A 56,756-nucleotide genomic window follows, 5' to 3' on the forward strand; every position below is an offset into this window, starting at 1 on the left:
TGGACCCACGCGCAGCCGTCGAGCAGGAGCAGGAGACTGCCCGCGGTTCTGCATCGGAGCGGAGGGCGTGCGCGAAGCCGGAGCTGTCGATGAGCTACGACGCGGACGGCCGGTTCCAGCTGCGGTACTCCGCCCCGGCCACCATCGGCGCCCTGGTCGAACAGGCCGTCAAGGAAGCCAAGGACGCCCTGTTCACCCGCCACCGCGACACCGACCACACCAGCAACAACTCCAGACCGACGGAAGATGACCGGCACGCCGGCCTGCCGACGTACGCCGATGCACTCGAGGAGATGGCCACCCGCTCCCTCGCCTCGGTGACCTCGACCAGCCGGGCAGCGCACTACCGGGTCTACCTGCACCTGGACACCGGCGGCGCCTGGGTGGGCGGTGGTCACGCGATCCCGCTGCGGCTGCTCGGCCGGTTCATCAGCGACGGGGTGGTCCAGCCCGTCTGGGAGACCGACGGCACCCCCGTGTCCGTCGGGCGGGCGATGCGGATCCTGCCCGAACGCACCCGACGCCTCATCACCGACCGCGACCGCGGCTGCCGGTTCCCCGGCTGCACCACCACCGGCTTCACCGAGATCCACCACCTCCAGCCCTGGGCCGACGGTGGCACCACCGACCTGCACAACCAGATCTCCTTGTGCACCGCCCACCACGACGGCATCGACCGCGGCGACCACACCATCACCGGCGACCCCACCCGACCCGACGGACTCGTCGTCACCGACCGGCACGGCCTGACCATCAGACCACCCCGACCAGCCGAAACCGCACCACCCCCCGGCGGCGACCCCCAACCACCGCCCGGCACCTACCAGCCACCCTCCGGCGGACCCATCACCTGGACCGACATCGAGCTCCCACCCGACCACGAGCTGCCCAGCCGTCATCGCAAGTTTCAAGTAGTGCCCGCGGCGCCTACGGAACCCGAACCCGAGTTCGTCTCCTGGCTCGACGACCCCGCCAACCCCGACTGCGGACTCGTCCGCGTCCTCTGACCGCCTCAGCCGGCGGACGGCCGGTCGGCCAGCACCTCGCGGTAGACGGCCAGGGTCTGCTCCCCGATGCTGGCCCACGAGAACGACTCGACCGCGCGTTGCCGCCCGGCCACGCCCATCCGCTGCGCCCGCGCGGGGTCGCTCACGGCCTCGGTGAGCGCAGCGGCCAGGTCGGCGACGAACCTGTCGGGGTCGAGGGGGATGCCACTGCCGTCCTGGTGCTGCTCGATCGGGACGAGCCAGCCGGTCTCACCGTCGACGACCACCTCGGGGATGCCACCGGTGGCCGTGGCGACCACCGCGAGCTCGCACGCCATCGCCTCGAGGTTGACGATCCCGAGGGGCTCGTAGATCGAGGGACAGGCAAAGACCGTGCCGGCGGACAGCAGCGCGATGACCTCCGCCCGCGGGAGCATCTCGGGGATCCAGACGACGCCTTCCCGAGTCGCGCGCAGCTCGGCCATGAGGCCCTCGACCTCGGCCATGATCTCGGGGGTGTCCGGCGCCCCGGCGCACAGCACCAGCTGGACGTCCGGCGGCAGCTCGGCGGCGGCCCGCAGGAGGTAGGGCAGGCCCTTCTGCCGGGTGATACGGCCGACGAACACCACCGACCTGCCGTCGGGGTCGACGCCGTGCCGGCGCACGACGTCGTGGTCCTCGTGCCGTGCCCAGAGCTCGGAGTCGATGCCGTTGTGCACGACCTTCACCCGCTCCGGGTCGACGCCGGGGTAGGCCCGCAGCACGTCCTGGCGCATGCCCTCGCTCACCGCGATGACGGCGGCGGCTCCTTCGAAGGCCGTGCGCTCCATGTAGGACGAGAGGGCGTAGCCACCGCCGAGCTGCTCCGCCTTCCACGGCCGCATCGGCTCGAGGCTGTGGGCGGTGACGACGTGGGGCGTCCCGCCGAGCAGGCCGGCGACGTGCCCGCCGAAGTTGGCGTACCAGGTGTGGGAGTGGACGACGTCGGCACCGGCGCAGTCACCCGCCATCGAGATGTCCACGCCCATGGTGCGCACAGCCGCGTTCGCGGACGCGAGGTCCGGGAGGTCGGCATACCCGGTCGTGCCCTCCTCCTGCACCGGCGCACCGAACGCCCGGACCCTCGTGTCGATGTCCCCACGCTCGCGCAGCGCCCTGACGAGCTCGGCCACGTGGACCCCGGCGCCGCCGTAGATGTTGGGCGGGTACTCCTTGGTCAGGATGTCGACTCTCACCCCGGCGAGCGTAGTGGCGGAACGCGTTCGCGGACAGGGCTCGCCACTTCACCGGGGATTCCCTAGGGTCGGCGGTATGCCGTACCGACGCGGAGTCCCGAAGGTTCTTGCCATCGTCCTCGCCGGTGGGGAGGGAAAGCGGCTGATGCCGCTCACGGCGGACCGCGCGAAACCCGCGGTGCCGTTCGGCGGGATCTACCGCCTCATCGACTTCGCCCTGAGCAACGTCGTGAACTCGGGCTACCTCAAGGTCGTCGTGCTGACGCAGTACAAGTCGCACAGCCTCGACCGCCACGTGACGAAGACGTGGCGCATGTCCAACATGCTCGGCAACTACGTCACCCCCGTGCCGGCCCAGCAGCGGATCGACAAGAACTGGTACCTCGGCTCGGCGAACGCGATCTTCCAGAGCCTCAACCTCGTCCACGACGAGAAGCCCGACATCGTCGTGGTCGTCGGTGCCGACCACGTCTACCGGATGGACTTCTCCCAGATGGTGGCCCAGCACATCGAGACCGGTGCCGGTGTGACGGTGGCTGCCATCCGCCAGCCGATCTCGCTGGCGGACCAGTTCGGCGTCATCGAGGTGGACGACGACGACCGTCGGAAGATCGGTGCGTTCCGCGAGAAGCCCACTGATGCCAAGGGGCTCCCCGACTCCCCCGACGAGGTCCTGGCGTCCATGGGCAACTACGTCTTCGACGCCGACGTCCTCATCGACGCGGTGACCCGCGACAACGACCGGCCGGGCAGCAAGCACGACATGGGCGGCGACATCGTGCCGGCGTTCGTCGACGAGGGCCGCGGGTACGTCTACGACTTCAAGGACAACGTCATCCCGGGCGCCACCGAACGTGACCAGGCCTACTGGCGCGACGTCGGGACGATGGACTCCTACTGGGAGGCACACATGGACCTCGTGTCCATCCACCCGGTCTTCAACCTCTACAACTACGACTGGCCGATCTACACCGACTACGGCCCGTTCGCGCCCGCCAAGCTGGTCCACGGAGCGGCCGGCAAGTACGGCGAGGCGCACAACTCGGCTGTCTCCCCCGGCGTCGTCATCTCTGGTGCCACGGTGACCAACTCGGTGCTGTCCCCGCGCTGCCACATCCACAGCGGCACGACCATCGACGACAGCGTCCTGCTCGACGGCGTCGAGGTGGGCCGTGGCTGCACGATCAAGCGGGCCATCATCGACAAGGAGGTCTACATCCCCGAGAACACCACCGTGGGTGTCGACCCCGAGCGTGACCGGGAGCGGGGCTTCATGGTCACCGAGTCCGGCCTGACCGTCATCGCCAAGTCGCAGGAGGTCACCCCGTGACGGGTGCCGGTCGCCCCATCCGCATCGGGGTCCAGCTCCAGCCCCAGCACGCCGACTACGCCTCCATCAGGCGTGCGGCCGCGGAGGCCGAGGAGATCGGCGTCGACGTGGTCTTCAACTGGGACCACTTCTACCCCCTGTACGGACGGTCGGACGGCGCCCACTTCGAGTGCTGGACCATGCTCGGCGCCTGGGCGGAAGCCACCGAGCGCGTCGAGATCGGCGCCCTCGTGACCTGCAACAGCTACCGCAACCCGCAGCTCCTTGCCGACATGGCCCGCACCGTCGACCACATCAGTGGCGGCCGGCTGATCCTGGGCATCGGCTCCGGCTGGTTCGAGCGCGACTACGACGAGTACGGCTACGAGTTCGGCACCGCGAGCGGTCGGCTCAACGCCCTCGCCCGTGACCTGCCGCTCGTCCGCGACCGCTGGGCCAAGCTGAAGCCGCCACCGACACGGGACATCCCGGTGCTCATCGGCGGCGGCGGCGAGAGGAAGACACTCAAGATCGTCGCGGAGCACGCCGACATCTGGCACGGCTTCGGCGACCCCGGCACCATCGCGCACAAGCACGCGGTACTCGACGAGTGGTGCGGCAAGGTCGGTCGCGACCCGGCGGAGATCGAGCGCTCCTCCGGGGTCTCCCCCAAGCCGGGGCGGTTGCCAGAGGACGTCGCCGACTACGCAGCCGGCGCGCAGGCGCTGCACGACGTCGGCACACGACTGTTCACCGTCGGCGTGGGCGGCCCTCGCTACGACCTGGGTCCCCTGCGGGACCTCGTCGCCTGGCGCGACGCCCGCCCCGGGGACTGACCGCCGGGACCTTGGCCCCCGTCGCCGCCCCTCGCCACTGACGACCATGGTGGTGCGGGCACCAGCGCCCGGGGATCGAGGGCTGAGATGGCTGTGCAGCAACGGCTACCCGTGCGGCTGGCAGTGGCCACCGCGGTCGTGTCGCTCGCGGCTGGGCTGTGGACGCTCTGGGACCACGGGTTGCTCAGCGGCCCGGAGGCCATGCAGGGCTCCGCACGCGGGACCTCGCTGGTCGTCGTCGCGGTCGCCGTACCGCTCCTGCTCGCCTCCGTGGCGGCCGCCCGGCGCGGGGCCGCCGTCGCACTCGTCCTCTGGGGCGGCGCCACCCTCTACCTCGTCTACAACGCCGTCCTGCTGCTCTTCCTGACGCCGTTCAACTCGGCCTTCCTCCTCTACGTGGCCATGCTCGGCACCGGCCTCTGGAGCGCCGGGGCGCTGCTGGCGACCCCCCAGGTCTGGGACCTCGGCGGCACGGTCGTTCGCGAGGCGCCAGTGCGTGGCGTGGCCGCCTACGTGTGGGTCGTCGCGGGGCTCAACGCGCTCCTCTGGCTGGCGAACGTCGTCCCGGCGCTCGACGACGCCGCGCCGACCCCCATGCTGGACGGCACGGGCGTGACGACCAACGCCATCTACGTGCAGGACCTGGCCGTCTGGCTGCCCCTCATGGTGGTCGCCGCGGGCTGGCTGTCGCGCCGCGAGGCCAGGGGCGCCGTCGTGGTGCTCGCCGGTCTGGTGCTGTGGGTGGTCGAGGCGGTCAGCATCGCGGTGGACCAGGCATTCGGGGCAGCCGCCGACCCCAGCTCGACGGTGGTCTCCACGGACCTGGTGGTGCCGTTCCTCGTCCTGGCCGTGGTGGGGCTGGTGCCCGTGTGGGTGCTCCTGCGCCGTGTCGCCACCGCGGGGAGCGGGCCCGGTACCGCATCCTTTCCCGGCACGACGACGACCCGGCGGAGCCTGCACCGCGCCTCCTGAACGGCCCGCATCCGTCCGCCGCGGTCGGATGGCGAGACTCGCACCGGGTACGTCGACGCGCGTCGATATCGTCGAGGTGTGCCCGACGTGACCGCGCAGACCCTCCTCGTGACCATCTCGGGTGAGGACCGCCCCGGCGTCACCAGCACCTTCTTCGACGCGATCGCGGACGTGGGCGCCGAGGTCCTCGACCTCGAGCAGGTCGTCGTCCGTGGGCACCTCACCCTCGCCATGCTGCTCGTCTCGGGCGAGGCGGAGTCACGCCTGCGCGAGGTCCTGCTCGCAGTCGGCGCAGAGCTCGACCTCAAGGTCAAGATCAAGAAGGGCACCGGCGACACCCGCCGCAAGCGCAGCGGCCGGGCCGCGGTGGTCGTCCTCGGCGCGCCCCTGCGCGCGAGCGGCGTCGCCGCGGTGACCGCCCGGATCGCCTCGCACGGCGCCAACATCGACCGCATCCGCCGCCTGTCCCGGTACCCGGTCACGACGGTCGAGCTCGACGTGTCCGGTGCCGACGTGGACCGGCTGCGCCGGGAGCTCGCCCTGGAGTCCAGCGTCCACGGGCTCGACATCGCAGTCGCGGCGGGCGGCCTGGCCCGGCGCGGGCGGCGCTTGGTGGTGATGGACGTCGACTCGACCCTCATCCAGGACGAGGTCATCGAGCTGCTCGCCGAGCACGCGGGACGCCAGGCCGAGGTGGCCGCGGTCACCGAGGCGGCGATGCGGGGCGAGCTGGACTTCGCCGCGAGCCTGCGCCAGCGGGTCGCCGCCCTCGAGGGCCTGCCGGTGTCGGTGCTGGACGAGGTGCGCGCCCGGATCCAGTTCACCCCGGGCGCCAGGACCCTCGTGCGGACCCTCAAGCGCCTCGGGTTCACCGTCGCGGTCGTCTCCGGCGGCTTCATCGAGATCGTCGAGGACATCGCCCGGGAGCTCGACATCGACCACGCGCACGCCAACCGCCTAGAGGTGCGTGACGGGCTGCTCACCGGCCGGGTCGTCGGCGACATCGTCGACCGGGCAGGCAAGGCCCAGGCGCTGCGCCGCTTCGCCGCCGAGGCCGGGCTGCCCCTGTCACGGACCGTCGCCATCGGCGACGGGGCCAACGACCTCGACATGCTCGAGGCGGCGGGGCTCGGCGTCGCCTTCAACGCCAAGCCCGTGGTGCGTGAGCAGGCCGACACCGCCGTCAACGTGCCCTACCTCGACGCTGTCCTCTACCTGCTCGGCATCACGCGTGAGGAGATCGAGGAGGCGGACGAGGCCGACGGCACGCCGACCCCCGCTCCTCCGGTCGTCCACCCCTGATCCCTAGGCTGTCGCAATGGCCCCGCCCCCGCGTCGACGCAAACCCACCCTCCTGATCATCGGTGGTGCAGAGGACCGCGTGGGCAAGGCGACGGTGCTGCGCCGCTTCGTCCGGCTCGCGGGGGGTCGCAGGGCCAGCATCGTCCTCATCCCCACGGCGTCGTCCTTCCAGGACGAGGTGACCGAGGCCTACACCGAGGTCTTCACCCGCCTCGGCGCCCCGGCGCCCTCGGTCGTCAACCCCCAGACCCGCCAGGACGCCTCCGACGAGGCCGCCGTCGCCCTCATCGACGAGGCCACCGGCGTCTTCATGAGCGGCGGCAGCCAGCTCAAGCTCAGCCAGCGGTTCCCCGGCACGCCGCTCGGCGACGCCCTGCACCGTGCCCACGACCGCGGAGCCGTCATCGCCGGCACCTCGGCAGGGGCCTCGATCATGAGCCAGTTCATGATCTCGATGGGCGACGAGGGCATCACGCCCCGCCAGCGGCACAGCCAGCTGAGCGCCGGGCTGGGGCTCCTCGAGGGCGTCATCATCGACCAGCACTTCGCCCAGCGCTCGCGCTACGGCCGGCTCATGTCGATGGTCGCAGCGTCCCCCAGCCTCATCGGCATCGGGATCGACGAGGACACCGCGATCGAGGTCCGCGACCGCCGGGTCTTCACGGTCCACGGCTCCGGCGCCGTGTTCGTCCTCGACTGCCGCGAGGCCGCCTCCGACGCCCCGGACGCCCGCCGTGGAGCGCCCCTGATGGTCTCCGGTGCGGTCGTGCACTCGCTGCCTGCAGGCGCTACGTTCGACCTCGCCGAGGTCCAGCTCGTCGACTTCGTCGAGAAGCACGCAGACGCCGCCGTCGCGCTGGCCTCGGCCAAGGCCTGACGGCCGCCCTGCACTGCCCCACCCGCAAGGAGAACCCATGGCCGACCGCCCCACCCCCACCGGGCCTGCAGCCCCGGAGCTCTCGATCGTCGAGTCCCGCGTCTACCGCGGCGGAAACATCTGGTCCTACAGCCCGGCGATCCACCTGGTGGTCGACCTCGGCGTCCTGGAGGGCTACCCGACCGACACGCTCGTGGGCTTCACCGACCAGCTCGTGGAGCTCCTGCCGGGCCTGGAGAACCACACCTGCTCCCGTGGGGTGAAGGGCGGCTTCATCGAGCGGCTGCGCGAAGGCACCTGGGTCGGCCACGTCGCCGAGCACGTCGCCCTGCAGCTGCAGCAGGAGGCCGGCCACGACCTGCGACGCGGCAAGACGCGTGCGGTCAAGGGGCAACCGGGCCGCTACAACGTCATCTACGACTACGCCGACGAGACGGTGGGCCTCGCGGCCGGCACCCTCGCCGTGCGGCTGGTCAACCACCTCGTCGAACCCGAGGAAGGGTTCGACTTCCGCGAGGAGCTCGACGTCTTCCTGCGGCGGGCGCAGCGTTCTGCGTTCGGCCCGTCGACCGCTGCCATCCTGGAGGAGGCGGTGGCCCGCGACATCCCCTACATCCGCCTCAACAGCGCCTCGCTGGTCCAGCTCGGACAGGGCGTCCACGCCCAGCGCATCCGGGCGACGATGACGTCGAAGACCGGCGCCCTCGCCGTCGACATCGCCAGCGACAAGGACATGACGACGCGGCTGCTCGCGTCGGCCGGCCTGCCCGTGCCGAAGCAGGAGACCGTGCGCACGGCCGACGGCGCGGTCACCGCGGCCCGGCGCATCGGGTTCCCCGTCGTGGTCAAGCCGCTCGACGGCAACCACGGCCGCGGCGTGTGCCTCGACCTGACCTCCGACGACGAGGTCCGCGAGGCCTTCGCCGTCGCCGAGGGCGAGTCCCGGCGTGGCTACGTCATCGTCGAGTCCTTCGTCACCGGTCGTGACTACCGGTGCCTCATCGTCGGCGGCCGCATGCAGGCGATCGCCGAGCGCGTGCCGGCGCACGTCATCGGCGACGGCATCCACACGGTGGCCGAGCTCGTCGAGATCACCAACGCCGACCCGCGTCGAGGCGTGGGGCACGAGAAGGTGCTGACGCGCATCAAGGTGGACGACGCCGCCATCGGGCTCGTCCGCGACCAGGGCTTCGGCATGGACGACGTGCCGCCGAAGGAGCAGATGGTCAAGCTCGCGCTCACCGGCAACATGTCCACTGGCGGAATCTCGGTCGACCGCACGTTCGACGCCCACCCCGACAACGTCGAGATCGCCGAGGAGGCGGCCCGCATGATCGGGCTCGACGTCGCCGGCATCGACTTCATCTGCCCCGACATCGCCTCCCCCGTCCGTGAGACCGGCGGGGCCATCTGCGAGGTCAACGCCGCCCCCGGGTTCCGCATGCACACCCACCCGACGGTGGGCGAGCCGCAGTACATCGCCAAGCCGGTCGTGGACCTGCTGTTCCCGCCGGGGTCGCCCTCGCGGGTGCCGATCGTGGCCGTCACCGGCACCAACGGCAAGACCACCACCTCGCGGATGATCGCCCACATCCTCAAGGGCATCGGCCACAAGGTCGGCATGACCTCCACCGACGGCATCGTCATCGACGAGCGGCTCGTCTACAAGGCCGACGCCTCCGGTCCGCGGTCCGCGCGGATGGTGCTGCAGAACCCGCGCGTCGACTTCGCCGTCATGGAGGTCGCCCGCGGCGGCATCCTGCGCGAGGGCCTCGGGTACGACCGCAACGACGTCGCCGTCGTCACCAACATCGCGCCGGACCACCTCGGGATGAAGGGCATCGACACCCTCTCGCAGCTCGCCGACGTCAAGGCCGTCGTCGTGGAAGCGGTGCCCCGCAACGGTTTTGCCGTCCTCAACGCCGACGACGACCTCGTGCGCAAGATGCGTCGCCGCTGCTCGGGCGGCATCGTGTGGTTCTCCCTCCAGCCCGCCGGCACCAAGGTGCGCGAGCTCATCGAGGACCACTGCCGCCGCGGGGGCCGGGCCGTCGTCCTCGACCACACCGACCGCGGCGACATGATCGTCATCAAGCACGGTCGCCGCTCCATGCAGCTCGCCTGGACCCACCTGCTGCCCTCCACCTTCGGTGGGACGGCGAAGTTCAACGTCGCCAACGCGATGGCGGCTGCGGGCGCAGCCTTTGCCGCCGGGGCCGGCCTGCACGAGATCCGCCAGGGGTTGCGCACGTTCACGACGAGCTACTACCTCTCCCCCGGACGCATGAACCTCGTCAACGTGCACAACACCGACGTGTTCGTCGACTACTGCCACAACGCTCCCGGTATGCGGGTGCTCGGTGAGTTCGTCGAGGGGTATGCGGCGCAGAAGGACGGCCAGGCCGACCTGGGCCGCATCTCGCGCATCGGCATGATCTCCACCGCGGGCGACCGGCGCGACGACGACATGCGCGAGCTCGGCGCCATCGCCGCGCGCCACTTCGACGTGGTCGTCGTCCGAGAGGACGAGCGCAAGCGCGGCCGTCCCGTGGGCGAGACCGCGGCCCTGGTGGCCGAGGGCGCCAAGGCCGAGATCGGCAAGGAGGGCGTCCGCTGCCGCCAGGTGGAGACCGTGCTCAACGAGGTCGAGGCCGTGCGCCACTGCATGGCCCGGGCCAACCCCGGAGACATCGTCGTCCTCTGCGTCGACCAGCACGCCGAGGTCCTCGGCGAGCTCGAGCAGATGACCCAGCACGCGCAGGCCGGCGCCCACAACAAGCAGGGCATCGGCGACCCGGACCTCGACCCCGTGGAGATGCAGAGCGAGGCCCAGGCCGCCGGTGACGAGGCAGCCGCGGCCGAGGCCTCCGAGGTCGAGCCCGCCACCAGCTGACCACACAGCAGATCGGCCCGTCCCACCAGCGAGGTGGGACGGGCCGATCCGTCGTCGGGGCGGGGAGGTCGACGCAGGCGGGCGCGGTGCCGGACCCCGCTGGGACGGGCTGCTCAGGCGTCGCGCAGCTGCGCGGCGTACGCGTGGAGCGCCCGCTGGTAGCTCAGGGTGTCCTCGTCACCCGCGTGGTGCAGCAGCAGGTCGACGAGGTCGGCCACCGCCTCGCGGGCGCGACCGGTGTCGACGGCCGCCAGGGCGCGGAACGCCTCGACCGCCACGCTGCCGGGCCGCTCGGCAGAGAGCTCGGTGAGCAAGGAGTGGGCCAGCTCGGCCTGGCCGGTGACCCGCAGGCTGGAGGCGAGCTGGATACGGGCGCGGTGCCGGTGCGGCTCCCGCAGGCCGGCGGCGAGGGCCTTGCGGTAGAGGTCGATCGCCTCCGCCTCGCGCCCGGCCGCGTCGAGGGCTGATGCCAGCTCGTGGACCAGACGGGCGTCGCCGGGCCTGGAGGCCTGCAGGGCCTGGGCGCACTCCACGCGGGAGACGTCGTCGGACAGGTCCCACATGGCGGTGATCTGCGCCTCGAGCTCGTGCTCGCCGCGGGCGGCGACCACCTTGCGCCGGATGTCCTCGGGACCGTCGGCGGTGGCCCCCTGCCCGGCGAGCCAGGCGGCGACCTGTGCGCGCTCGGCGTGGCACATCAGGGCCACGACGTCACCGTCCGCGGCACCGGGCACCAGGGCCTGCAGGCCCCCGAGCTCGGTGTCGTAGGAGTCGATGTCGGAGACACCCGCACGGGCCAGGCCGACGCGCAGGTGGCTCTCGAGCTCGGCCATGGTGCGGCCGCGCAGGTAGTGGGCCTTGTGGGCCGCGACGACGCGGTCGGCGCGCAGACCCGCCATCTCCCCGATGGCCTCCAGCAGCTCGTCGGTGCGGTCACCGGCCAGCCCGAGGCCCAGGTGCACCTGACCACCCGGGACCTTCATTCCGTGCGCGACGTCCATGAGCGCCTCGAGACCCGCCTCGTTGTGGGCGAGGTCGACGATGACGGTGATGGCCGACCCGTCTTCCCGGCGCAGCGTGTAGGTGTTCATCCGCCCGGGGTTGAGCCGGTCGTCGGGCACGAAGGTGCGCAGGCCCTCGATGACGGCGGCCCGTGGGAGTCCGAGGCCGAGGGCTGCCGCCGCGCCCGCGAGGGCGTTGGCGATGTTGTGCACCGAGAGCCCGGACATCGTCGCGGGCACGTCGAGGATGCTGACCAGCCGGTCGGGGTCGCGACCGTTCTCGAGCACCGCGATGTCGCCGTCCAGGACGGTGATGGCCCGGCCACCGACATCCAGGGCCTCTCGCACGGCCGGGGCGTCGGCCCGCAGCGTGAAGACCCACGGCCTGCCCTTGGAGCCGGTGCGCATGGCCCACACGCGGGGGTCCTCGCCGTTGAGGACGGTCCAGCCGCCGATGCGGGTCGCCTTGGTGACGATGGCCTTGACCTCGGCGAGCTGGTCGACGGTGTCGATGCCCTGCAGGCCGAGGTGGTCGGCCGAGACGTTGGTGACCACCGAGACGTCGTTGTGCGCGACGCCCATCCCCTTGAGCAGCATGCCGCCACGGGCGGTCTCGAGGATGCCCAGCTCGACACCGGGCGCGCTGAGCACGCCACGCGCACCGGCCGGGCCGGAGTAGTCGCCCGCCTCCACGAGCTCGCCCTGCACGACGACGCCGTCGGTCGACGACCACGCCGTGCGCAACCCCGCCGTCATGCCGATGTGGCCGAGCAGCCGGGTCGTGGTGGTCTTGCCGTTGGTGCCCGTCACGGAGGCGACGGGGATGGTCGGCACGAGGATGGAGGGACGGTCCCCCTCCGGTGCGGCGGCCACCTGCGCTCCGAGCTCGGCCACGTCGTCGCGGCGCTCGAGCCACGCCGCCAGGACGGGGGCCACTCCCTCACCGAGGGCACGGGCGCGACCACGGCGGCGCCACACGAAGGCGACGACGACCTGGTCGGGCCGGCTCCCGGGACGGGTACGGACGCCCAGGCGCGTGGTGCCGCTCGCGGCAGCGAGCCGCCGGGTGGCGCGCTCGACCAGGCGCATGACGAACCGCTGGCGCTGCTCCGTACCCGGTGACCCCGGCCTCGGGCTGCGCAGCGCCACCGCCCGCGCGACCTCCTTGAGGACCGCCTCGTCGGCGGCGAGGTAGCCCGGCAGCTCCAGGCTGACCTTGATGGCCGGCTTGGCGAAGTAGAGGTTGGGGCCCTCCAGGACCCGTACCTCCGTCACGGCGACGGGGGTCTCGGAAGTCATGCGGGGAGCCTAGTGGCGGCCCGCCGCGCGGGCAGAACCGGCGGTCGCGCCGGTCAGTGGGTGGGCACCGCCCGCGTCACTGGCCCATCGCGTGCACGCCGCCGTCGACGTGGACGATCTCGCCCGTGGTCGCGGGGAACCAGTCGGACAGCAGCGCGGCGCAGGCCTTGGCTGCCGGGACCGCGTCGTTGACGTCCCACCCGAGCGGCGCCCGGGTGTTCCAGGTCTCCTCGAACGTCGCGAACCCCGGGATCGACTTGGCCGCCGTGGTGCGGATCGGGCCTGCCGCCACGAGGTTGCAGCGGATGCCCTTGGGGCCGAGGTCGCGGGCCAGGTAGCGGTTGGTCGACTCGAACGCGGCCTTGGCGACGCCCATCCAGTCGTAGACCGGCCAGGCGAACTTGGCGTCGAACGTCAGGCCCACGATGCTCCCGCCGCCCTGCATCAGCGGCAGGGTCGCGACGCCGAGGGCCTTGAGGGAGTAGGCGGAGGCGTGCATCGCGGTGGACACGTCCTCGAACGTCCCCTCCATGAAGTTGAACGCACCCTGGGGGGCGAACCCGATCGAGTGCAGCACGCCGTCGAGGCGGTCGACGTGCTCGCCCAGCCGCTCGGCGAGGCTGTCGAGGTCCTCGGGGTTGGTGACGTCGAGCTCGACGACCGGCGGCGTCGTGGGGAGCCGCTTGGCGATGGTCTGGGTGATCCTGAACGTCCTGCCGAACGACGTCAGCACGACCTCGGCACCCTGCTCCTGCGCGATCTTGGCGACGTGGAAGGCGATCGAGGAGTCCATGAGGACACCGGTGATGAGCAGCTTCTTGCCCTCGAGCAGCATGGGCGGTTCTCCGATCTGGGGGTTGAGGGGTGAGGTGGCGATCCGGCGTCCGGCGTCACGTCCGGCCCGGCGTCCGTCGGGTGGGGTCAGTGCCCCATACCGAGGCCGCCGTCGACGGGCACCACCGCACCGGTGATGTACCCCGCCTCGTCGGAGGCGAGGAAGCGCACCGCTGCCGCGACCTCCTCGGTCCGGCCAAAACGTCCGGCGGGGATGCTCGCCTGGTAGGCCTTCTTGCGGTCCTCGGGGAGGACCTCGGTCATGTCGGTCTCGATGAAGCCGGGCGCCACGACGTTCGCCGTGATGCCGCGGCCACCGAGCTCTCGCGAGATCGAGCGGGCCAGGCCGACGAGGCCCGACTTGCTGGCGGCGTAGTTGGTCTGCCCGGGCGACCCGTAGAGTCCGACGACGCTGGAGATGAAGATGATGCGGCCGCGGCGCAGCCGGATCATGCCCTTGGAGGCGCGCCGTGCGCAGCGGAAGGCGCCGGCGAGGTTGGTGTCGACGACCGAGTCGAACTCCTCGTCGCTCATCCGCATCAGCAGCTGGTCGCGGGTGATGCCGGCGTTGGCCACCAGCACGTCCACGGGGCCGCCCAGGAGCTCCTCCGCCTCGGCGAACGCCTGGTCGACCGAGGCCGAGTCGGTGACCTCGCAGCGCACGCCCTGCAGGCCCTCCGGCGGCTCCCCGGAACGGTGCGTGACGACCACCGAGTGGCCCGCCTCGGCGAGGTCCCGGGCGATGCTGAGCCCGATCCCCCGGTTGCCTCCGGTGACCAGGACGTTGCGGCCTGCCATCGATTCCTCCGTGTCGTCGGTGCTCGTCGGGCGTCTGCGCGCGACCCTACCGACTACCGATGGGTACACCGCATCGCCGTCGGCTTATCGTGGACAGGTGCCCCGCCCACGCCGCCACCGTCCCGACGAGCCCGTCGTCCAGTCGGTGACGTCCGCCCCGGCCAACCTCGCCGACGAGCAGGCGGGCCGGATCCGCCGCTACCTCGTCACGATGGGCGTCCGCACGGTCTGCTTCATCGGCTCGGTCCTGACCGCCACGGCGGGTGCCCCGTGGTGGGTGTGGGGCTCGCTGGCGCTGCTTGCCGTCGTGCTCCCCTACATCGCCGTCGTGATGGTGAACGCCGTCGCACCGCGGGCACCGGGCAACGGTGGAGCTCCGGTCACGCCGCGTGGCGACGGCCCCGACCAGATCGGGCGCTGATGGAGGCGATGGTCTGCAGCGCCAAGGGCTGCCGCCAGCCCGCGACGTGGGCGCACCTGTGGAACAACCCGAAGCTGCACGACGGCGACCGGCGCAAGGTGTGGCTGGCGTGCGAGGACCACCGGTTGTCCCTGGGCGAGTTCCTGTCGGTACGGGGCTTCCTCGTCGAGACGGTGGCCGTCGACGCCATCCCGGCCGGCGCCGGCTGAGCCTCAGCCGCCGATGGCGGACATGGGGCGGTCGGGCTGCACGAAGTCGCTGGTGCCGATCCCGTGGCCGGGCGCCTTGCGCCACATCTCACCCTGGATGAGGCGTGCGAGGTCGTCGTCGCTCGCCCCGTCGCGCATCGGCCCGCGCAGGTCGGTCTCCCTCTGCGAGAACAGGCAGTTGCGCACCTGCCCGTCGGCCGTGAGCCGGGTGCGGTCGCAGGCCGCGCAGAAGGGCGCCGTGACGCTCGCGATGATCCCGACAGTGGCCGGCCCCCCGTCGACGAGGAACCGCTCGGCCGGCGCGCTCCCCCGGTCCTCCTGCGGCAGCGGGGTGAGCCGGAAGCGTTCGGCGAGGCGCTCGTGCAGCTCCTGGGAGGACACCATCGTCGAGGCGTCCCAGCCGTGCTGGGCGTCCAACGGCATCTGCTCGATGAAGCGCAGCTCGTAGCCGCGGTCGAGGCACCACTGCAGCAGGTCGGTCACGGAGTGGTCGTTGATGCCACGCATGGCGACGGCGTTGACCTTGACCGGGACCAGGCCGGCGGTGGCCGCCGCCTTGAGCCCGGCCTCGACGTCGTGGAGGCGGTCACGGCGGGTCAGGTCGGCGAACTCCTGCGGGTCGATGGTGTCGAGGCTGACGTTGACCCGGTCGAGACCGGCGTCGGCGAGCGGCTGGGCGAGGCGGTCCAGGCCGACGCCGTTGGTGGTCATGGCGATCCGCGGCCGGGGCTCCAGCGCGGCGATGCGCCGGACGACGTCGACCAGCGACCTGCGGAGCATGGGCTCGCCGCCGGTGAGCCGGACCTGGCGGACGCCGAGCCGCACGAAGACGCTGACGACGCGGACGAGCTCGTCGTCGCTGAGCATCTCCGGCTTGGCCAGCCACGGCAGCCCCTCGGCCGGCATGCAGTAGCGGCACCGCAGGTTGCACCGGTCCGTCACCGACACCCTCAGGTCGCGGGCCACCCGGCCGAAGCGGTCCGGCAGTCCGACCGTGCCCTCGGGGGCCCCGTCCGTGCCCGGTGAGGACCCCTCGGCACCCCCGAGCAGGGGCGATGCGCCGCGCACGGTCGGGAACGGGAGGCCGGTCATGGTCCCCAGCCTAAGCCGGGTACCGTGATGAAGTGCTCAGGGTTCTCATATCGCGGCGTTGGCTGGGAGCCCTGGCAGCAGCCGTCGGCTTCGCGGTGGCGGCGTTCTTCCTCGGCCAGTGGCAGTGGCACCGCTACGAGGCCAAGGCGGCACGGGCCGACCGGATCAACTCCCACTACTCCGCGAAGCCCCAGCCGCTGGCCGACGTGCTGGGGACGGCGCCCATGCCACTCAACAAGGAGTGGACCCGGGTCACCGCCACCGGCACGTATGCCGTGGACCGGACGCTGCTGGTCCGCAACCGTCCCTACAAGGGCACCTACGGGTACGAGGTGCTCGTCCCGTTCACGCTGCAGGGCGGCAGCACCGTGATGGTCGACCGCGGCTGGGTCGTCAACGCCGAGACCGCCGAAGCCGCCCCGACCGTCCCCGCCGCCCCGACGCAGCCCGTCACGGTGACCGGGTGGCTGCGCCGATCCGAGCCGTCGCTGGGCAAGTCGCTGCCGAAGGGCCAGCTGGCCAGCATCAACCTCGGTGAGGCCAGCCGACAGGTGGGCTCCCCCGTGCTGGGCGCCTACGTGGTGCTCGAGGTGGAGCGCCTGTCCGACGGCAGCGCACCGGCCCGGCCGACGGCCCTCGAGGCACCCGACACCGACCTCGGCCCGCACCAGGCCTACGCGTTCCAGTGGTGGATGGGCATGGTCGGCGGCTTCGTCCTCGTGTGGTTCGGCGCCCGACGCGAGTACCGGGACGGGCTCCCTGAGCCGGTAGAGACCCCCGCAGGGGCGAAGGCGCCCAAGCCGAAGCGCACCCGAATCTGGGACGAGGAGGACGGCTGAGGCCGCTGCCGGGCGCAGGCTGACCGCCGCCCCGGACGGTGGCTACGCGGGGACGTCGGTCTCCTGGTCGGCGAACTGCGTCGTGTAGAGGTCGCGGTAGACCCCACCCCGCGTCATGAGCTCGCGGTGGGTGCCGCGCTCGACGATGCGGCCGCCGTCGACCACGAGGATCTGGTCGGCGCCGCGCACGGTCGAGAGGCGGTGGGCGATGACCACGGCGGTGCGCCCGCGCAGGGCGGTGTCGAGCGCCCGCTGCACCGCCGCCTCGGACTCGCTGTCGAGGTGGGCGGTCGCCTCGTCGAGGACGATGAGGCCCGGGCTCTTGAGCAGCAGGCGAGCCAGCGCCAGCCGCTGCTTCTCCCCGCCGGACAGGCGGTGGCCACGGTCGCCGACGACCGTGTCGAGGCCCTCCGGGAGGGCGCTCACGAGGGGCCAGACCTGCGCAGCCTTGAGGGCGGCCACGACCTCCTCGTCCGTGGCGTCCGGCGCGGCGTAGGTGAGGTTGGCCCGGATGGTGTCGTGGAAGAGGTGGGCCTCCTGGGTGACCATGCCGACCGTGGCCGCCACGGAGGCGGTCGTGGCCTGGCGCAGGTCGAGGCCGTTGACCCGGACGGTGCCTGCGCTGGGGTCGTAGAGCCGCGCGAGCAGGGCGGTGATCGTCGACTTGCCGGCGCCACTGGGGCCGACGAGGGCGACCAGCTGCCCGGGCTCGACCTCGAAGTCGACGTCGCGCAGCACGAGCCCGGAGCCCTTGCGGTCACCGGCCGCCACGCTCTCCAGCGAGGCCAGGGACACCTCGTCGGCCGAGGGGTAGCGGAAGGCCACGCCGTCGACCTGGACCCGCACCGGTCCGGCCGGGATGGGCTCGGCCCCGGGGAGCTCGGTCACCAGCGGCTTGAGGTCGAGCACCTCGAAGACGCGCTCGAACGAGACGAGGGCGGTGAGGACGTCGACGCGCACGTTGGACAGGGTCGTCAGGGGTCCGTAGAGCCGCGCGAGCAGGGCCGTCAGCGCCAGCAGGGTGCCGACGCTGAGCGAGCCGCCGACCGCCATCAGGCCGCCGACGCCGTAGACCATGGCGGTCGCGAGCGAGGCGACCAGCGTGAGGGCCACGAAGAACACGCTGCGGTTGAGCGCGATCTTGACCCCCATGTCGCGCACCTGGCCGGCCTGGGCGGCGTACTGGCTGTCCTCGCGCCTGGGGTCACCGAAGAGCTTGACCAGCAGGGCACCGGCGACGTTGAACCGCTCGGTCATGCGCGACCCGAGGTCGGCGTTGAGGCCCATCTGCGCGTGCGTCATGCCGGCGAGGCGGCGTCCCATGACCCGGGCAGGCACGAGGAAGAACGGCACCAGCGCGAGCGAGGCCAGGGTGAGCTGCCACGACAGGGAGGCCATCGCGACGACGATGAGGGTCACCGAGACGACGTTGCTGACGACGCTGGACAGCACGGACGTGAAGGCCTGCTGCGCCCCGATGACGTCGCTGTTGAGCCGGCTCACGAGGGCGCCGGTCTGGGCGCGGGTGAAGAACGCGATCGGCTGGCGCAGCACGTGGTTGAACACCTCGGTGCGCAGCGAGTAGATGAGTCCCTCGCCGATGCGGCTGGAGTACCACCGCTGCACCAGGGTCAGGGCGCCGTCGGCGAGGGCCAGCGCGGCCACGACCAGGGACAGCTCCACGACGACCGAGCGGTTGCGCGCCGTGATGCCCTTGTCGATGAGCTCCTTGAGCAGCAGCGGAGTGGCCACGACGAGGGCGGCGCTGACGACCACGAGCACCAGGAACACGACGATCTGCCGCCGGAACGGCGAGGCGTAGCCGAGCACCCTGCGGGCGGTGCCAGGGGCGAGCTTGCGGTCCTTGACGGAGTCGTCCCTCGCCAACGAACGCATCGCTGCCCATCCGGACATGCTCACAGTGGTCCTCCTCCAGTCACGCCGTGGAACGTCGCGGGCGGCCCGCGGCATTCCCCATGGTGCTGGTGGCCACCGACAGCCGGTGCGGTGGGGGTGTGGGCAGGGCACGCCCACGACCGGCCAGAGCCGTGACCCAGGCGTGCCCAATGCCTCAGGGGCGCCCCGTCACCCGCTCACGAGGCCGCGCAGCAGCCGCGCCTGGGCCCCGCGCTCGGCAGCGAGCTGCGCGTCGCGCGGCAGGGTCTCGGCGGACCGCAGCAGTGGCTTCAGCTCCCGCAGGGCGGCCTCCGGGGTCGCGAGCAGGGCTGCGACGAGGTCGGCCGTGGTGGCCTCGAGCTCGGCGCGGGGCACGGCCACGTTGGCCAGTCCTGTGGCCACGGCCTCCTGGGCCCCCACGAACCGCCCGGTGGCACAGATCTCGAGCGCCCGCGCGGGCCCGACGAGCCTGACCAGCGGCCCCGTACCGCCCAGGTCGGGCACCAGGCCCAGCGAGGTCTCGCGCATGGCCAGCTGCACGTCGTCGGCGACCACGCGCAGGTCCGCCGCCAGGGCCAGCTGGAGACCGGCGCCGATCGCATGTCCCTGCACTGCTGCCACCACCACGGCCGGGACCTCCCCCCACGCGGTGAAGCCGCGCTGGAAGCCGGCGATGACCTCCGCCGCCCGGGCCCCGTCGCGCCCGAGGGAGAGCAGGTCGACCTCACCGTCCTCGCCGCCCCCGGAGAGGACGGAGCGGTCGAGCCCTGCGGAGAACGAGGGTCCCTCTCCCTGGAGCACCACGACGCGCACCTCGGGGTCGAGCCCGTCGGCGACCTCGGCGAGGGCGGTCCAGAGGCTGGGCACCTGGGCGTTGCGGCGCGACGGGTTGGTGAGGGTGACGGTGAGCACCGACCCGTCACGGGCGACGTGCAGGTGCGGGTGGGGCGTGCTGCTCGCGTCGGTCACGCGGGCAGGCTACCGGCGCGCTCCAGGACCAGCTGGGCCATGGCGCCCGTCTGCGCCAGGGCGCCGGACACCATGGTGACCCCGGCACGCCCGCAGTTCTGGGCCATCCGGTCGCGCAGGACGCCCTCGGCCACCATGAACGGCACGGCGACGGTCCGCTCCACCTCGTCGGGCATGGTGCGCAGGACCTGCTCCATCGTCGCGCCGCCGTCCAGGGCCGCCACGCCCCAGAAGCCCCACCCGGTGCGGGGGTGGGCGGCGATGGTGTGGCCCACCGTGGCGACGGCCTCGCTGTCGCTGGACCCCGCGGCGTACAGCACGACGGCGGTGGCGGGGTCTGGGTGGATGCCCTCCGCGGCGAGGAGCTCCTCGGCCGCGTCGAGCAGCAGCCGGTGCGGACCGAGCGCAGGCGCCACGCCGACCTCCGAGCCGGAGCCGGACGCCATGACGCCCACCGCTGCCGGGACGTCGACCTTCGCGTGGAACGCCGGAGTGAGGAGCACGGGGACGACGACGGCCCGCGTCCCGAGGCCCGCTGCGGCCTCCTGGGGCGTCGGCGCGTGGTGGTCGAGGTATGCGGTGTGCACCGGCCGGTGGGGCACGAGGGTGCGGACGTGGTCGGCCAGGACCTCGACGCCGCGCGCATGGCGCGGGTCGGGCGACCCGTGGGCCAGCAGGACGATGTCGGGCTCGGTGCTCACCGGGTGGACGCTACTCCCCCGACAGGTCCCCGAGCCGGTTGCGCACCGACACGACGTCGCCGACCACGACGACGGCAGGGGCCCGGACGCCGGCGGTTGCGGCGTCCTCGGCCGCACGGTCGAGGGTCGTGACGGTGGTGCGCTGCTCGGGGGTCCAGCCGCGCTCGACCAGCGCCACCGGCGTGTCTGGGCGGCGCCCCGACCGGACCAGGGCGGCTGCGGTGTCGCCCAGGCGGGTCACGCCCATGAGCAGGACGAGGGTGGCGTCCGGGGCCGCGTCGGACGCGGCACGAAGGACCGCGTCGGCACCGTCGTGGGCCGAGGCGACGACGAACGAGGCGGTGATGCCCCGGTGGGTCACGGGGATGCCGGCAGCGGCGGGCACGGACACCGCGGAGGTGACCCCGGGGACCACCTCGACGGGGATCCCGTGCTCGGCGCAGTGCAGAGCCTCCTCACCCCCTCGCCCGAGGACGAACGGGTCGCCGCCCTTGAGCCGGACGACGCGCTTCCCGAGGGACGCGTGGTGCACGAGCAGCTCGTTGATCCGGTCCTGGCTGACCGGGTGGTTGCCGGGGGTCTTGCCGACGTCGACGACCTCGACGTCCGCGCCCAGGGTCGTGAGGAGCGACCGCGGCCCGAGCCGGTCGGTCACCACCACGTCGGCCGCGGCGAGCAGTGCCCGCCCACGGACGGTGATGAGGTCCTCCGCGCCGGGCCCCCCGCCCACCAGCGCGACCCGCCCGACGGCGGGCTGCTCGCCCCCGGCCCTGTCGGACGGCGGCGCCGTCCCGCGCACGCGGCGTACCGGCAGGGTGCCGCTGTCGAGCGCGGCCAGCACCGCGTCGCGCACCGCGGTGGCACGGCGCGGGTCGCCACCGGCAGTCACCGCCACGCTGAGGCCCTCACTGGCGTGTCCCGTGCGTCCCCTCGCCACTGCGGGCGTCCATGCCGAGGAGACGGAGGCGTCGTCGGCGCGGACGCACCAGACACGGGCGGCATCGGCCTCCGCTGCGACCTGGGCGTCGACGTGCGGGTCGCCGGTCGCGGTGTGGACGAGCCAGGCAGGGTCCGGGAGCACCAAGTCGCCGGCGACGAACTCCCGCTCGTGCCAGGTGATCCCACCGTCTGCGACCTGGGCAGCGACGTCCTCGCACACCCACGGCGCGATGAGCTCGACCGCCCCACCGGCCTCCACCAGTCCGCGTGCACGTCGCGCGGCGACCGGGCCACCGCCCACGACGACCACCCGACGCCCGGTCAGGTCGAGGGTCAGCGGGTAGCTGGGGACGCCCATCAGATGCCCTCGCCGACGCTGCGGTCCGGCGCGTCGGCCATCCCCGCCGCGAGGGTCGACCCGTCGTTCTCGTCGATGAGCAGGAACGCCCCGGTACGTCGCAGCGAACGGTAGTCGTCGATGGCCACGTCCTCGGCCAGCCGGATCCGCACCCGGCCGATGGCGTTGAGTGCCAAGCCGTCCGGGGCGGTCCGCTGCTCCATGGTCTCGATGTCGAGCTGGTCGACGACGTCGTCGACGATGGCGCGCACGGTGCGGGTGCCCACGCGCAGCAGCACGCGGTCACGCTGACGCACGGGCCGTTCGTCGACCACGGCGATGGTGCCCGACAGCGACCGGGTGACCAGCCCGGGGTCGCCGGCGGCCGCGATGAGGTCGCCACGCGAGACGTCGACGTCATCGGTGAGCCGCAGCACCACCGACTGCGGGGCGAACGCGACTTCGAGCTCCTCGAGCCTGCCGTCGGGACCGGAGCGGTCGATGCCTTCGACCCGGCTGCGCTGGCCCCCGGGCAGCACGACGACCTCGTCACCGGGCCGGACCACCCCGCTCGCCAGCCGTCCGGCGTAGCCGCGGTAGTCGCGGCGCTCACCACGCTGGGGCCTGATGACGTACTGCACCGGCACGCGCAGCGGCTGCTCCGACGGGTCGGTGCCCACCGGCACCGCCTCCAGGTGCTCGAGGAGGGTGGGCCCGGTGTACCACGGCGCCCGGTCCGAGCGGTCGACGACGTTGTCGCCGAACAGTGCGGACACGGGTACGGCGGCGACGTCCTCGATGCCGAAACGCGTTGCGTGCCGGGCGAACTCGGCGACGATGGAGTCGAACCGCTCCTGGTCCCAGTCGACGAGGTCCATCTTGTTGACGGCGACCGCGATGTGCCGCACACCCAGCAGCCCGGTGACGGCGAGGTGGCGACGGGTCTGCTCGACGACCCCGTGCCGGGCGTCGATGAGGATGAGCGCCAGCTCGGCCGTCGACGCACCGGTCACCATGTTGCGCGTGTACTGGACGTGGCCCGGGGTGTCGGCGAGGACGTAGGAGCGCGTCGCCGTGGAGAAGTAGCGGTAGGCGACGTCGATGGTGATGCCCTGCTCGCGCTCGGCCCGCAGGCCGTCGGTGAGCAGCGCCAGGTCGGCGGCGTCGAGCCCCCGCTCTCGGCTGACCCGCTCCACGGCGTCGAGCTGGTCGGCCAGCACCGACTTGGTGTCGTAGAGGAGGCGGCCGACGAGCGTCGACTTGCCGTCGTCCACGGACCCGGCGGTGGCGAGCCGAAGCAGGTCGTGCCGGGCAGCCGGCGGCACCGCGGCCTCGGTGGTGCGGGGCTTGCGGTCGGCCGTGGTCGTCATCAGAAGTACCCCTGCTTCTTGCGGTCCTCCATGGCGGCCTCGGACATGCGGTCATCGGCCCGGGTGGCGCCGCGCTCGGTGAGGCGGGAGCCGGCGAGCTCGAGGATCACGCCCGCGGCGTCGGTGGCGTCGGAGTCGACAGCGCCGGTGCAGCTCATGTCGCCGACGGTGCGGTAGCGGACCTGGCGCGTCTCCACCTGCTCGGACGACTTGGGACCGCCCCACTCCCCTGCCGACAGCCACATGCCGTCACGCGAGAACACCTCGCGCTCGTGCGCGTAGTAGAGGTCGGGCAGGTCGATGCCCTCGCGCTCGATGTAGCGCCACACGTCGAGCTCGGTCCAGTTGGAGAGCGGGAAGACCCGCACGTGCTCGCCCGGGGCGTGCTTGCCGTTGTAGAGGTCCCAGAGCTCGGGGCGCTGGCGCCGGGGGTCCCAGGCGCCGAACGAGTCGCGGAGGCTGAAGACGCGCTCCTTGGCGCGGGCCTTCTCCTCGTCGCGCCGGCCACCGCCGAAGACCGCGTCGAACCGGTTGCCCTCGATGGCGTCGAGCAGCGGCACCGTCTGCAGCGGGTTGCGGGTGCCGTCGGCGCGCTCACGCAGCCGCCCGTCGTCGATGTAGTCCTGGACGTGGGCCACCACGAGGCGCACGCCGAGGCGCTCGACCGTCTCGTCGCGGTACCGGAGCACCTCGGGGAAGTTGTGCCCGGTGTCGACGTGCAGCAGCGAGAAGGGCAGCGGCGCGGGCGCGAACGCCTTCAGCGCCAGGTGCACCATGACCACCGAGTCCTTGCCGCCGGAGAACAGGATGACCGGGCGCTCGAACTCGCCGGCGACCTCGCGGAAGATGTGGACCGCCTCGGACTCGAGGTGGTCCAGGTGGTCGAGGGTGTACTGGGCGGGCAGCGCCCGCGCGGCAGTCGTCGTCATGTGTGCAACCCGCATTCGGTCTTGTCCTTGCCGGCCCAGCGGCCGGCCCTGGGGTCCTCGCCCTCCGCGACGGGGCGGGTGCAGGGTGCGCAGCCGATCGACGCGTACCCCTCCTGGCGCAACGGGTTGAGGAAGACCCCGTGCTCCTCGACGTAGCGGTCGACGTCCTCGTCGGTCCACGCCGCAATGGGGTTGAGCTTCACCATTGCCCGGGCGGCGTCCCAGCCGACGAGGCCGATGTCGGTGCGCGTCGGCGCGTCCACCCGTCGCATGCCGGTCACCCAGGCGTCGTGGGTCGACAGCGCGCGGTTGAGCGGCTCTACCTTGCGCATGGCGCAGCAGGCGTTGGGGTCGCGGTCGTGCAGCCTGGCGCCGTGCCGCTCGTCCTGCTGCGGCACCGTGAGCAGCGGCAGGATCGTGCGGATCCGGAGAGGCAGCATGGCCTGGTAGGCGTCGCGCGTCCCGAGCGTCTCGGCGAAGTGGTAGCCGGTGTCGAGGAAGAACACGTCGGCGCCGGGGACGGTGGTGCCGACGAGGTGCACCAGCACCTCGTCGCCCATCGAGGAGGCCACGGTGAGGCGGTCGCCGAACGTCTCGGCACCCCAGTGCAGCACGTCGCGCGACAGCTCGACACGCTCCTCGTACGAGGCGTGCGCGCCGTCGGCCTCGAGGGCCTCGAACCGCTCCTCGGCCTCGGCTGCGAGCTCCTGCAGCTCGTGGGCGTCCCTGGCGGCGCTGCCACCGCGGGCCCGGCCGACGTGGGTGGTGGTGGCGGTCATGACGAACCTCCTCCTCGGTGGGCTTCGAGGTCGGCCTCCTCGCGGACGCGCCCGGGGATGCGGGTGGTGTCGAGCGAGACCATCTGGACGGTGAAGACGCGGGCGCAGGCGTTGCAGCGCCAGGCTCCCCGCGGCTCCTCGACGGGGCGCAGGTCCTCCTCGGCGCAGAAGGGGCAGTAGTAGATGACGCTGCCGCGCGGGCTGTCGCTCATCGCAGGTCGTCCTCCTCGGCTCGGTGCGCCCAGTGCGCGAAGGACTCGCCGTCCTGCCGCTGCTCGAGGAACCGGCCCGCGATCCGCTCGACGTAGTCGGGCAGGTCAACGGCGCGGACCTTGAGGGCCCGGGTCTTGCGGGCGAGCTGTGGCTCGGTGCCGAGACCGCCGCCGAGGTGCACCTGGAAGATCTCCACGAGGTTGCCGTCGTCGTCGGTCTGCACCATGCCCTTGAGGCCGACGTCGGCGACCTGCGTGCGGGCGCAGGAGTTCGGGCAGCCGTTGACATGGATGGAGAACGGCACGTCGAAGTCAGGGAGCCTGCGCTCCATCTCGGCGATGACCGTGCCGCCGCGGGCCTTGGTCTCGACGAGGGCGAGCTTGCAGAACTCGATACCGGTGCACGCCATGAGGCCCCGGCGCCACTCGCTCGGGTTCGCCGGGAGGCCGAGCCCGTCGAGGCCCGCCTGCAGCGCGTCGGCGTTCTCCGGCGGCACGTCGAGGACGAGCAGCTTCTGGTGGGCCGTGAGGCGCACTCGGCCGGACCCGTGGCGCTCGGCGAGCTCCGCGACGGCGTACAGGGTGGTGCCGCTCACGCGGCCGGCGACAGGGGCGACGCCGACCCAGACGTTGCCGTCCTTCTGCGCGTGGACGCCGATGTGGTCGCGCCGGTGCCGCGAGGGCGGCAGGGGCGCAGGGCCGTCGAGGAGCTTGCGCCCGAGGTAGTCGTCCTCGAGCACCTCGCGGAACCGTTCGGGGCCCCAGTCGGCCATGAGGAACTTCAGCCGTGCGCGGTTGCGCAGGCGGCGGTAGCCGTGGTCACGGAAGATCGAGACGACGCCTTTCCAGACGTCGGCAACCTCCTCCAGCGGCACCCAGGCGCCGAGCCGCTGCGCGAACATCGGGTTGGTCGAGAGGCCGCCGCCGACCCAGAGGTCGAAGCCGGGGCCGTGCTCGGGGTGCTCGACGCCGACGAACGAGATGTCGTTGACCTCGTGGGCGACGTCGAGGCTGGGCGAGCCGGAGATGGCCGTCTTGAACTTGCGCGGCAGGTTGGAGAACTCAGGGCTGCCGATGTAGCGCTCGAGGATCTCGCGGACGGCAGGCGACCCGTCGAGCACCTCGTCGGCGGCGATGCCGGCGACGGGGGAGCCGAGGATCACGCGTGGGGTGTCGCCGCAGGCCTCGGCCGTGGTGAGGCCCACGGCCTCGAGGCGCGACCAGATCTCCGGCACGTCCTGGATGCGGATCCAGTGCAGCTGGATGTTCTGGCGGTCGGTGATGTCAGCGGTGTCGCGAGCGAACTCGGTGCTGATCGTGGCCACCGTGCGCAGCTGCTCACCGGTGAGGGCGCCGCCGTCGCTGCGGACGCGAAGCATGAAGTGCTCGTCGTCGAGGTCGGCGGGGTCGAGCGTGGCCGTCTTGCCGCCGTCGATGCCGGGCTTGCGCTGGGTGTACAGGCCCCACCACCGCATCCGGCCACGCAGGTCCTCCCCTGGGATGGAGGCGAACCCCTCGCGGGCGTAGACCTCCTCGATCCGGGCGCGGACGTTGAGGCCGTCGTCGGCCGCCTTGAACTCCTCGTTGGCGTTCAGCGGGGTGCGGTCACCGTCGGCCCAGGCGCCGGTGGCCTTGCCGGTCTGGCGCTGTGGACGGGTAGGGGTCTGCGTCACCCGTCCATTGTGACAACTCAGTTATGGATTGCATAACCGTCCATTATCCGACCCCATCCCCCACCGGACCGGTGGGAGTTCGCCGCCCCAGCGTCGCCGGCCCGGTCAGGCGAGCGAGATGAGGTCGAGGTAGTCCTGGCCCCAGTGGTCCTCGATGCCATCGGGCAGCAGCAGGATCCGCTCGGGCTCGAGGGCCTCGACGGCGCCCTCGTCGTGGGTCACGAGGACCACAGCGCCCTTGTAGGTCCGCAGCGCTCCCAGGATCTCCTCCCGCGAGGCCGGGTCGAGGTTGTTGGTCGGCTCGTCGAGGAGCAGCACGTTGGCCTCGGACACCACGAGCATCGCCAGCGACAAGCGGGTCTTCTCGCCGCCCGAGAGCACCTTGGCCGGCTTGTCGACGTCGTCCCCGCTGAACAGGAACGAGCCGAGCACCTTGCGCACCTCGGTCTCGCCGAAGGAGTCCGGAGCGGCAGACTTCATGTTGGCCAGCACCGAGCGGGATACATCGAGGTTCTCGTGCTCCTGCGCGTAGTAGCCGAGCTTGAGGCCGTGGCCAGGCTCGACCTCGCCGGTGTCGGGGGCGTCGACCCCGGCGAGCATCCGCAGCAAGGTGGTCTTGCCGGCACCGTTGAGGCCGAGCACGACGACCCGTGAACCGCGGTCGATGGCGAGGTCCACGTCGGTGAAGATCTCGAGGCTGCCGTAGGAGCGGGACAGCCCCGACGCCCGCAGCGGCGTGCGCCCGCAGGGTGCCGGGTCCGGGAAGCGCAGCTTGGCCACCTTGTCGGAGGTGCGCTCCCCCTCGACGCTGGCCAGCATCCGCTCGGCGCGCTTGATCATGTTCTGCGCGGCCACGGCCTTGGTCGCCTTGGCGCGCATCTTCTCCGCCTGCTCCATGAGGGCGGCGGCCTTCTTGGTGGCGTTGGCGTACTCGCGCTTGCGGGCCCGCTCGTCGGTCTCACGCTGCTGGAGGTAGGGCTTCCATCCCACGTTGTAGAGGTCCAGCTCACCGCGGTTGGCGTCGAGGTGGAAGACGCGGGTCACGACGGCGTCGAGCAGCTGGACGTCGTGGCTGATGACCACCAGGCCGCCCTGGTAGCCCTTGAGGTAGTCGCGCAGCCAGGCGATGGAGTCGGCATCGAGGTGGTTGGTCGGCTCGTCGAGCAGCAGCGTCTGGGCGCCGGAGAAGAGGATGCGCGAGAGCTCCACCCGGCGTCGCTGGCCGCCGGACAGGGTGGCCAGCGGCTGGCCGAGGATGCGCTCGTCGAGGGCCAGGGCGCTGGCGATCGTCGCGGCCTCGGACTCCGCGGCATACCCGCCGTTGGCCGTGAACTCGCCCTCGAGCCGGGAGTAGCGGCGCATGGCCTTGTCGCGGGTCTCGTCGTCGGCGCTGGCCATGGCGCCCTCGGCCTCGCGCATCTGCCGGATGATCCGGTCGAGCCCGCGCGCGGACAGGATGCGGTCACGGGCGAGCACGTGCAGGTCGCCGGTACGGGGGTCCTGCGGCAGGTAGCCCACCTCACCGTTGGAGGTGACCTGGCCGGCGGCCGGCTGCGCCTCACCGGCCAGCACCTTGGTCAGGGTCGTCTTGCCGGCACCGTTGCGGCCGACGAGGCCGACCCGGTCGCCGGGCGCGATCCGGAAGGTGGCGCCGTCGAGGAGGAGGCGGGAGCCAGCGCGCAGCTCGATCCCACTGGCGGCGATCACAGAGGTACTCCAGACATGGTTCAGGTTTCGGCGTGCAGGCGGGACGTTCCGGTGTCCCAGGTCGCCCAGCCCCGGCGGGGTCGGACTCCGGGCGCCGGTGCCGGGACGGTCCGACCGCTCGGTCCGGCGGCTCACCCTGCACAGGTTGCGCGGGCGCCGCTCAGCGGCTGAGATCACTAGTCTACCGACGTCGCTCGACCCCGAGTGCACGCCCGATGCCGTGGAGGGCACATGAGCTTCAACGACAACGTGCAGCTGGACACCTCACAGGTGGGTTCCGGCGGCAGCGGTGGCGGTCCCGGCGGCATGGTCGTCGGCGGCGGCATCGGCGGGATCATCCTGCTGATCATCGCCCTGGTCTTCGGCATCAACCCGGGGTCCCTGCCCGGTGGCACCGGCACCGACCCCGGCACCGGCGGCACCGGTCAGGTCGAGCCCGGCGGCAGCACCGACCCCAACGCGTTCGCCCAGTGCAAGTCCGGCGCCGACGCCAACCGCGACGACACCTGCCGCGTCATCGCCACGGTCAACTCCGTCCAGGCCTTCTGGGGTGATGAGCTCCCCCGCTACCAGCGCCGCTACACGCCGGCCAAGACCATCCTCTACAGCGGCTCCACCCGCTCGGCCTGCGGCACCGCCTCCAACCAGGTGGGGCCGTTCTACTGCCCGCTCGACAAGAAGGTCTACATCGACGCCAGCTTCTTCCAGATCCTCACGCAGCAGTTCGGCTCCAGCGGCGGACCCCTTGCCCAGGAGTACGTGGTGGCGCACGAGTACGGCCACCACATCCAGGACATCCTGGGCCTCCTCGACCGGGCGCAGCAGGACCCCCAGGGAGCCCAGAGCGGCGGCGTGCGGGTCGAGCTCCAGGCCGACTGCCTCGGTGGCGTGTGGGCCCACCACGCGACGCAGACCAAGGACGCGCAGGGCACGACGTTCCTCAAGCCGCTCTCCCAGAAGGACATCGACGACGCGCTGTCCGCCGCGGCATCGGTCGGCGACGACCGCATCCAGCAGAAGACCCAGGGCCAGGTGAACCCCGAGTCGTGGACCCACGGGTCGGCCTCAGCCCGTCAGAAGTGGTTCACCACCGGCTACCGCAGCGGCAACCTCAACGACTGCGACACCTTCAGCGTCGCCAACGTCGAGTAGCCACCACCCCTCGAGGACCGACGGAAGAGCACCGGGAGGCCGTATGCGCGTCATGGGCGTGACCACGAACCTGACCGTCCCCGACATCGAGGAGGCCAAGGCCTTCTGGTCCGGCGTCCTCGGCCTGTCGACCGAGGAGATGAACCTCGGTTGGGTCGCGCGGCTGACGGACCCCGCGACGGGCGCCCACGTGCAGCTCGTCACCAGGGACGCGACGGCACCGGAGGACTCGGCGGTCACGGTCAAGGTGGACAACGTCGACGAGGCGTGGGCTCAGGTGCAGGCGGCCGGCATCGAGGTCGTCCATCCCCTCGTCACCGAGGAGTGGGGGGTGCGACGGTTCTTCGTCCGCGCGCCCGGGGGGACCGTGGTCAACATCGCCCAGCACCACGTGTAGCCGACCTCAGCCCTGACCTGCGTCGACGTCCTCGATCGTGACGCGGACGGCCCGGGCCCGTCGAAGGGCCTCCTCGAGCACGGCACGCCGGGGGTCGGGCAGGTCGTAGAGCTCGCGCCGTGGTAGCGCGTCGAGGTGGGCCAGGCGCGGGTCGTCGAGGACGGCCCGGACCAGGGCCCGGTCGCCACCGACCACCAGGCCGTCGACCGAACCGGCCGGGAGGATGCGCAGGGTGTGCTCGCTGACCGCGCGGACGAGCTCGTCGGCCTGGTTGCCGCGCCGCCGGGCGAACCGCTGCTGCGACCAGCCACCGGCCGCCGTGCGTGACTGGACGTGCCGGGTGCCGACTTTCGACGCGGTGAACGCGGCCCCGCGGGCCAGCCCCACGGCATACCCGCCGCGACGCAGCAGCAGGATCCCCAGGGGGTCGTGCGGGAAGTCCTCACGCGCGCAGATGCGTTGGCGCGCAGACGGACCCGCGTTGTTCGCGGCGAACCGCTGGAGCCAGCCGTCGAGGCGCTCGGGGGTCACCTCGACGACGCGGGTGCTCACGGGCGGCCGCGGGTCAGTGGTGCTCGGCGCTCAGGACGAGGTGCGATCAGAGGTTGAAGCCGAGGGCGCGCAGCTGCTCGCGGCCGTCGTCGGTGATCTTGTCGGGGCCCCACGGCGGCATCCAGACCCAGTTGACGCGGTAGGACGCGACGAGGCCCTCGAGGGCCTGTGCGGTCTGGTCCTCGATGACGTCGGTGAGCGGGCAGGCCGCCGAGGTGAGCGTCATGTCGAGGACGGCGTGCTTCTGCGCGTCGACGGTGATGCCGTAGACGAGGCCGAGGTCGACGACGTTGATGCCCAGCTCGGGGTCGACGACGTCGCGCATGGCCTCCTCGACGTCCGCGACGTTGGGGGTGGCGGTGGTCGTGTCGCTCATCGTCTCAACTTCCTTCACAGTGCTGTGTTCGTGGCGGCCGTGGTGCCGGACTCGCTGGTGGTGTCGATGCCTGCCTGGTGCAACGCGTCCGTGAACGCCATCCATCCCAGCAGAGCACACTTGACGCGGGCGGGGTACTTCGCGACGCCGGCGAACGCGACCCCGTCGCCGAGGACGTCCTCGTCACCGGCGTCCTCGCCCTTGGAGGTGAGCATGGCGCGCATCGCCTCGTGGGTGGTCATGGCCTCGCGGACGGTGCGGCCGATGACCTCGTCGGTGAGGACGCTGGTCGACGCGGTCGAGATGGAGCAGCCGAGGGCGTCGTAGGACACGTCGCGGACGACGGCGTCCAGCCCCTCCCCCTCGACGTCGACGCGCAGGGTGACCTCGTCGCCGCAGGTGGGGTTGACGTGGTGCACCTCCGCGCCGAACGGCTGGCGCAGCCCGGCGTGGTGGGGTCGCTTGGAGTGCTCGAGGATGAGCTCCTGGTAGAGGTCCATCAGCTCGCCACCCCGAAGACGGCCGGCACGCGGTCGAGCGCGTCCAGCAGGACGTCGACCTCCGCCGGCGTGGTGTAGGCCGCGAGGCTGGCTCGCGTGGTCGCCGTCGCCCTCATGCGGCGGTGCAGCGGCCAAGCGCAGTGGTGGCCGACCCGCGCCTCGACACCCTGGTCGTCGAGCACCTGGCCGACGTCGTGCGCGTGCACGCCGTCGACGACGAACGCCACCGCGCTCCCCCGGTCGGTCGTGTCGGTCGGGCCGACGACGCGGACCCAAGGGCGTTCTGCGAGCCCGGCGAGCAGGCGCTCGGTGAGGGCCAGCTCGTGCGCGTGCAGGCGGTCCATGCCCAGCTCGCCCAGCCAGTCGATGGCCGCGGCGAGGCCGACGGCCTGCGCGGCGTTCGGAGACCCCGCTTCGAAGCGCTGCGGCGGGGCGGCGTACGTCGTGCCCTCCATCCGCACCGTCTCGATCATCGAGCCACCGGTGATGAAGGGCGGCATGGCCGCCAACAGCTCGTGCCGGCCCCACAGGACGCCCACACCGGTCGGGCCGTACATCTTGTGGCCCGAGAACGCGGCGAAGTCGACCCCGAGGGCGGCGACGTCGAGGGCGAGGTGGGGCGCCGACTGGCAGGCGTCGAGCACGGTCAGCGCACCGACCGCCCGCGCGGCCTCGGACAGGCGGCGGACGGGGTTGACGGTGCCCAGGACGTTGGAGACGTGGGTGAACGCGAAGACCTTGGTGCGCTCGGTCAGCAGCTCGCCGAGCGCGGGCCCGTGCGCTCCCTCGAGGTCGAGCCTGCCGTCGTCGGTGACGCCGACCCAGCGCAGCGTCGCGCCGGTGCGGCGCGCGAGCTCCTGCCACGGCACGAGGTTGGCGTGGTGCTCCATCTCGGTGATGAGGATCTCGTCGCCCGGACCGAGGTCCAGGCGGGGGTCCTTGGCCTCGCCGGCCACCGAGCCCGAGAAGCCGTAGGCGACCAGGTTGAGCGACTCGGTGGCGTTCTTGGTGAACACCACCTCGTCGGTGGCCCCGCCGACGAACCCGGCGACGGTCGCCCGGGCGCCCTCGTAGCGGTCGGTCGCCTCTTCGCTCAGCTGGTGGGCGCCGCGGTGGACCGCCGCGTTGACCTCCTCGCTGAACGCGCGCTCGGCATCCAGCGCCCCGGCATACCGCTGCGACGTCGCGCCCGAGTCGAGGTAGACCAGCGGGCGGCCGTCACGGACGGTCCGGGACAGGATCGGGAAACCGGCCCGGATGCGGGCCAGCTGCTCGTCGCTGAACGTGGTGGAGGCCATCGAGGTGGTCCTGGTCGTCGACTCGCGCAGTCTCAGGGTCGCGGTCGGCGCGTCAGGCCGAGGCGCCGACGTAGCGGTCGTAGCCCTCGGACTCGAGGCGGTCGGCCAGCTCGGGGCCACCCTCCTCGACGATCCGGCCGTCGACGAAGACGTGCACGAAGTCGGGCTTGATGTAGCGCAGGATGCGCGTGTAGTGCGTGATGAGCAGCACGCCCACGTCGGTGCTGTCCTTGACGCGGTTGACGCCCTCGGACACGATCCGCAGCGCGTCGACGTCCAGGCCCGAGTCGGTCTCGTCGAGGACGGCCACCTTGGGCTTGAGCAGCTCCATCTGGAGGATCTCGTGACGCTTCTTCTCGCCACCGGAGAAGCCCTCGTTGACGTTGCGCTCGGCGAACGAGGGGTCCATGCGCAGGTCGCCCATGGCGGCCTTGACGTCCTTGACCCAGGTGCGCAGCTTGGGGGCCTCGCCGTCGACGGCGGTCTTGGCGGTGCGCAGGAAGTTGCTCACCGTCACGCCGGGGACCTCGACGGGGTACTGCATGGCCAGGAACAGGCCCGCGCGGGCTCGCTCGTCGACGCTCATCGCGAGGACGTCCTCACCGTCGAGGGTGACGGTGCCACCGGTGACGGTGTACTTCGGGTGCCCGGCGATGGAGTACGCGAGGGTCGACTTGCCCGAGCCGTTGGGGCCCATGATCGCGTGGGTCTCGCCGGACTTCACGGTCAGGTCGACGCCGCGGAGGATCTCCTTGGTGCCGTTCTCCGTCTCGACGGTGACCTGAAGGTTGCGGATCTCGAGTGTGGACATGCTCAGCGCTCCAAGCTCTGGGGGGTGGTGGCGACGTAGACGTCGTCGCCGTCGATCTTCACGGGGTACACGTTGATGGGGACGATCGCGGGCGGGCCCGACGGCTCTCCCGTGCGGATGTCGAACCGCGAGCCGTGCAGCCAGCACTCCAGCGTGCAGCCGTCCAGCTCGCCCTCGGACAGCGAGACGTTGGCGTGGCTGCAGGTGTCGTCGACCGCGTGGACGCTGCCGTCCTTGGTCCGGACGAGGGCCACGAGCGTGCCGTTGATGTCGGCCGCGGCCGCGCCGACCTCCGGCAGCTCGTCGAGCCGGCAGACGCGCACGAACTCCTCGTCGGGGACGAGCTCTGCTGCTGCGCTCACGAGGAGACCTCGACGAGGTCGGCGTCCGCAGCGGCCGTGCCGCCGAGCTCGACGTCGATGGCGGCCATGAGCCGCTCGGAGACCTCGGGCACGCCGATCCGCGCCACGACACTCGCGAAGAACCCGCGGACCACCAGGCGACGGGCGATGTCCTCGGGGATGCCGCGCGCCTGCAGGTAGAACAGCTGCTCGTCGTCGAAGCGGCCGGTCGCCGAGGCGTGGCCGGCACCGACGATCTCGCCCGTCTCGATCTCGAGGTTGGGGATCGAGTCGGCCCGGGCCCCGTCGTCGAGGATGAGGTTGCGGTTGAGCTCGTAGGTGTCGGTGCCCTCGGCGCTGGCGCGGATGAGCACGTCGCCGACCCAGACCGTGTGGGCGGTCTCGCCCTGCAGGGCGCCCTTGTACTCGACGTTGGAGTGGCAGTGGGGCGCCTCGTGGTCGACGAAGAGCCGGTGCTCCTGGTGCTGTCCGGCGTCGGCGAAGTAGACGCCCAGACCCTCGAACGAGCCACCGGGACCGGAGTACCGCGCGTTGGTGGACACCCGCACGATCTCACCGCCCAGCGTGACGGTGATGTGGCGCAGGTGGGCGTCGCGGCCGATGAGCGCGTCGTTCTGGGCGACGTGGATGGCGTCGTCGTCCCACTCCTGCACGGTCACGAAGGTCAGGTCCGCGCCGTCGCCGACCCGGATCTCGACGCCGGCGGTGTGCTCACCGGTGCCGGAGTGCTCGAGGACGACGGTGGCCTTGCTGTGGCGGCCCGCGTCGACGACGAGGTGGGCGTTGTCGCGACCGGTCTGCCCGACCACGCGGACGTAGACCGGCGCGTCGAGCTCGGCCTCGGCGGGGATCCCGATATGGAGGGCGCGCTCGGCTCCCGCCCACGCGGTGACCGCGGCGCGGTCGGCCGGACGGTAGGCCGAGCCCACGCGCTCGTCGTCCATCCCCAGCTCGCTCACCACGACGCCGTCGGGGGCCTGCGTGGTCACGCTGACGGCGCCCTCGGTGCTGCCCTCCTCGGAGAACAGGCCCTTGAGGCGGTCGACGGGGGTGAACCGCCACTCCTCCTCACGGCCACCGGGGACGGGGAAGTCCGCCACGGAGTACGAGGTCCTGCGCTCGGCCCGCGACTGGTCGGGCACGAAGGCCTCGGCGGAGTCGGTGTGGGATGCGGCGCTCTGGGCAGGGTTCTTCTCGGCCAGAAGGCTCATTTGACGGGGTCCTCGCGAAGTATCTGGGGGAACGGAGTGGAGGAAGAACTTCGTGGGGAGGTCAACCGACGGCTCCTTCCATCTGAAGCTCGATGAGGCGGTTGAGCTCGAGGGCGTACTCCATGGGCAGCTCGCGCGCGATGGGCTCGACGAACCCGCGCACGATCATGGCCATGGCCTCCTCCTCGGTCATCCCGCGGGACATGAGGTAGAACATCTGGTCCTCGGAGACCTTGGAGACGGTGGCCTCGTGGCCCATCGTCACCTCGTCCTCGCGGATGTCGACGTAGGGGTAGGTGTCGGACCGGCTGATGGTGTCGACCAGCAGCGCGTCGCAGACCACGCTCGAGCGGGAGCCGTGGGCACCCTCGAGCACCTGGACCAGGCCGCGGTAGGAGGTGCGGCCGCCACCGCGAGCCACCGACTTCGACACGATCGTCGAGGAGGTGTTGGGGGCGGCGTGCACCATCTTGGCGCCGGCGTCCTGGTGCTGGCCCTCGCCCGCGAAGGCGATAGACAGCGTCTCGCCCTTGGCGTGCTCGCCGAGGAGGAAGACAGCCGGGTACTTCATCGTCACCTTGGAGCCGATGTTGCCGTCGATCCACTCCATCGTCGCGCCCTCGGCGCAGGTCGCGCGCTTGGTGACGAGGTTGTAGACGTTGTTGGACCAGTTCTGGATGGTCGTGTAACGGACGCGGGCGTTCTTCTTCACCACGATCTCGACGACCGCGGAGTGCAGCGAGTCGGACTTGTAGATCGGCGCGGTGCAACCCTCGACGTAGTGCACGGAGGAGCCCTCGTCGGCGATGATCAGGGTCCGCTCGAACTGGCCCATGTTCTCGGTGTTGATCCGGAAGTAGGCCTGCAGCGGGATGTCGACGTGGACGCCCGGCGGGACGTAGATGAACGAGCCACCCGACCACACCGCGGTGTTGAGCGCCGCGAACTTGTTGTCACCGGCGGGGATGACCGACGCGAAGTACTCGCGGAACAGGTCCTCGTGCTCGCGCAGGCCGGTGTCGGTGTCGACGAAGATGACGCCCTTCTCCTCCAGGTCCTCGCGGATCTGGTGGTAGACGACCTCCGACTCGTACTGCGCCGCGACGCCGGCGACGAGGCGCTGCTTCTCCGCCTCGGGGATGCCGAGCTTGTCGTAGGTGTTCTTGATGTCCTCGGGGAGCTCGTCCCACGTGGTGGCCTGCTTCTCCGTCGACTTCACGAAGTACTTGATGTTCTGGAAGTCGATGCCGGTGAGGTCCGAGCCCCAGCTGGGCATGGGCTTCTTGCCGAACAGGCGCAGCGACTTCAGCCGCAGGTCGCGCATCCACTCGGGCTCGCTCTTGCGGCCGGAGATGTCGCGCACGACGTCCTCGTTGAGGCCACGCTTGGCCGTGGCGCCGGCGCTGTCGCTGTCGGCCCAGCCGTACTCGTAGCGGCCCAGGTCCTTCAGACCCGGGTTCAGCTCCTCGATGTGGGTGGTCATCGCGTGGACCCTTCTGTTGGTGTGACAGCGGTGGTGGTGGCGGGTGGGGTGCTCGGGGGGTGGGTGCCGGTCGCGGCCGGTGGGCTCGCGCCGGTCGGCACGAAGGTGGTGCACACGTGGTCGCCGTGGGCGAGCGTGGCGAGGCGCTGGACGTGCACGCCCAGCAGCCGTGAGAACGCATCAGTCTCAGCGTCACAGAACTGGGGAAATTCCCGGGCTGCGGCCTGGACCGGGCAGTGGCCCTGGCACAGCTGGATGCCGGTGAACGGCGACGGGCTCGCCTGCTCCCCCACCGGGCGGGCTGACGCGGCGAACCCGTCGCGGGTCAGGGCGGCCACGAGGGCGTCGACCCGGGCGGCCGGTGAGGTGCCAGCGTCGGCGAGCTCCGCGGCGTACCGCTGCTCCAGGTCCGCGACACGCTGCTCGGCGAAGCGCCGGACCGCACCGTCGCCGGCCTCGTCGGACAGGAAGCGCAGCGCCTCCATGGCGAGGTGGTCGTAGTCGGAGTCGAGGGCCTGGTGGCCGGCGTCGCTCACGACGTAGGCCCGAGCGGGACGGCCGCGGCCTCGGTGGACGCCGGTCGGAGCCTGCTCGCGCTCGACGATGAGGCCGGCCTCCTCGAGGTTCTCGAGGTGGCGGCGGACGGCGGGGGTCGTGAGGCCGAGCTCTTCGGCGAGGGTCGCGGCGGTGACCGGGCCCCGCTCGCTGGTCACCTTGAGCACCCGGTCGCGCGTGCGCGACTCGAGCACCTGGGGGGCCACAGCGATATTCACAACGCCAATGTTACGTAATTGCGGTGACAGCGCGAAAGCAAGGCCAGCCTTACCCCGGCCGGGCCCGGCCCCCTTCAGCGGAGCAGGCCCCGCTCGCGGGCGACGGCGACCGCCTCACCGCGCCCGGCGACCCCGAGCTTGGCGAGGATGTTGGAGACGTGGACGCTGGCCGTCTTCGCGCTGATGAACAGCTGTGTCCCGATCTGCCGGTTGCTGCGCCCGAGCGCCACCAGGGCCAGGATCTCCTCCTCGCGTGCGGTCAGGGCCTCCCCCCGCCGTGAGGTCGGGCGTGCCGCGGGTCGCGCTCCACCGGTGGCCCGGATCTCGGCCCGCAGGGGTTCCGCGCCGAGCCGCTGGGCCACGGCGAGCGCGGTCGACAGCTCGGCGGAGCCGCGTGGGTCACCGGCCGACTTGAGGGCGACCCCGAGCCGGGCCCTGGACCGGGCTGCCTCGTAGGGGTGGCCGTAGGCGTCGAAGGCCGCGACCGCCTCCTCCCACCGCAGCACCAGCTCACCGGGGTCGACGCCCTCGCCACCGAGCCAGCGCAGGCGCAGGGCCTCCGCCCGCGACCGGGCCAGCCACGCCGTCGACTCGGGCCCGTCGTTGCCGGGGCGCTGCACGGCCTGGTCCCAGACCTGCTGCGTCGAGGCCTCGAGCTCGGCCCCGCGGACCAGCAGGGCAGCGCGCTGGGCCGACGGCACCCTCTGGACGTGGCTGCCCAGCTGGCCCAGCAGCAGCGTGTCGAGCCGCAGCTGCCCCTGGAAGAACGGGTGCCAGACCCGGGTGAGCACGTCGACGACCTCGTCGTGGACCTCAACCGCATGGTCGAGGTCACCCGCGTGACCGTGGAGGTCGACCGCGGCGCTGCCCGTGATGAGGGAGACCAGCCCCTCGCTGTCCCACCACGGCCGCGACGCGTCGTACCCGGCGACCGCGGCAACGTCGCCGCGGCCCGCGGCGACGTACATCCGGGCACCGGTCAGCAGCGACGCGGCCGGCTCCGGCGGCATCTCACCCGCCACGTCGAGGATCTCCAGGGCCTCGTCCCACCGGCCGCGCTCGTAGGCCGCGATGCCGGCCAGCAGGCGGCCGTCGAAGGCGTACGGGGCCCACTGACGGCCCCCGGCACGCGCCCGCTCGACGCCGCGGCGGTAGACGTCGACGGCCTCGTCGAGGCGGCCGGCGCGGTGGTGGAGCCAGCCGAGGTGGTGGTAGGCGCGGACCTCCGCGGGGTCGCCCGGCATGTGCGACGCGGCGATGACGGCCTCGAGCGCCGCTCGGGAGCCGTCGGGGTCGCCCGCGCGCTCGGTGATGCGGGCGGCGACGACCTTCACCTCGTCGGCGAGCGCCGGCTGCCGGGTGGCGAGGGCGGCGTCGACCGCCTCCTGCACGGCAGCCAGGGCCTCCTCGTCGCGACCGCGGTCGGCCAGGGCCTGCACCCGGGCGGCGAGCAGCTGGGCGCGCACGACCGGGTGGCCTTCCGCGACCAGGTCGAGCAGGCCGAGGCCCTCCTTGGTCGCCGCGAGGGTGTCGAGAGTGCTCTCGGTGATGCGGGCGGTCGTCGCGAGCGCCGCGAGGAGCTCGGCCCGACCAGCGGGGTCGGCGTCGACAGGACGCCGGGCCAGCCGCTCCTCGAGCAGGTCGAGGGCCTTGAGGGCGCGCCCGGCGGCCGTGGCGGCGGTCGCCGCCTGCAACGTCACCGCGTCGAGCTCGCCCGCGGGGTCGTCCTCGGTCACGAGCGCGAGCGCGCGGCTGAAGTGGCGGTAGGCCTCCTCGGGGCCCGCCATGCGCAGCGCCGACCCGCCGGCGCGGATGCTGGCGTCGCGGGCGACGTCGCGCAGGCCGGCCGCCTCCGCGTGACGGGCGAGGTCGGCCCACGTGCCCAGGGTACGGTCCTCCGCGAGCGCCGCGGCATACCGCTCGTGGGCCCGGACGCGCTCCCCCGGCAACAGGTCGTCGTAGACCGTCTCGCCCAGCAGCGCGTGCCGGAAGGCGTAGCCGCCGCCCTCGCCGGGCACCAGTACGTGGTGCTCCACAGCGTCGCGCAGGCCGGCGTCGAGCTCCGCCTCGCCCAGCCCGGCGACCGCAGCCAGGGCGCGGTGCGAGACGTGGCGACCGGCCGCCGAGGCCATGCGCACCACGTGCTGGCCGGCGGCTCCGAGCTGGTCGAAACGCACGAGGAGCAGGCGCGAGAGGTCGTCGGCGACCGCGGTCCGGCCCAGTGACGACGCAGCCACGAGCTCCTCGGCGAAGAACGCGTTGCCCTCGGCCCGCTGGACGACCGCACGGACGTCGCGCTCGGGCAGCGGCCGGGTCTGCAGGGCGTGGACCAGCTCGCGCACGGCCGCGTCGGGCAGCGGGTCGAGGTCGAGCCGCCCGACCTCGCCGAGGCGCGACCAGTGGGCGAGGGTGGCTCGCAGCGGGTGCCTGCGGTGCAGGTCGTCGCTGCGGTAGGAGGCCACGACGCTGACCGCTGAGGTGAAGCCGCGGGTGAAGAGGAGGGTGAGCAGGTCGCGGGAGGACTGGTCGGCCCAGTGCACGTCCTCGACCACGATCAGCACGGGGGTGCGGGAGCCGAGGTCCTCGAGGGCTGCGTGCACGGCCTCCACGAGGTCGCCCCGGTCGGCCGCACCCCGAGGAGCGTCGTCGCCCAGCTCGGGGCGCCCCGCACGCTCGTCGCGCTCGGGTGCGTCGGCGCGCTCGGCGCGGCGGCCGGGTACGAGGCGCGCCACGCCCGGGTGGGCAGCCACGAGCCGGTCGACCGCTTCCGGCTGGGCGCCCTCGAGCCGGCCGAGGAGCTCGCTGAAGGGCAGGTAGGGCAGGGACTGGCCCGTCTCGCCGAGGCAGTGGCCGACGAGGACCAGCCAGCCCGAGGCGCGGGCGGTGGCGACCACCTCGGACAGCAGCCGCGTCTTGCCGATGCCGGCGTCGCCGGACAGCACGACGCTGCCGTGACGGGACGACGACGCGGCCGGCCCCCCTACGCCGAGCAGCTCGACGAGCCGCGCGACCTCGTCGTCGCGGCCGACGAACAGGCCGTTGCCGGCAGCCTCGAGACCCACACCGGCGATTATGTCGGAGGGCACCGACGTCGTGGGGTGGGTCCGGGGGGCCGCGGTGGCCGCCACGTCAGGCGGTGCGAGCCACGCCGTGGCGGTGGTGCAGCCGCGGTGCTCGGCTGAGCAGCGCGAGGGCTGCGCCGTGGTGTCGGCGGGCACGCCGCGCGGTGGGCAGCCCGGAGGCCAGCCTCTCGCGGCGGTAGTCGACCTCTGCGGTGACGAACAGCGGGTCTGCGGTGATGCTCATGGTGCTCTCCTTCGACGGTCGTGCTCTGGTGGTGTGGTTCCACGCTGCGGTCCTGAGGTGCCTGCCCACATGGGGCAGGTGCCCTATTCGGCGGCGCGCTCCGGAGCGGGGGCCTCAGACAGGCCCTCGGACGGGCCCTCAGACAGGGCGGGGCGTGTGCCGCAGTCGCCGCGCGGAGAGGCGCACGACCAACCTGCGCCAGGGGTGGCTGCCTCTGGTGGCGTGCCGCGTGTGGGCGCTCGCGGTCGTCGCGAGGTTGGCGCCGCCGAGGCTCTCCTGCTTCCACTGCAGCTCGGCGAGGACCGTGAGGGGGTGGGCGGTGAGGTTCATGTCTTCTCCTCGGGTGGGACGTCCCCGGGTGGGGCGCTGCAGTCGAGGCTGCGCTCCTGAGGCCCCCTCGGGCATGGGGCAGGTGCCCAGTCCTCACCGGCGCCCCGTGGCACTGAGGTGGGCGCGTCGCGCCTAGACTCGGGGCGTGCCACCAGCAGTCGTCGTCCAGGGCCTCGCCAAGCGCTACCGCGGCGTCGTCGCCCTCGACGGAGCGACGTGGACCGCGTCCGCAGGCCGGGTCACCGCCGTGCTGGGACCCAACGGCGCCGGCAAGACGACGATGGTCGAGTGCTGCGAGGGCCTGCGCCGTCCTGACTCCGGCGAGGTGCGCGTCCTCGGCACCGACCCCTGGCACGCGGCTGCCGACCACCGCGCCCGCGTCGGCGTGATGCTTCAGGACGGCGGCCTGCCCAACTCCGCCCGCCCCCTGCCCCTGCTGCGCCACCTCCGTTCCCTGTATGCCGCGCCGGCCGACCTCGAGGGACCGGAGGGGCTCGTCGCCCGCCTGGGCATCGGCGCCTTCGGCGCGACGTCGGTGCGCCGACTGTCCGGCGGCCAGCGCCAGCGGGTCGCGCTCGCGGCCGCGCTCGTCGGACGGCCCGAGGTCGCCTTCCTCGACGAGCCGAGCGCCGGCCTCGACCCGCACGCCCGACTCGACGTCTGGGACCTCGTCCGCGAGGTCGCCGACGCGGGCGCAGCCGTGGTCCTCACGACCCACTCGTTCGAGGAGGCCGAGCGCCTGGCCGACCACATCGTCGTCGTGGCCGCGGGTCGCGTCGTGGCCGAGGGCACGCTCGACGAGGTCACGGCCGGCCAGCGGCTCGAGGACCGCTACTTCGCCCTCACCCGCAAGGCGGTCGCATGACCACCGCCACCGCCGCGGCCCCTGCCCGCGCCCGCGTGCTCTCGCAGGCCCGGTTCGAGGCCGTCACCCTCCTGCGCAACGGCGAGCAGCTGCTCGTGGCCCTCGTCCTGCCCATAGCCGTCCTCGTCGGGCTCGTGTCGACCACCGGCATCTCGGTGGGCAGCGGACGACGCGTCGACCTCGTGGTGCCCGGCGTGCTGGCCCTGTGCGTGATCTCGTCCGCCTTCACCGGCCAGGCGATCTCCGTGGGTTTCGACCGCCGCTACGGCGTGCTGCGGCTGCTCGGGGTCTCGCCCCTGGGCCGCACCGGGCTGCTCGCGGCGAAAGCCACCGCGGTCCTGTCGGTCATCGGCCTGCAGCTCGTGGTCCTCGGCGCGGTAGGCCTCGCACTCGGCTGGAACCCGGCGTGGTCCGGGGTGCCGGCTGCGCTGGTGTCGGTGCTGCTGGGGACGTGGGCGTTCGTGGCCCTGGCCCTGCTGCTCGGCGGAACGCTGCGGGCCGAGGGCGTGCTCGCCCTCGCCAACCTCGTGTGGCTGGTCCTGCTCGCCCTCGGCGGCGTCGTGATCGCCGGGAGCGAGCTGCCGGACCGGTTTGCCCCGGTCGTGGCGCTCCTCCCCTCGGCGGCCCTCGGCGACAGCCTGCGGGTCGCGCTGGTCCACGGGTCGGTGAGCCTCTCGGACTGGGCCGTCCTGGTCGTGTGGGGCGCGCTCGCCACCGCGCTGGCCCGGCGCCTGTTCCGCTGGAGCGACTGAGCCGACAGCTCCCGACGGAACCCCACCACCGTCGCCACCAGGGCGACGCCACCGACCAGCCAGGCACCCTCGCGGGCACCGAACCCCGCCCAGCCCTCGACGCCCCAGTCGGCCACCGGCGTCCGCTCAGCCTGCAGTGCGCCGGCGCACACGACCTGGACCAGCACGACCGCGCCGCCCAGGGCCGTCGGGCACACCAGCCACGCTCGTCGCAGGAGCCTGCCCCTGCGCTGGGCCGGCCTCAGCACCCAGGCCGCGGCCGCCCCGCCCAGGCACAGCACGCCGGTCAACAGGTCCGACACGACGGCGGCCGCGCTCGATTCGTGGACGACCCCGTGGAGGTGCGTCGCGGCCAGGAACAGCATCGCGACGACAGCCACCGGCCATGCTCGCTGCGTCATGCCACCAGTCAGGCAGCGACGAGGCCGGCCCACCATGGGGTGTCTCCCCCACGCACCTCGGGGTTCCCCCTGAGACGTACCCTCAGGGGGTGACCGCAGCACCCGTCTCGACGTCCCGCCCCACCCCCGTGGCGGCCACAGCGAGCGCCACCTGGCTCCCCCGCATCCTCCTCGCCAACCTCGTCGTCGAGGTGCTCATCGTCGTCACCGGCGGCCTCGTCCGGCTCACCGGCAGCGGTCTCGGGTGCCCGACCTGGCCGGAGTGCGTGCCGGGCTCCTTCACGCCGGTCCCCCACCAGGCCGAGGGCTACCACCGCTACATCGAGTACGGCAACCGCACCCTCACCAGCGTCGTCAGCATCGCCGCCCTGCTGGCGGTCGTCGCGGTCTGGCGCTGGGCCGGCCGGCGCCGCGACCTGCTCGTCCCCGCCTTTGTCGTCCTCGGTGGGGTCGCCGTCCAGGCCGTCCTCGGCGGGATCACGGTCCTCACCGGCCTGAGCCCGCTGACGGTGGCCGCCCACTTCCTGGTGTCGATGGTGCTCGTCGCGGCGGCTGCCTACCTCTACTTCCGCGCGCAGGAGCCCGCCGGCGCGCGGCCACTGGTGGTCCACCCGCTGGCCGAGCGGCTCGGCTGGGCCACGTCCGCGGTGGGCGCGGTGGTGCTGGCCCTCGGCACCGTCGTGACCGGTTCGGGGCCGCACTCCGGTGACGCCAAGGACCCGGCCCGGTTCGGCTTCGACCCCCGTACCGTGTCCTGGCTGCACGCCGACGCCGTGATGCTCTTCGTGGGCCTGGTCCTGGCCGTGTGGGTTGCTGCCCGCCTCACCGGTACGCGGCCGGAGCCCGCCCGCGCCTGGGCCGCCGTCGCTGCGGTGACCGTCGCCCAGGGTGTCGTGGGCTACACGCAGTACTTCACCGGCCTGCCCTGGCCGGTGGTGGTCCTGCACATGCTGCTCGCCACCCTGCTGGTGGTCGCCCTCACCCGCGCGGTCGTGCGCCAGCGTGCCGCCGCCCACGTCTCGGCGGCCTGAAGGCCTGCACCACCGACCCCCCACGGGTGCATACTCGGCCCATGGGGACGATGAGGGGGACCATCAACCGTCGGGTGGCGCTGCGGCTCGTGCTGGCGCTCGTGGCCGTCTGGGCGTTCTGGCAGGCCGCGCAGCCGACAGCCGAGTGCAGCCAGTGGGGTCAGGCCAGCCCCGTGGAGACCGCCATGCCGGCCACCGGCATCGTGCAGACGCCAGTGGGCTGCCAACGCTGAACCCCTATTGCACAAGGATTCTTGTGCAATAGGGGTTGTACAACTAGTCTTGCGGCATGCCACCAGAACGTGACGGCGTGCGCCGCATCACCGAGGCCAAGGCCCTGTCCGCCATGGCCAACCCGTTCCGCGCCCGGATGATGGACGCCCTGAAGGTCGACGGCCCGTCGACCGCCTCAGCACTCGCCCAGCGCACCGGCCAGGCGGTCGGCAGCGCCAGCCACCACCTCAAGGTCCTGGCCGAGGCAGGCCTCGTCGAGGAGGCACCCGAGCTGGCCAAGGACCGCCGCGAGCGCTGGTGGCGGCTGGTCGACCCCGGCACCCGGTGGTCCCGCGCCGACTTCGCCGACGACACCGCAGCCGTCACGGCCGCCTACGCCGCGGAGGCGCTGGCCCTGCAGCGGCAGTTCGAGCGGACCCGGGAGTGGAACGCCAACGCCGCCTCCGTCCCCGAGTGGGACGAGGCCGCCTTCGCCACCCAGAACTGGATGCGGCTCACCCCTGCCGAGCTCGGCGAGCTCTCGGTCGAGCTGGTCGACGTGCTCGTGCGCTGGTCGCGGCGCGAGGTGCCCGACGACGGGCAGGAGCGCGAACCCGTGTTCGTCTTCGCCCGAGGGTTCCCGGCCCAGCCGTGACGACCCGCCCCGCACCGGTTGCCGCAGCCCTCCCCCTGCGCCACAACCGGGACTTCAGCCTGCTCTGGTTCGGCGAGAGTGTCAGCGTCCTCGGCAACGCCACCACCTCGGTCCTGCTGCCGCTGCTCGCCGTCGTCGCGTTCGACGCCGGCCCGGGCTGGATGGGGCTGCTCACTGCCGCGGCGTGGGTGCCGTGGCTGGTCATCGGCCTGCCGGCGGGCGCCTGGGTGGACCGGCTGCCCGCCCGCCGGGTCATGGTCGCCAGCGACCTCGCCRCCGCGGCGGTCCTCGCCGGCGTGCCCGTGGCGTGGACCCTCGACCGGCTCACCCTCACCCACGTGGTCCTCGCCGCGCTCGGCAACGGTGTGTGCACCGTCTTCTTCCGCGCCGCGTACCCCGCGCTCGTCAGGCACGTCGCACCGCCCGCGCAGCAGGAGCAGGCGTTCGCGCGGCTGTTCGGCACCGAGTCGGCGATGCAGGTCGCCGGACCCGGGGTGGGTGGGCTGTTGGCGCAGCTCGGCTCGGCGGCCCTGGGCCTGGCCGTCGACGCCGCGAGCTTCCTGGTCTCGGCCGTCTGCCTCGCCAGGCTGCGGCTGGCCCCGACCCCGCACACCGACGCCACGGCGGTCGCGCCGCTGCGCACCCGCATCCGGGAGGGCGTCGACTACATCCGCGGCGACCGGCTGCTGCGCTTCTTCACCGTGTTGGGCGGGGTGTCCAACTTCGGGCTCACCGGGTACGGCGCGCTGCTGGTCCTCTTCCTGGTGCGCGAGCTGCACCTCGCCCCTGCGGCGGTGGGTGCCGTCATGGCGACCGGGAGCCTCGGCGGGTTCCTCGGTGCGGCGGTCGCCACCCGCGTCTCCGCACGCCTCGGCAGCGCCCGCGCACTGGTGTGGCTGCAGGTCCTCGCCGGGCCCACCGCCCTGCTGCTCCCCCTGGCCACCCGGGGAGCCGGGCTGGTGCTGTTCGTCCTCGGCCAGCTGCTCGTCGGCACGGCGGTGGTCGCGGGCAACGTCATCCGCGGGGCCTGGCGCAACCGCTACGTGCCCGAGTCGATGGTCGCCCGGCAGGTCACCACCGCGCAGGTGGTCAACCTCGGCACCATGCCGCTGGCGGGGCTCGCCGCCGGCTGGCTGGGCAGCGGGCTGGGACTGCGGCCCACCATCGCGATCATGGCGGCCATCCACGCGGTCGCCTGCCTGGCGATGTTCTGGAGCCCGCTGCGCGGTCTGCGCGACCTGCCCAACGACGCGGGTCAGCCGACCGGCAGGTGGAACAGCGGGTCGAGCGCGACGCCGAGGAACAGGATCCCGACGTAGGTGATGGAGAAGTGGAACAGCCGCATCGGTCGCAGCACCTTCGGACCCTCGCCGGCCTTGGCTGCGCGCAGCAGGCGGTGTGCCTCGGCGAGGAACATCGCACCGGTGACGACCGCGGTGACGAGGTAGAGCCAGCCCATCGGGTGGACCCACACGAGCACCAGCGACGCGGCGACCATGGCCCACGAGTAGGCGACGATCTGCCTGGCCACCACGACGAACCGCTCCACGACCGGGAGCATCGGCACGTGCGCGGCGGCGTAGTCGTCCTTGAACTTCATCGACAGCGGCCAGTAGTGCGGCGGCGTCCAGAAGAAGATGACGAGGAAGAGCATCACGGCCGACCACGACAGCGAGTTCGCGACCGCGGACCAGCCGATCAACACCGGCATGCAACCGGCGGCGCCGCCCCAGACGATGTTCTGGGCGGTGCGGCGCTTGAGGACCATGGTGTAGCCCACGGCGTACATGAGGATCGCGCCCAACGACAGCGCGGCTGACAGCCAGTTGACGAACAGCGCGAACCAGACCGTCGAGGCCACGGTCAGGACGGCGCCGAACACCAGTCCCTCGCGCGGCGTGATCTCGCCGGTCACCATGGGACGGTTGCTCGTGCGGTGCATCTCCGCATCGATGTCGCGGTCGTAGACGCAGTTGAACGTGTTGGCCGCACCGGCACTGAGCGCTCCGCCGACCAGCGTCGCCACGATGAGCAGCAGCGAGGGCGCGCCGCCCTGGGCCAGGAACATCACCGGCACCGTCGTCACGAGCAGCAGCTCGATGATGCGCGGCTTGGTGAGGGCGAGGTAGGCCGCGGCCTTGCGCCGCCGGGGCGGAGCGGGGGACGCGGAGATCCGGGCAGTCGGATCGAGTGCGGTCACGGCGTCCTTCGCGGGTGCTGCTGGGGGGCTGGCGGGCGCGCCCAGTCTATCCCCGGCCGGAGGGTGCCGACCGACGGGACTCGATGCGACGCGGCTCACGCTCAGGACTAGTCTCGGACCCGTTGTCGTGCGACGCCTGCAGCTCAGTGTGAGGAGAACCATCCGTGCCCACCGCATCCCGTTCCGCCAAGGCCACTCCCCCAAGGAAGCGCAGCAGCTCGCTTCGCCGGCCCGTGGCCCGCAAGGCCGGCTGGACCGACCTCGACGTACGCGCGGTCGACACCGCTCGCCTGCTCGCCGCCGACGCCGTGCAGAAGGTCGGCAACGGCCACCCCGGCACCGCGATGAGCCTCGCGCCTGCGGCGTACCTGCTCTACCAGCAGGTGATGACGCACGACCCCAGTGACGCCGCCTGGCTCGGCCGCGACCGGTTCGTCCTGTCGGCCGGCCACTCGAGCCTGACCCAGTACATCCAGCTCTTCCTGTCCGGCTACGGCATGGAGCTGAAGGACCTGAAGGCGTTGCGCACGTGGGGATCCATCACCCCAGCGCACCCCGAGGTCCACCACACCACCGGCATCGAGATCACCACCGGGCCACTGGGTTCGGGCCTGGCCTCGTCGGTCGGCATGGCCATGGCGCAGCGCCGCCAGCGTGGCCTGCTCGACCCGGAGGCCAAGCCGGGCGAGAGCCCCTTCGACCACCACATCTGGGTCATCGCCTCCGACGGCGACCTCATGGAAGGCGTGTCGGCAGAGGCCAGCTCGCTCGCCGGCCACCAGCAGCTCGGCAACCTCACCGTCATCTACGACGCCAACCAGATCTCCATCGAGGACCAGACCGACATCTCGTTCTCCGAGGACGTCGCGGCGCGATACCGGGCCTACGGCTGGGATGTCGTGGACGTCGACTGGCGCGGCGACGGTGACGGCGCCTCCTACGTCGAGAACATCGACGCGCTGTACGCGGCGCTCGAGAAGTCCAAGAAGGGCAACCGCCCCACGCTGGTGCAGCTGCACACGATCATCGCCTGGCCGGCCCCGACCAAGCAGGACACCGGCAAGTCGCACGGCTCCGCCCTCGGCGACGCGGAGATCGCGGCGACCAAGGAGCTGCTCGGCTTCAACCCCGCGAAGACGTTCGAGGTCGACCGTCCGGTCCTCGCGCACGCCCGCCAGGTGACCAAGCGCGGCAAGGCGGCGCACAAGGCCTGGGACAAGCGGTATGCCGCGTGGCGCAAGGCCAACGCGGACCGCGCCGCCATGCTCGACCGCCTCGTCGCGGGCGAGCTGCCCGACGGCATCGACGCCGCCCTCCCCACGTTCCCGGCCGACGCGGAGAAGGGCATGGCCACCCGCGCCGCGTCCGGCAAGGTGCTCACCGCACTCGCCGACGTGATGCCGGAGCTGTGGGGCGGCTCGGCCGACCTCGCCGAGTCCAACAACACGACGATGGAGGGCGAGCCGTCCTTCATCCCGCGCAACCGCCAGACCCGCGAGTGGAAGGGCGGCCCCTACGGCCGCACGCTCCACTTCGGCATCCGCGAGAACGGCATGGGCATGATCCTCAACGGGATCGCGCTCGAGGGGCTCACCCGCCCGTACGGCGGCACCTTCCTCGTCTTCTCCGACTACATGCGCCCCGCGGTGCGGCTCGCGGCCATCCAGCAGCTGCCCGTCACCTACGTGTGGACGCACGACGGCATCGGCCTCGGCGAGGACGGGCCCACCCACCAGCCGGTGGAGCACCTCGCCTCGCTGCGCGCCATACCCGGCCTCGACGTCGTCCGTCCCGCGGACGCCAACGAGACCGCGGCCGTGTGGGGCCAGGTCCTGCGCAACGCTCGTCCCGCCGCGCTGGCCCTGACCCGACAGAACGTCCCCGTGCTCGACCGCACCGTCTACGCGAAGGCTTCGAACGCGGCCAAGGGCGCCTACGTCCTCATCGACGGCGGCAAGGACGGCCGGTCCGCGCCGGACGTCATCCTCATCGCCACCGGCTCCGAGGTCGCGATCGCCCTCGAGGCGCGGGAATCTCTGGAGCGCCAGGGCGTTGCCACTCGTGTGGTGTCCATGCCGTGTCGCGAGTGGTTCGAGCAGTCCGGCAAGGCCTACCAGAACCGCGTCCTGCCGCCCGAGGTCCGGGCCCGGGTCAGCGTCGAGGCCGCCGTGTCGATGGGTTGGCACGACCTGGTCGGTGACGCCGGCCGCAGCGTGAGCCTCGAGCACTTCGGCGCCTCGGCCGACTACAAGACCCTCTACCGGGAGTTCGGCATCACCCCGGAGGCCGTCGTCAAGGCCGCCAAGGACTCCCTCAAGGACGCCAGGGCCACCGCGCGACACAGCGCGGCGCCCACCGTCAACCAGACCCGGCCCCGCGCCGCGGTCTCGCCGACCAAGGCGACCGACACCACGACCAAGCGCAGCGCCGCCACGAAGAGCGCTGCATCCAAAGGGAAGTGACTCACGTGACTGACAACGCACTCAAGGCCCTCGCCGACCAGGGAGTCTCCGTCTGGCTCGACGACCTCTCGCGCGAGCGGGTCGAGACCGGCAACCTGCAGGAGCTCATCGAGAAGGGGGTCGTCGGGGTCACCACGAACCCGTCGATCTTCCAGGCCGCCCTCGCCAAGGGCGACCGGTACGACGCCGACCTGCGCCGGTTCGCCGCCGAGGGCAAGACCGTCGACGAGGTCGTCTTCAACCTCACCACCGAGGACGTCCGCAACGCGTGTGACGCCTTCATGCCGATCTACGAGTCGACCCACGGCGTCGACGGCCGGGTCTCGATCGAGGTCGACCCCCGCCTGGCCAAGGACACCGGCCGGACCGTCGAGGAGGCCAAGAAGCTCCACGACGCCGTCGACCGCCCGAACGTCCTCATCAAGATCCCCGCCACGGTCGAGGGCCTCCCGGCCATCTCCCAGGTGCTGGCCGAGGGCATCAGCGTCAACGTCACGCTGATCTTCTCCCTCGACCGCTACCGCGGTGTCATGAACGCCTTCCTCACCGGCCTGGAGCAGGCCCGCGAGAAGGGCAAGGACCTGTCGACGATCCACTCGGTCGCCTCGTTCTTCGTCTCCCGCGTGGACACCGAGGTCGACAAGCGGCTCGACAAGCTCGGGACCGACGAGGCCACGGCCCTCAAGGGTCGCGCGGCCGTCGCGAACGCCCGCCTGGCCTACCAGGCCTACGAGGAGGTCTTCTCGACGCCGCGGTGGAAGAACCTCGAGGACGACGGTGCCCACGTGCAGCGTCCCCTGTGGGCATCCACCGGTGTCAAGGACCCGGCCTACTCCGACACCCTCTACGTCTCCGAGCTGGTCGCCCCGCACACGGTCAACACCATGCCGGAGAAGACCCTCGACGCGGTCGTCGACCACGCCGACATCACCCGTGACACCGTGACGGGCGCCTACGCTGACGCCGCCGAGGTGCTCGACGCCCTGGAGGGGCTCGGCATCTCCTACGCCGAGGTCACCTCGCAGCTCGAGCGCGAGGGCGTCGACAAGTTCGAGGTCGCCTGGGGCGAGCTGATCGACGAGGCCCAGAAGGACATGGACCTCGCGCGCGCCGACGTGGAGCAGGGCGACAAGTGAGCGCACTCGGTGTGGTCGCCTCCGGCCCCGCCGCGGACGCCATCGCCTCCGCCGTCCCGGCGCTGGTCGAGGCGCGGTTCGCGAGCAAGCTGTTCGCGCAGGACGCGACGCTGTGGGGCGAGGAGGCCGAGTCCGAGTCGGCGATCCGCCTGTCGTGGGTCAACCTCGCCCGCACGTCACGGCCGCTGCTCGGTGAGATCGCCGCGCTGCGCGACCAGCTGCGCGGCGAGGGCGTCGACCGGGTCGTGCTCTGCGGCATGGGTGGCTCCTCGCTCGCGCCCGAGGTCATCTGCGCGACGGCCGGGGTCGACCTGGTCGTCCTCGACTCCTCGCAGCCCGACATGGTGCGCTCCGCGATCGTCGACCTCGAGCGCACGGTCGTGGTCGTGTCAAGCAAGTCCGGCTCCACGGTCGAGACCGACTCGCAGCGCCGCGCCTTCCGGGCGGCGTTCGAGGACAAGGGGATCGACCCCACGACCCGCATCGTCGTGGTCACCGACCCCGGCAGCCCCCTCGACGAGGAGTCGCGGGCCGGTGGCTACCGCGTCATCAACGCCGACCCCAACGTCGGCGGGCGCTACTCGGCCCTGACCGCCTTCGGGCTCGTCCCCTCCGGCCTGGCGGGCGCCGACATCGAGGCGCTGCTCGACGACGCGGAGGCCGTGGCCGACGTGCTCAGCGCCGACGACGACGGCAACCCCGGGCTGCGCCTGGGTGCCGCCATGGCCGGCACGAGCCCCCTGCGCGACAAGCTCGTCCTCGTCGACGACGGCTCCGGCATCGTCGGGTTCCCCGACTGGGCCGAGCAGCTCATCGCCGAGAGCACCGGCAAGCAGGGCACGGGCATCCTGCCCGTGGTGGTCGGCTCGACCAGCGACCCCGAGGCAGCTTCGCCCGACGCCGACGTGAGCGTCGTCCGCCTCACCGGCGATGACGACGACACCGAGTCCTCCGACGAGGTCGTCCACGCCGACCGGTCCGAGGTCGCGGTCAGCGGCCCGCTCGGTGCCCAGCTGCTGCTGTGGGAGGTCGCGACCGCGGCCGCCGGCAGGCTGCTCGGGATCAACCCGTTCGACCAGCCCGACGTGGAGAGCGCCAAGAAGGCTGCACGCACCCTGCTCGACCAGGGCATGGGCTCCTCCGACGCCCCGGCGGCGACCGACGGTGCGGTGGAGATCCGCGCCCTCGGCGGCAACTGGCTGGGTGGTGCCACGACGGTCCCCCAGGCGCTCGAGGCGCTGTTCGGACAGCTCGACACCGACCGTGGCTACGTCGCGGTCATGGCCTACCTCGACCGGCTCGCCGACGCCGACCTGGCGTCCGTGCGGTCCGGGCTCGCGCGGCGTACCCACCGCCCCGTCACCTTCGGCTGGGGGCCGCGGTTCCTGCACTCCACCGGCCAGTTCCACAAGGGTGGCCCGGCCACCGGGGTCTACCTCCAGGTCACGACCGCGCCCCACGAGGACCTCGCCGTCCCGGGGCGGGAGTTCAGCTTCGGCGACTTCGTCGCGGCCCAGGCCGCCGGCGACGCGCAGGTCCTGGCCGAGCACCACCGCCCGGTCCTGCAGCTCCACCTCACCGACCACGACGCCGGACTGGCCCAGGTGCGCGAGGCCCTCGCGGCCCCGGCCGCCGAGGGCACGGACGCGAAAGGCAGTGCATGAGCCCCACCCGCGTGACGCAGGACAACAACCCCCTGCGCGACCCGCGTGACAAGCGCCTCCCCCGCATCGCCGGTCCCTGCGGCATGGTCCTGTTCGGTGTCACCGGCGACCTCGCCCGCAAGAAGCTCATGCCAGCGATCTACGACCTGGCCAACCGAGGGCTGCTGCCGCCGGGCTTCTCGCTCGTCGGCTTCGCCCGGCGCGACTGGGCCGACCAGGACTTCGGCAAGATCGTGTACGACGCGGTCAAGGCCCACGCGCGCACGCCGTTCCGGGAGAGCGTGTGGCGCAACCTGGCCGAGGGCTTCCGTTTCGTGCCGGGCACGTTCGACGACCCCAACTCCTTCGACCTGCTGGCCGAGACGGTCAAGCTGCTCGAGGACGAGCGCGGCACCGGTGGCAACCAGGCGTTCTACCTGTCCATCCCGCCGGGCTCGTTCTCCACGGTCTGCGAGCAGCTCGAGCGCTCGGGCCTGAGCCGTCCCGAGGGCGACTCGTGGCGTCGCGTCGTCATCGAGAAGCCGTTCGGGCACGACCTCAAGAGCGCCCGTGAGCTCAACGACATCGTCGAGGGCGTCTTCCCCGCCGACTCGGTGTTCCGCATCGACCACTACCTCGGCAAGGAGACGGTCCAGAACCTGCTGGCCCTGCGCTTCGCCAACCAGCTGTTCGAGCCGGTCTGGAACGCCAACTACGTCGACCACGTGCAGATCACCATGGCCGAGGACATCGGCATCGGTGGCCGCGCGGGCTACTACGACGGCATCGGCGCCGCGCGCGACGTCATCCAGAACCACCTGCTGCAGCTCCTCGCGCTGACCGCCATGGAGGAACCCGTCTCCTTCGCCGCGGAGCACCTGCGGGCCGAGAAGGAGAAGGTCCTGTCGGCAGTGCGCCTGCCCAAGGACCTGTCCAAGGCCACCGCCCGCGGCCAGTACGCCCCGGGCTGGCAGGGCGGCGAGGAGGTCATCGGCTACCTCGACGAGGACGGCGTCGCCAAGGACTCGCGCACCGAGACGTATGCCGCGGTCAAGCTCGAGATCGACTCGCGCCGCTGGGCCGGGGTGCCGTTCTACCTGCGCACCGGCAAGCGCCTCGGCAAGCGCGTCACCGAGATCGCCGTGGTGTTCAAGAAGGCCCCGCACCTGCCGTTCAACGACACGGCCACCGAGGAGCTGGGGCAGAACGCCATCGTCATCCGCGTGCAGCCGGACGAGGGCATCACCATGCGCTTCGGCGCCAAGGTGCCCGGCGCGCAGATGGAGGTGCGCGACGTGACGATGGACTTCGGTTACGGGCGCGCGTTCACGGAGTCCAGCCCCGAGGCCTACGAGCGCCTCATCCTCGACGTCCTGCTCGGCGACCCGCCGCTGTTCCCCCGTCACGAGGAGGTCGAGCTCTCCTGGCAGATCCTCGACCCGGTCGAGGCGTTCTGGGCGAAGCAGAAGACCGCACCCGAGCCCTACCTCTCCGGAGGCTGGGGCCCCGAGTCAGCCGACGAGATGATGCGCCGCGACGGCCGCGTCTGGAGGATGCCTTGACCACCCCATCCAGTTCGCCCACGCAGAGCGTGGGACCCGCGCTCGTGCCTCACTCCGATACTGAACGGGGACCCCGGTGATCATCGACCTGCCCAGCACCTCGACGGTCGCGATCAGCAAGAAGCTGGTCGCGCTCCGCCAGGACACCGGCGCGATGGCGCTCGGTCGCGTGCTCACCCTCATCATCGTCGTCGACGAGCAGGAGGCCGACGAGGCGATCGAGGCGGCCAACGACGCGAGCCGGCAGCACCCGTGCCGCATCATCGCGGTCGTCATCGGCAACAAGCGCGGCGCGTCGCGCATCGACGCCCAGATCAGGGTCGGCGGTGACGCCGGCGCCAGCGAGGTCGTCGTGGCCCGCCTCTACGGCCCGCTCACCGAGCACGGGCGCAGCGTCGTCATCCCGTTGCTGCTGCCCGACTCCCCCGTCGTCGCGTGGTGGCCGAGCGAGGCACCCGTGAACGTCTCGAAGGACCCGATCGGCTCGATGGCCCAGCGCCGCATCACCGACTCGGCCGAGTCCAAGAACCCCCGCAAGTCGTTGCTCAACCGGGCCGACACCTACGCCGACGGTGACACCGACCTGGCGTGGACGCGCATCACCCTGTGGCGCGGCCTGCTGGCCGCCGCACTGGACCAGCGCCCGTTCGAGCCGGTCATCGAGGCCACCGTCACCGGTGGCAGCGACTCGCCTTCGACCGACCTGCTCGCGGCCTGGCTCGCAGAGACGTTGCGCTGCAAGGTGACTCGCGCCCGCAGCCGCGCCGGCACCGGCATGATCAGCGTGCGCCTCGAGCGCCGCAGCGGCGCCGTCGACCTCGTCCGTCCCGACGGCACCGTCGCCACCCTGACCCAGCCGGGGCAGCCCGTGCGCCGGATCACCCTGGCCCGCCGGGCTACCGCCGAGTGCCTGGCCGACGAGCTGCGCCGGCTCGACCCCGACGACATCTACGAGGCGGCGATCCGCAAGGGCCTGGCCCGGGTGGGGCGCTCGAGCCCTACGGCGAGCGAGGCGGTCCGCGAGGGCGATGCGCCCTCGCCCAAGGAGGCCGAGACCGAGGCGCGACGCATCGCCCGGGCGCAGCCCAAGGCGGGCAGCTCGGCCATGGTGGCGGCCTCCGACCCGGAGCAGTCCCCGGGGACGACGACCACGGTGAAGAAGGCTGCCGCCCGCAAGCTCGACGAGGCCAAGTCGGCACGTGCCGCGAAGTCGGAGACGCCGAAGGCCGCCAAGACGGCCCGGTCCTCGACGACGTCGAAGGCGAAGGCCGCCTCGTCGAAGGCTGCGCCGTCCAAGGCGTCGTCGAAGGCCGCCTCGTCCAAGGCGGCCTCGTCGAAGGCGGCGGCGTCCAGGGCGTCGTCGTCGAAGCCGAAGGCTCCTGCGACGGCGGGCAGTGGCACGACGGAGGGGTCCGGCTCGTGACCGCGGCGCCCGTGGTGCTGGTGCACGCCACCAAGCAGCTGCTCTCCGACGCGTCGGGGGCCAGGCTCGTCACGGCCCTGGTCGACGCCCAGGCTGCCCGCGGCCAGGCGCACCTGGTCCTGACCGGTGGGTCCATGGGCTCAGCCATCCTCGCCTCCGTCGCCGCCAGCCCGGCGCGCGACGCGGTCGACTGGTCGCAGGTGCACGTGTGGTGGGGCGACGAGCGCTTCCTACGCATGGGCGACCCCGAGCGCAACGAGACGCAGAACCGTGAGGCGCTGCTCGACGCCATACCGCTCGACCCGGCCAAGGTGCACTCGGTCCCGGGCCCCGACGGGCCGGACGGCGACGACGTCGCAGCTGCAGCGCGCCGCTACGCCGACGAGCTCGCGGCCGCGTCGGACGAGGGCGCCGCGTCGCCGGTGTTCGACGTCCTGCTGCTGGGCGTGGGGCCCGACGGGCACGTCGCCTCGCTCTTCCCGGGCCACCCCGACCAGCTCGTCTCGGGGGTGTCCGTCGCACCCGTGCACGACTCCCCCAAGCCGCCGCCGACCCGCATCACCCTGACCTTCGAGGCCCTCGCGCGCGCCGAGCGCACCTGGTTCCTCGTGGCGGGTGCTGACAAGGCGCACGCCGTCGCCCTCGGCGTGGCCGGCGCCCCGCCTGAGCAGTCCTCGTGCGCCCAGGTCAAGGGACGAGCGGAGACGCTGTGGCTGCTGGACGCCGACGCGGCGTCCGAGCTCGCCTGACCTCGCGTCGCGATCGGCTGTCCCAGGCGCCACGTCCCTGCGAGTTTGAGCGGTTGACCCGGTCCTGGCCGGGTCAACCGCTCAAAGACTGCGTCGCCCCGGGCGCCGCGACGTCAGTCACCTCGGAGGCCAGCTCACGCAGGTACGTCGCGAACCCGCCACTCACCCGCCCACGCCAGCGGCTCGCCGTCCTCACCCGTACGGCGTCGGTGGCCACCCACGCGCTGCCGGACGCCTTGACCGCCTCGGCCAGCAGGACGTCCTCGTGCAGCGGCACGGCGGCGAACCCGCCAGCCGCGAGGTAGCTGCTGGCCCGGACGCCCAGGTTCGCCCCGTGGACGTGCGGGTGCCCCTCCCCCAGGTGGTGCCGCTGGGACCAGGCCCGGAGCACCCGCGTCTCGAGGTCGTAGGGCACCACGGTGCCGAGGACGAGGTCCAGGCCCTCGTCCGCAAGCCCGACCTGGGCCAGCAGCCAGTCGGCGGGTACCTCGGTGTCTGCGTCGGTGCTGGCGAGCCAGGTCCGGCGGTCGTCACCTCCCGCGGGGAGGGCGGCTGCGACGCCGGCTGCCCGCGCGGCGCCGACGCAGCCGGCGGTGGACACGAGGCTGGTCACGTCGCCGTACCCGGCCACGACCTGCGCCGACCGGTCCGTGCACCGGTCGAGGACGACCACCACCTCGACGCCGAGCTCGGGTCGC

General features: G+C 72.4%; 53 protein-coding genes (1 of these 53 running past the window's edge). 24 read left to right on the top strand and 29 right to left on the bottom strand.

The features are described from left to right. Nucleotides 1–1,007: HNH endonuclease (locus AB4Z02_RS08010; RefSeq protein ID WP_441970300.1), on the top strand; the 1,007-nt coding region annotated here is incomplete at its 5' end. A gap of 5 nt (nt 1,008–1,012) precedes the next feature. Here the strand turns inward: AB4Z02_RS08010 and glgA are convergent. Beyond that, entirely contained in the window at nt 1,013–2,221 is a 1,209-nt protein-coding gene (glgA, locus tag AB4Z02_RS08015) for a glycogen synthase (protein ID WP_441970301.1), read from the bottom strand. Nucleotides 2,222–2,297: 76 nt separating this feature from the next. On the opposite strand from glgA, the gene glgC reads away from it, so the two are divergent. The 6 genes from glgC to cphA all read left to right on the top strand — a co-directional run bounded on the left by glgC (nt 2,298) and on the right by cphA (nt 10,410). Next, nucleotides 2,298–3,551: a glucose-1-phosphate adenylyltransferase gene (gene glgC / locus AB4Z02_RS08020; RefSeq protein WP_056885191.1), complete on the top strand. Its 1,254-nt coding sequence runs from the start codon at nt 2,298–2,300 to the stop codon at nt 3,549–3,551. Further along, the gene (locus AB4Z02_RS08025; protein ID WP_441970302.1) at nt 3,548–4,366 is read left to right on the top strand and encodes an LLM class F420-dependent oxidoreductase; all 819 of its coding nucleotides are present in this window, start codon (nt 3,548–3,550) and stop codon (nt 4,364–4,366) included. Before glgC ends, AB4Z02_RS08025 begins: the two co-directional genes overlap by 4 nt. 87 nt (nt 4,367–4,453) lie before the next feature. Continuing rightward, entirely contained in the window at nt 4,454–5,338 is an 885-nt protein-coding gene (locus AB4Z02_RS08030) for a hypothetical protein (protein ID WP_441970303.1), read from the top strand. A gap of 78 nt (nt 5,339–5,416) precedes the next feature. Further along, entirely contained in the window at nt 5,417–6,640 is a 1,224-nt protein-coding gene (serB, locus tag AB4Z02_RS08035; RefSeq protein WP_056885194.1) for a phosphoserine phosphatase SerB, read from the top strand. Nucleotides 6,641–6,656: 16 nt separating this feature from the next. Beyond that, a complete protein-coding gene (locus AB4Z02_RS08040) occupies nt 6,657–7,517 on the top strand; it encodes a cyanophycinase (protein ID WP_056885195.1) in 861 nt (286 codons plus the stop codon). Between the two features lie 37 nt (nt 7,518–7,554). Further along, nucleotides 7,555–10,410 (top strand): cyanophycin synthetase, encoded by a 2,856-nt coding sequence (gene cphA / locus AB4Z02_RS08045; protein WP_441970304.1) that lies wholly within the window; start codon nt 7,555–7,557, stop codon nt 10,408–10,410. Nucleotides 10,411–10,523: 113 nt separating this feature from the next. Here cphA and AB4Z02_RS08050 read toward each other — a convergent pair whose 3' ends face one another. The 3 genes from AB4Z02_RS08050 to fabG form a co-directional block, all read right to left on the bottom strand. Beyond that, on the bottom strand, nt 10,524–12,710 hold the full coding sequence (locus tag AB4Z02_RS08050; protein WP_056885197.1) for a tetratricopeptide repeat protein: 2,187 nt from the start codon (nt 12,708–12,710) through the stop codon (nt 10,524–10,526). A gap of 76 nt (nt 12,711–12,786) precedes the next feature. Continuing rightward, complete coding sequence (fabI, locus tag AB4Z02_RS08055; RefSeq protein ID WP_056885198.1) at nt 12,787–13,545, bottom strand: enoyl-ACP reductase FabI; 759 nt, start codon at nt 13,543–13,545, stop codon at nt 12,787–12,789. Nucleotides 13,546–13,631: 86 nt separating this feature from the next. Beyond that, nucleotides 13,632–14,342 (bottom strand): 3-oxoacyl-[acyl-carrier-protein] reductase, encoded by a 711-nt coding sequence (fabG, locus tag AB4Z02_RS08060; RefSeq protein WP_441970305.1) that lies wholly within the window; start codon nt 14,340–14,342, stop codon nt 13,632–13,634. Nucleotides 14,343–14,439: 97 nt separating this feature from the next. On the opposite strand from fabG, the gene AB4Z02_RS08065 reads away from it, so the two are divergent. Both AB4Z02_RS08065 and AB4Z02_RS08070 read left to right on the top strand, forming a co-directional pair. Next, nucleotides 14,440–14,763, top strand: a complete 324-nt coding sequence (locus tag AB4Z02_RS08065) for a DUF3099 domain-containing protein (protein ID WP_056885200.1) — start codon at nt 14,440–14,442, stop codon at nt 14,761–14,763. Next, nucleotides 14,763–14,972, top strand: coding sequence for a hypothetical protein (locus AB4Z02_RS08070; protein WP_441970306.1), 210 nt, complete (start codon nt 14,763–14,765; stop codon nt 14,970–14,972). Before AB4Z02_RS08065 ends, AB4Z02_RS08070 begins: the two co-directional genes overlap by 1 nt. Before the next feature lie 3 nt (nt 14,973–14,975). On the opposite strand, the gene moaA is transcribed toward AB4Z02_RS08070, so the two are convergent. Continuing rightward, nucleotides 14,976–16,064 carry a GTP 3',8-cyclase MoaA gene (gene moaA, locus AB4Z02_RS08075; RefSeq protein ID WP_441970307.1) on the bottom strand — a complete coding sequence of 363 codons (1,089 nt, stop codon included), beginning with the start codon at nt 16,062–16,064 and terminating at the stop codon, nt 14,976–14,978. Between the two features lie 32 nt (nt 16,065–16,096). Between moaA and AB4Z02_RS08080 the strand changes: the two genes are divergently transcribed. Beyond that, nucleotides 16,097–16,903, top strand: coding sequence for an SURF1 family cytochrome oxidase biogenesis protein (locus AB4Z02_RS08080; protein ID WP_441970308.1), 807 nt, complete (start codon nt 16,097–16,099; stop codon nt 16,901–16,903). Between the two features lie 42 nt (nt 16,904–16,945). Here AB4Z02_RS08080 and AB4Z02_RS08085 read toward each other — a convergent pair whose 3' ends face one another. The 10 genes from AB4Z02_RS08085 to AB4Z02_RS08130 all read right to left on the bottom strand — a co-directional run bounded on the left by AB4Z02_RS08085 (nt 16,946) and on the right by AB4Z02_RS08130 (nt 28,415). Then, nucleotides 16,946–18,817 (bottom strand): ABC transporter ATP-binding protein, encoded by a 1,872-nt coding sequence (locus tag AB4Z02_RS08085; RefSeq protein ID WP_441970309.1) that lies wholly within the window; start codon nt 18,815–18,817, stop codon nt 16,946–16,948. Between the two features lie 171 nt (nt 18,818–18,988). Next, nucleotides 18,989–19,768 carry an enoyl-CoA hydratase/isomerase family protein gene (locus AB4Z02_RS08090; RefSeq protein WP_441970310.1) on the bottom strand — a complete coding sequence of 260 codons (780 nt, stop codon included), beginning with the start codon at nt 19,766–19,768 and terminating at the stop codon, nt 18,989–18,991. Then, nucleotides 19,765–20,469: a sirohydrochlorin chelatase gene (locus tag AB4Z02_RS08095; RefSeq protein ID WP_056885204.1), complete on the bottom strand. Its 705-nt coding sequence runs from the start codon at nt 20,467–20,469 to the stop codon at nt 19,765–19,767. The genes AB4Z02_RS08090 and AB4Z02_RS08095 overlap by 4 nt, the downstream gene beginning before the upstream one ends. A gap of 10 nt (nt 20,470–20,479) precedes the next feature. Next, nucleotides 20,480–21,766, bottom strand: a complete 1,287-nt coding sequence (gene cobA / locus AB4Z02_RS08100) for a uroporphyrinogen-III C-methyltransferase (RefSeq protein ID WP_441970311.1) — start codon at nt 21,764–21,766, stop codon at nt 20,480–20,482. Then, entirely contained in the window at nt 21,766–23,115 is a 1,350-nt protein-coding gene (locus tag AB4Z02_RS08105; RefSeq protein ID WP_082590990.1) for a sulfate adenylyltransferase subunit 1, read from the bottom strand. Before AB4Z02_RS08105 ends, cobA begins: the two co-directional genes overlap by 1 nt. Beyond that, the gene (gene cysD / locus AB4Z02_RS08110) at nt 23,115–24,044 is read right to left on the bottom strand and encodes a sulfate adenylyltransferase subunit CysD (RefSeq protein WP_441970312.1); all 930 of its coding nucleotides are present in this window, start codon (nt 24,042–24,044) and stop codon (nt 23,115–23,117) included. The genes AB4Z02_RS08105 and cysD overlap by 1 nt, the downstream gene beginning before the upstream one ends. Further along, a complete protein-coding gene (locus AB4Z02_RS08115) occupies nt 24,041–24,823 on the bottom strand; it encodes a phosphoadenylyl-sulfate reductase (protein ID WP_441970313.1) in 783 nt (260 codons plus the stop codon). Before AB4Z02_RS08115 ends, cysD begins: the two co-directional genes overlap by 4 nt. Continuing rightward, complete coding sequence (locus tag AB4Z02_RS08120; RefSeq protein ID WP_056885207.1) at nt 24,820–25,035, bottom strand: hypothetical protein; 216 nt, start codon at nt 25,033–25,035, stop codon at nt 24,820–24,822. Before AB4Z02_RS08120 ends, AB4Z02_RS08115 begins: the two co-directional genes overlap by 4 nt. Beyond that, nucleotides 25,032–26,708, bottom strand: a complete 1,677-nt coding sequence (locus AB4Z02_RS08125; protein ID WP_441970314.1) for a nitrite/sulfite reductase — start codon at nt 26,706–26,708, stop codon at nt 25,032–25,034. The genes AB4Z02_RS08120 and AB4Z02_RS08125 overlap by 4 nt, the downstream gene beginning before the upstream one ends. Nucleotides 26,709–26,813: 105 nt before the next feature. Further along, nucleotides 26,814–28,415, bottom strand: coding sequence for an ABC-F family ATP-binding cassette domain-containing protein (locus AB4Z02_RS08130; RefSeq protein ID WP_056885209.1), 1,602 nt, complete (start codon nt 28,413–28,415; stop codon nt 26,814–26,816). A gap of 231 nt (nt 28,416–28,646) precedes the next feature. Here AB4Z02_RS08130 and ypfJ point away from each other — a divergent pair, with 231 nt between their 5' ends. Both ypfJ and AB4Z02_RS08140 read left to right on the top strand, forming a co-directional pair. Further along, the gene (gene ypfJ / locus AB4Z02_RS08135; RefSeq protein WP_441970315.1) at nt 28,647–29,567 is read left to right on the top strand and encodes a KPN_02809 family neutral zinc metallopeptidase; all 921 of its coding nucleotides are present in this window, start codon (nt 28,647–28,649) and stop codon (nt 29,565–29,567) included. Nucleotides 29,568–29,619: 52 nt separating this feature from the next. Further along, nucleotides 29,620–29,964, top strand: coding sequence for a VOC family protein (locus tag AB4Z02_RS08140; RefSeq protein ID WP_441970316.1), 345 nt, complete (start codon nt 29,620–29,622; stop codon nt 29,962–29,964). A 6-nt stretch (nt 29,965–29,970) separates the two neighbouring features. Here the strand turns inward: AB4Z02_RS08140 and AB4Z02_RS08145 are convergent, their stop codons facing one another. The 12 genes from AB4Z02_RS08145 to AB4Z02_RS08200 form a co-directional block, all read right to left on the bottom strand. After that, a complete protein-coding gene (locus AB4Z02_RS08145) occupies nt 29,971–30,516 on the bottom strand; it encodes an acVLRF1 family peptidyl-tRNA hydrolase (RefSeq protein WP_441970317.1) in 546 nt (181 codons plus the stop codon). Nucleotides 30,517–30,562: 46 nt separating this feature from the next. Further along, nucleotides 30,563–30,892, bottom strand: a complete 330-nt coding sequence (locus tag AB4Z02_RS08150; RefSeq protein ID WP_056885213.1) for a metal-sulfur cluster assembly factor — start codon at nt 30,890–30,892, stop codon at nt 30,563–30,565. 14 nt (nt 30,893–30,906) lie between these two features. Next, nucleotides 30,907–31,392: a Fe-S cluster assembly sulfur transfer protein SufU gene (sufU, locus tag AB4Z02_RS08155; RefSeq protein ID WP_056885214.1), complete on the bottom strand. Its 486-nt coding sequence runs from the start codon at nt 31,390–31,392 to the stop codon at nt 30,907–30,909. Beyond that, nucleotides 31,392–32,690 carry an aminotransferase class V-fold PLP-dependent enzyme gene (locus AB4Z02_RS08160; RefSeq protein ID WP_441970318.1) on the bottom strand — a complete coding sequence of 433 codons (1,299 nt, stop codon included), beginning with the start codon at nt 32,688–32,690 and terminating at the stop codon, nt 31,392–31,394. The genes sufU and AB4Z02_RS08160 overlap by 1 nt, the downstream gene beginning before the upstream one ends. A gap of 52 nt (nt 32,691–32,742) precedes the next feature. Beyond that, a complete protein-coding gene (sufC, locus tag AB4Z02_RS08165; RefSeq protein WP_056885216.1) occupies nt 32,743–33,501 on the bottom strand; it encodes a Fe-S cluster assembly ATPase SufC in 759 nt (252 codons plus the stop codon). Between the two features lie 2 nt (nt 33,502–33,503). After that, nucleotides 33,504–33,863, bottom strand: coding sequence for a non-heme iron oxygenase ferredoxin subunit (locus tag AB4Z02_RS08170; RefSeq protein ID WP_441970319.1), 360 nt, complete (start codon nt 33,861–33,863; stop codon nt 33,504–33,506). Next, entirely contained in the window at nt 33,860–35,074 is a 1,215-nt protein-coding gene (sufD, locus tag AB4Z02_RS08175) for a Fe-S cluster assembly protein SufD (protein WP_441970320.1), read from the bottom strand. The genes AB4Z02_RS08170 and sufD overlap by 4 nt, the downstream gene beginning before the upstream one ends. A 61-nt stretch (nt 35,075–35,135) precedes the next feature. After that, entirely contained in the window at nt 35,136–36,557 is a 1,422-nt protein-coding gene (gene sufB / locus AB4Z02_RS08180; RefSeq protein ID WP_441970321.1) for a Fe-S cluster assembly protein SufB, read from the bottom strand. After that, entirely contained in the window at nt 36,554–37,330 is a 777-nt protein-coding gene (locus AB4Z02_RS08185) for a helix-turn-helix transcriptional regulator (protein WP_441970322.1), read from the bottom strand. The genes sufB and AB4Z02_RS08185 overlap by 4 nt, the downstream gene beginning before the upstream one ends. Nucleotides 37,331–37,404: 74 nt before the next feature. After that, nucleotides 37,405–40,392: a helix-turn-helix transcriptional regulator gene (locus tag AB4Z02_RS08190; RefSeq protein WP_441970323.1), complete on the bottom strand. Its 2,988-nt coding sequence runs from the start codon at nt 40,390–40,392 to the stop codon at nt 37,405–37,407. Nucleotides 40,393–40,459: 67 nt separating this feature from the next. Then, on the bottom strand, nt 40,460–40,636 hold the full coding sequence (locus AB4Z02_RS08195; RefSeq protein ID WP_162253942.1) for a hypothetical protein: 177 nt from the start codon (nt 40,634–40,636) through the stop codon (nt 40,460–40,462). 138 nt (nt 40,637–40,774) lie between these two features. Continuing rightward, complete coding sequence (locus tag AB4Z02_RS08200) at nt 40,775–40,966, bottom strand: hypothetical protein (protein ID WP_441970324.1); 192 nt, start codon at nt 40,964–40,966, stop codon at nt 40,775–40,777. Nucleotides 40,967–41,111: 145 nt separating this feature from the next. Between AB4Z02_RS08200 and AB4Z02_RS08205 the strand changes: the two genes are divergently transcribed. The 6 genes from AB4Z02_RS08205 (at nt 41,112) to AB4Z02_RS08230 (ending at nt 46,202) form a co-directional block, all read left to right on the top strand. Then, nucleotides 41,112–41,831: an ABC transporter ATP-binding protein gene (locus tag AB4Z02_RS08205; protein WP_056885222.1), complete on the top strand. Its 720-nt coding sequence runs from the start codon at nt 41,112–41,114 to the stop codon at nt 41,829–41,831. Further along, nucleotides 41,828–42,583 (top strand): ABC transporter permease, encoded by a 756-nt coding sequence (locus AB4Z02_RS08210; RefSeq protein WP_056885223.1) that lies wholly within the window; start codon nt 41,828–41,830, stop codon nt 42,581–42,583. The genes AB4Z02_RS08205 and AB4Z02_RS08210 overlap by 4 nt, the downstream gene beginning before the upstream one ends. Before the next feature lie 490 nt (nt 42,584–43,073). Continuing rightward, nucleotides 43,074–44,015: a COX15/CtaA family protein gene (locus tag AB4Z02_RS08215; RefSeq protein ID WP_235531573.1), complete on the top strand. Its 942-nt coding sequence runs from the start codon at nt 43,074–43,076 to the stop codon at nt 44,013–44,015. 41 nt (nt 44,016–44,056) lie between these two features. After that, on the top strand, nt 44,057–44,248 hold the full coding sequence (locus AB4Z02_RS08220; RefSeq protein ID WP_056885225.1) for a hypothetical protein: 192 nt from the start codon (nt 44,057–44,059) through the stop codon (nt 44,246–44,248). Between the two features lie 56 nt (nt 44,249–44,304). Then, nucleotides 44,305–44,883 carry an ArsR/SmtB family transcription factor gene (locus AB4Z02_RS08225; RefSeq protein WP_056885226.1) on the top strand — a complete coding sequence of 193 codons (579 nt, stop codon included), beginning with the start codon at nt 44,305–44,307 and terminating at the stop codon, nt 44,881–44,883. Beyond that, on the top strand, nt 44,880–46,202 hold the full coding sequence (locus AB4Z02_RS08230; protein WP_441970325.1) for an MFS transporter: 1,323 nt from the start codon (nt 44,880–44,882) through the stop codon (nt 46,200–46,202). The genes AB4Z02_RS08225 and AB4Z02_RS08230 overlap by 4 nt, the downstream gene beginning before the upstream one ends. On the opposite strand, the gene AB4Z02_RS08235 is transcribed toward AB4Z02_RS08230, so the two are convergent. After that, nucleotides 46,139–47,083, bottom strand: coding sequence for a heme o synthase (locus tag AB4Z02_RS08235; protein ID WP_441970326.1), 945 nt, complete (start codon nt 47,081–47,083; stop codon nt 46,139–46,141). The genes AB4Z02_RS08230 and AB4Z02_RS08235 overlap by 64 nt on opposite strands. A gap of 164 nt (nt 47,084–47,247) precedes the next feature. Here AB4Z02_RS08235 and tkt point away from each other — a divergent pair, with 164 nt between their 5' ends. From tkt to pgl, 6 genes are all read left to right on the top strand, one after another. Next, entirely contained in the window at nt 47,248–49,545 is a 2,298-nt protein-coding gene (gene tkt, locus AB4Z02_RS08240; protein WP_441970327.1) for a transketolase, read from the top strand. A 5-nt stretch (nt 49,546–49,550) separates the two neighbouring features. Next, complete coding sequence (gene tal / locus AB4Z02_RS08245) at nt 49,551–50,681, top strand: transaldolase (RefSeq protein ID WP_441970328.1); 1,131 nt, start codon at nt 49,551–49,553, stop codon at nt 50,679–50,681. After that, the gene (locus AB4Z02_RS08250; RefSeq protein ID WP_441970329.1) at nt 50,678–52,345 is read left to right on the top strand and encodes a glucose-6-phosphate isomerase; all 1,668 of its coding nucleotides are present in this window, start codon (nt 50,678–50,680) and stop codon (nt 52,343–52,345) included. The genes tal and AB4Z02_RS08250 overlap by 4 nt, the downstream gene beginning before the upstream one ends. Further along, nucleotides 52,342–53,886, top strand: a complete 1,545-nt coding sequence (gene zwf / locus AB4Z02_RS08255; protein WP_056885231.1) for a glucose-6-phosphate dehydrogenase — start codon at nt 52,342–52,344, stop codon at nt 53,884–53,886. The genes AB4Z02_RS08250 and zwf overlap by 4 nt, the downstream gene beginning before the upstream one ends. 76 nt (nt 53,887–53,962) lie before the next feature. Further along, entirely contained in the window at nt 53,963–55,309 is a 1,347-nt protein-coding gene (gene opcA / locus AB4Z02_RS08260; protein ID WP_441970330.1) for a glucose-6-phosphate dehydrogenase assembly protein OpcA, read from the top strand. Further along, the gene (gene pgl / locus AB4Z02_RS08265; RefSeq protein ID WP_441970331.1) at nt 55,306–56,058 is read left to right on the top strand and encodes a 6-phosphogluconolactonase; all 753 of its coding nucleotides are present in this window, start codon (nt 55,306–55,308) and stop codon (nt 56,056–56,058) included. Before opcA ends, pgl begins: the two co-directional genes overlap by 4 nt. Nucleotides 56,059–56,131: 73 nt before the next feature. Here the strand turns inward: pgl and AB4Z02_RS08270 are convergent, their stop codons facing one another. Next, a protein-coding gene (locus tag AB4Z02_RS08270; RefSeq protein ID WP_441970332.1) for a glycosyltransferase crosses the window boundary here: on the bottom strand, nt 56,132–56,756 show its 3' portion. 110 nt of this gene lie beyond the right edge of the window; only the last 625 of its 735 coding nucleotides appear in the window; its start codon lies off the right edge, out of view; its stop codon occupies nt 56,132–56,134.

Source organism: Pedococcus sp. 2YAF34 (assembly GCF_052114585.1).
Taxonomy (GTDB): Bacteria; Actinomycetota; Actinomycetes; order Actinomycetales; family Dermatophilaceae; genus Pedococcus.

What these genes read in the sequence shown, in the direction of transcription:
- sufU (WP_056885214.1), bottom strand. Translation starts at nt 31,392, where the DNA reads ATGGACCTCTACCAGGAGCTCATCCTCGAGCACTCCAAGCGACCCCAC.
- AB4Z02_RS08210 (WP_056885223.1), top strand. Translation starts at nt 41,828, where the DNA reads ATGACCACCGCCACCGCCGCGGCCCCTGCCCGCGCCCGCGTGCTCTCG.
- sufB (WP_441970321.1), bottom strand. Translation starts at nt 36,557, where the DNA reads ATGACCACCCACATCGAGGAGCTGAACCCGGGTCTGAAGGACCTGGGC.
- AB4Z02_RS08115 (WP_441970313.1), bottom strand. Translation starts at nt 24,823, where the DNA reads ATGACCGCCACCACCACCCACGTCGGCCGGGCCCGCGGTGGCAGCGCC.
- AB4Z02_RS08085 (WP_441970309.1), bottom strand. Translation starts at nt 18,817, where the DNA reads ATGTCCGGATGGGCAGCGATGCGTTCGTTGGCGAGGGACGACTCCGTC.
- AB4Z02_RS08220 (WP_056885225.1), top strand. Translation starts at nt 44,057, where the DNA reads ATGGGGACGATGAGGGGGACCATCAACCGTCGGGTGGCGCTGCGGCTC.
- AB4Z02_RS08050 (WP_056885197.1), bottom strand. Translation starts at nt 12,710, where the DNA reads ATGACTTCCGAGACCCCCGTCGCCGTGACGGAGGTACGGGTCCTGGAG.
- ypfJ (WP_441970315.1), top strand. Translation starts at nt 28,647, where the DNA reads ATGAGCTTCAACGACAACGTGCAGCTGGACACCTCACAGGTGGGTTCC.
- AB4Z02_RS08105 (WP_082590990.1), bottom strand. Translation starts at nt 23,115, where the DNA reads ATGACGACCACGGCCGACCGCAAGCCCCGCACCACCGAGGCCGCGGTG.
- zwf (WP_056885231.1), top strand. Translation starts at nt 52,342, where the DNA reads ATGAGCCCCACCCGCGTGACGCAGGACAACAACCCCCTGCGCGACCCG.
- cphA (WP_441970304.1), top strand. Translation starts at nt 7,555, where the DNA reads ATGGCCGACCGCCCCACCCCCACCGGGCCTGCAGCCCCGGAGCTCTCG.
- sufD (WP_441970320.1), bottom strand. Translation starts at nt 35,074, where the DNA reads ATGAGCCTTCTGGCCGAGAAGAACCCTGCCCAGAGCGCCGCATCCCAC.
- sufC (WP_056885216.1), bottom strand. Translation starts at nt 33,501, where the DNA reads ATGTCCACACTCGAGATCCGCAACCTTCAGGTCACCGTCGAGACGGAG.
- fabI (WP_056885198.1), bottom strand. Translation starts at nt 13,545, where the DNA reads ATGCTGCTCGAGGGCAAGAAGCTGCTCATCACCGGTGTCCTCATGGAC.
- AB4Z02_RS08140 (WP_441970316.1), top strand. Translation starts at nt 29,620, where the DNA reads ATGGGCGTGACCACGAACCTGACCGTCCCCGACATCGAGGAGGCCAAG.
- AB4Z02_RS08160 (WP_441970318.1), bottom strand. Translation starts at nt 32,690, where the DNA reads ATGGCCTCCACCACGTTCAGCGACGAGCAGCTGGCCCGCATCCGGGCC.
- AB4Z02_RS08040 (WP_056885195.1), top strand. Translation starts at nt 6,657, where the DNA reads ATGGCCCCGCCCCCGCGTCGACGCAAACCCACCCTCCTGATCATCGGT.
- cobA (WP_441970311.1), bottom strand. Translation starts at nt 21,766, where the DNA reads ATGGGCGTCCCCAGCTACCCGCTGACCCTCGACCTGACCGGGCGTCGG.
- fabG (WP_441970305.1), bottom strand. Translation starts at nt 14,342, where the DNA reads ATGGCAGGCCGCAACGTCCTGGTCACCGGAGGCAACCGGGGGATCGGG.
- AB4Z02_RS08200 (WP_441970324.1), bottom strand. Translation starts at nt 40,966, where the DNA reads ATGAACCTCACCGCCCACCCCCTCACGGTCCTCGCCGAGCTGCAGTGG.
- AB4Z02_RS08225 (WP_056885226.1), top strand. Translation starts at nt 44,305, where the DNA reads ATGCCACCAGAACGTGACGGCGTGCGCCGCATCACCGAGGCCAAGGCC.
- AB4Z02_RS08120 (WP_056885207.1), bottom strand. Translation starts at nt 25,035, where the DNA reads ATGAGCGACAGCCCGCGCGGCAGCGTCATCTACTACTGCCCCTTCTGC.
- AB4Z02_RS08150 (WP_056885213.1), bottom strand. Translation starts at nt 30,892, where the DNA reads ATGAGCGACACGACCACCGCCACCCCCAACGTCGCGGACGTCGAGGAG.
- moaA (WP_441970307.1), bottom strand. Translation starts at nt 16,064, where the DNA reads ATGACCGGCCTCCCGTTCCCGACCGTGCGCGGCGCATCGCCCCTGCTC.
- AB4Z02_RS08070 (WP_441970306.1), top strand. Translation starts at nt 14,763, where the DNA reads ATGGAGGCGATGGTCTGCAGCGCCAAGGGCTGCCGCCAGCCCGCGACG.
- AB4Z02_RS08195 (WP_162253942.1), bottom strand. Translation starts at nt 40,636, where the DNA reads ATGAGCATCACCGCAGACCCGCTGTTCGTCACCGCAGAGGTCGACTAC.
- glgC (WP_056885191.1), top strand. Translation starts at nt 2,298, where the DNA reads ATGCCGTACCGACGCGGAGTCCCGAAGGTTCTTGCCATCGTCCTCGCC.
- cysD (WP_441970312.1), bottom strand. Translation starts at nt 24,044, where the DNA reads ATGACGACGACTGCCGCGCGGGCGCTGCCCGCCCAGTACACCCTCGAC.
- AB4Z02_RS08030 (WP_441970303.1), top strand. Translation starts at nt 4,454, where the DNA reads ATGGCTGTGCAGCAACGGCTACCCGTGCGGCTGGCAGTGGCCACCGCG.